Source organism: Enterobacter sp. RHBSTW-00994, assembly GCF_013782625.1.
Classification (GTDB): Bacteria; Pseudomonadota; Gammaproteobacteria; order Enterobacterales; family Enterobacteriaceae; genus Enterobacter.
The window spans coordinates 229809-287479 of record NZ_CP056199.1; the positions used below are offsets into that span (position 1 = coordinate 229809).

At 52.8% G+C, this 57671-nt stretch carries 47 protein-coding genes, 1 tRNA gene and 3 rRNA genes (2 of these 51 cut by a window edge); 37 read left to right on the forward strand and 14 right to left on the reverse strand.

Translation table 11 applies throughout. From position 1 onward, the window contains the following. From nudC to HV346_RS01110, 6 genes are all read left to right on the forward strand, one after another. Window positions 1-377 carry the final stretch of an NAD(+) diphosphatase gene (gene nudC, locus HV346_RS01085; RefSeq protein WP_181621800.1) on the forward strand. 397 nt of this gene lie to the left of the window's left edge, so 377 of the gene's 774 nt are visible here — the last part of the coding sequence; its start codon lies off the left edge, out of view; it ends in the stop codon at window positions 375-377. A gap of 97 nt (window positions 378-474) precedes the next feature. After that, complete coding sequence (gene hemE, locus HV346_RS01090; RefSeq protein ID WP_181621801.1) at window positions 475-1539, forward strand: uroporphyrinogen decarboxylase; 1065 nt, start codon at window positions 475-477, stop codon at window positions 1537-1539. Window positions 1540-1547: 8 nt separating this feature from the next. Then, entirely contained in the window at window positions 1548-2219 is a 672-nt protein-coding gene (nfi, locus tag HV346_RS01095) for a deoxyribonuclease V (protein ID WP_181621802.1), read from the forward strand. Window positions 2220-2261: 42 nt separating this feature from the next. Beyond that, the gene (locus tag HV346_RS01100; RefSeq protein WP_181621803.1) at window positions 2262-2852 is read left to right on the forward strand and encodes a YjaG family protein; all 591 of its coding nucleotides are present in this window, start codon (window positions 2262-2264) and stop codon (window positions 2850-2852) included. A 186-nt stretch (window positions 2853-3038) separates the two neighbouring features. Then, complete coding sequence (gene hupA / locus HV346_RS01105) at window positions 3039-3311, forward strand: nucleoid-associated protein HU-alpha (protein ID WP_002445246.1); 273 nt, start codon at window positions 3039-3041, stop codon at window positions 3309-3311. Between the two features lie 11 nt (window positions 3312-3322). Continuing rightward, window positions 3323-4015: a DUF1481 domain-containing protein gene (locus tag HV346_RS01110; protein WP_181623659.1), complete on the forward strand. Its 693-nt coding sequence runs from the start codon at window positions 3323-3325 to the stop codon at window positions 4013-4015. Window positions 4016-4054: 39 nt separating this feature from the next. Here the strand turns inward: HV346_RS01110 and purD are convergent, their stop codons facing one another. Together purD and purH are read right to left on the reverse strand one after the other, a co-directional pair. Next, window positions 4055-5347 (reverse strand): phosphoribosylamine--glycine ligase, encoded by a 1293-nt coding sequence (gene purD, locus HV346_RS01115; protein ID WP_181621804.1) that lies wholly within the window; start codon window positions 5345-5347, stop codon window positions 4055-4057. Between the two features lie 15 nt (window positions 5348-5362). Next, window positions 5363-6952 carry a bifunctional phosphoribosylaminoimidazolecarboxamide formyltransferase/IMP cyclohydrolase gene (gene purH, locus HV346_RS01120; RefSeq protein ID WP_181621805.1) on the reverse strand — a complete coding sequence of 530 codons (1590 nt, stop codon included), beginning with the start codon at window positions 6950-6952 and terminating at the stop codon, window positions 5363-5365. Between the two features lie 558 nt (window positions 6953-7510). Between purH and HV346_RS01125 the strand changes: the two genes are divergently transcribed. The 8 genes from HV346_RS01125 (at window position 7511) to aceK (ending at window position 18661) form a co-directional block, all read left to right on the forward strand. Then, window positions 7511-9050 (forward strand): 16S ribosomal RNA (locus tag HV346_RS01125). A gap of 85 nt (window positions 9051-9135) precedes the next feature. After that, window positions 9136-9211 (forward strand) — tRNA-Glu (locus HV346_RS01130). Between the two features lie 231 nt (window positions 9212-9442). Continuing rightward, window positions 9443-12346 (forward strand): 23S ribosomal RNA (locus HV346_RS01135). Between the two features lie 93 nt (window positions 12347-12439). Continuing rightward, window positions 12440-12555: ribosomal RNA gene (gene rrf / locus HV346_RS01140) — 5S ribosomal RNA — on the forward strand. Together the 16S, 23S and 5S rRNA genes with 1 tRNA gene alongside form the textbook arrangement of a ribosomal RNA operon. 192 nt (window positions 12556-12747) lie before the next feature. Then, the gene (metA, locus tag HV346_RS01145) at window positions 12748-13677 is read left to right on the forward strand and encodes a homoserine O-succinyltransferase (RefSeq protein ID WP_181621806.1); all 930 of its coding nucleotides are present in this window, start codon (window positions 12748-12750) and stop codon (window positions 13675-13677) included. Window positions 13678-13947: 270 nt separating this feature from the next. Further along, entirely contained in the window at window positions 13948-15549 is a 1602-nt protein-coding gene (gene aceB, locus HV346_RS01150) for a malate synthase A (RefSeq protein ID WP_181621807.1), read from the forward strand. 31 nt (window positions 15550-15580) lie between these two features. Further along, window positions 15581-16885 carry an isocitrate lyase gene (aceA, locus tag HV346_RS01155; RefSeq protein WP_181621808.1) on the forward strand — a complete coding sequence of 435 codons (1305 nt, stop codon included), beginning with the start codon at window positions 15581-15583 and terminating at the stop codon, window positions 16883-16885. A gap of 48 nt (window positions 16886-16933) precedes the next feature. Beyond that, a complete protein-coding gene (gene aceK / locus HV346_RS01160) occupies window positions 16934-18661 on the forward strand; it encodes a bifunctional isocitrate dehydrogenase kinase/phosphatase (RefSeq protein WP_181621809.1) in 1728 nt (575 codons plus the stop codon). Between the two features lie 40 nt (window positions 18662-18701). On the opposite strand, the gene iclR is transcribed toward aceK, so the two are convergent. Next, window positions 18702-19529, reverse strand: a complete 828-nt coding sequence (gene iclR / locus HV346_RS01165; protein ID WP_181621810.1) for a glyoxylate bypass operon transcriptional repressor IclR — start codon at window positions 19527-19529, stop codon at window positions 18702-18704. Between the two features lie 193 nt (window positions 19530-19722). Between iclR and metH the strand changes: the two genes are divergently transcribed. Together metH and HV346_RS01175 are read left to right on the forward strand one after the other, a co-directional pair. Further along, window positions 19723-23406, forward strand: a complete 3684-nt coding sequence (gene metH / locus HV346_RS01170; RefSeq protein WP_181621811.1) for a methionine synthase — start codon at window positions 19723-19725, stop codon at window positions 23404-23406. Between the two features lie 113 nt (window positions 23407-23519). Continuing rightward, a complete protein-coding gene (locus tag HV346_RS01175) occupies window positions 23520-25151 on the forward strand; it encodes a Na/Pi cotransporter family protein (RefSeq protein ID WP_181621812.1) in 1632 nt (543 codons plus the stop codon). Here the strand turns inward: HV346_RS01175 and HV346_RS01180 are convergent. Continuing rightward, on the reverse strand, window positions 25148-25408 hold the full coding sequence (locus tag HV346_RS01180; protein WP_181621813.1) for an addiction module antidote protein: 261 nt from the start codon (window positions 25406-25408) through the stop codon (window positions 25148-25150). The genes HV346_RS01175 and HV346_RS01180 overlap by 4 nt on opposite strands. Window positions 25409-25603: 195 nt before the next feature. Between HV346_RS01180 and rluF the strand changes: the two genes are divergently transcribed. Then, entirely contained in the window at window positions 25604-26473 is an 870-nt protein-coding gene (rluF, locus tag HV346_RS01185; RefSeq protein WP_181621814.1) for a 23S rRNA pseudouridine(2604) synthase RluF, read from the forward strand. Here rluF and HV346_RS01190 read toward each other — a convergent pair whose 3' ends face one another. The 3 genes from HV346_RS01190 to lysC form a co-directional block, all read right to left on the reverse strand. After that, entirely contained in the window at window positions 26474-26746 is a 273-nt protein-coding gene (locus tag HV346_RS01190; protein ID WP_181621815.1) for a DUF3811 domain-containing protein, read from the reverse strand. Between the two features lie 62 nt (window positions 26747-26808). Beyond that, window positions 26809-27753, reverse strand: coding sequence for a ketopantoate/pantoate/pantothenate transporter PanS (gene panS, locus HV346_RS01195; protein WP_181621816.1), 945 nt, complete (start codon window positions 27751-27753; stop codon window positions 26809-26811). Between the two features lie 87 nt (window positions 27754-27840). Next, complete coding sequence (gene lysC / locus HV346_RS01200; RefSeq protein WP_181621817.1) at window positions 27841-29190, reverse strand: lysine-sensitive aspartokinase 3; 1350 nt, start codon at window positions 29188-29190, stop codon at window positions 27841-27843. 304 nt (window positions 29191-29494) lie between these two features. Between lysC and pgi the strand changes: the two genes are divergently transcribed. From pgi to HV346_RS01225, 5 genes are all read left to right on the forward strand, one after another. Continuing rightward, on the forward strand, window positions 29495-31144 hold the full coding sequence (gene pgi / locus HV346_RS01205; RefSeq protein WP_181621818.1) for a glucose-6-phosphate isomerase: 1650 nt from the start codon (window positions 29495-29497) through the stop codon (window positions 31142-31144). Between the two features lie 367 nt (window positions 31145-31511). Further along, window positions 31512-31754, forward strand: a complete 243-nt coding sequence (yjbE, locus tag HV346_RS01210; RefSeq protein ID WP_181621819.1) for an exopolysaccharide production protein YjbE — start codon at window positions 31512-31514, stop codon at window positions 31752-31754. A gap of 61 nt (window positions 31755-31815) precedes the next feature. After that, window positions 31816-32454 carry a YjbF family lipoprotein gene (locus tag HV346_RS01215; protein ID WP_181621820.1) on the forward strand — a complete coding sequence of 213 codons (639 nt, stop codon included), beginning with the start codon at window positions 31816-31818 and terminating at the stop codon, window positions 32452-32454. Next, on the forward strand, window positions 32451-33188 hold the full coding sequence (locus HV346_RS01220; protein ID WP_181621821.1) for a capsule biosynthesis GfcC D2 domain-containing protein: 738 nt from the start codon (window positions 32451-32453) through the stop codon (window positions 33186-33188). The genes HV346_RS01215 and HV346_RS01220 overlap by 4 nt, the downstream gene beginning before the upstream one ends. Continuing rightward, the gene (locus HV346_RS01225; RefSeq protein WP_181621822.1) at window positions 33188-35284 is read left to right on the forward strand and encodes a YjbH domain-containing protein; all 2097 of its coding nucleotides are present in this window, start codon (window positions 33188-33190) and stop codon (window positions 35282-35284) included. Before HV346_RS01220 ends, HV346_RS01225 begins: the two co-directional genes overlap by 1 nt. Before the next feature lie 72 nt (window positions 35285-35356). Here the strand turns inward: HV346_RS01225 and HV346_RS01230 are convergent, their stop codons facing one another. Beyond that, complete coding sequence (locus HV346_RS01230) at window positions 35357-35812, reverse strand: acyltransferase (RefSeq protein ID WP_181623660.1); 456 nt, start codon at window positions 35810-35812, stop codon at window positions 35357-35359. Between the two features lie 93 nt (window positions 35813-35905). On the opposite strand from HV346_RS01230, the gene psiE reads away from it, so the two are divergent. Beyond that, entirely contained in the window at window positions 35906-36316 is a 411-nt protein-coding gene (gene psiE, locus HV346_RS01235; RefSeq protein WP_014068487.1) for a phosphate-starvation-inducible protein PsiE, read from the forward strand. Window positions 36317-36412: 96 nt separating this feature from the next. On the opposite strand, the gene malG is transcribed toward psiE, so the two are convergent. The 3 genes from malG to malE form a co-directional block, all read right to left on the reverse strand. After that, window positions 36413-37303, reverse strand: a complete 891-nt coding sequence (gene malG, locus HV346_RS01240; RefSeq protein WP_181621823.1) for a maltose ABC transporter permease MalG — start codon at window positions 37301-37303, stop codon at window positions 36413-36415. A 14-nt stretch (window positions 37304-37317) separates the two neighbouring features. Continuing rightward, the gene (malF, locus tag HV346_RS01245; RefSeq protein ID WP_181621824.1) at window positions 37318-38862 is read right to left on the reverse strand and encodes a maltose ABC transporter permease MalF; all 1545 of its coding nucleotides are present in this window, start codon (window positions 38860-38862) and stop codon (window positions 37318-37320) included. A gap of 121 nt (window positions 38863-38983) precedes the next feature. Next, window positions 38984-40174: a maltose/maltodextrin ABC transporter substrate-binding protein MalE gene (malE, locus tag HV346_RS01250; protein WP_181621825.1), complete on the reverse strand. Its 1191-nt coding sequence runs from the start codon at window positions 40172-40174 to the stop codon at window positions 38984-38986. Window positions 40175-40544: 370 nt separating this feature from the next. Between malE and malK the strand changes: the two genes are divergently transcribed. The 5 genes from malK (at window position 40545) to ubiA (ending at window position 45655) form a co-directional block, all read left to right on the forward strand. Continuing rightward, entirely contained in the window at window positions 40545-41654 is a 1110-nt protein-coding gene (gene malK / locus HV346_RS01255; RefSeq protein ID WP_181621826.1) for a maltose/maltodextrin ABC transporter ATP-binding protein MalK, read from the forward strand. A gap of 71 nt (window positions 41655-41725) precedes the next feature. Next, window positions 41726-43036 carry a maltoporin gene (locus HV346_RS01260; protein ID WP_181623661.1) on the forward strand — a complete coding sequence of 437 codons (1311 nt, stop codon included), beginning with the start codon at window positions 41726-41728 and terminating at the stop codon, window positions 43034-43036. Between the two features lie 114 nt (window positions 43037-43150). Further along, window positions 43151-44095 (forward strand): maltose operon protein MalM, encoded by a 945-nt coding sequence (gene malM / locus HV346_RS01265; protein ID WP_181621827.1) that lies wholly within the window; start codon window positions 43151-43153, stop codon window positions 44093-44095. Between the two features lie 179 nt (window positions 44096-44274). Then, window positions 44275-44772: a chorismate lyase gene (gene ubiC / locus HV346_RS01270; RefSeq protein WP_181621828.1), complete on the forward strand. Its 498-nt coding sequence runs from the start codon at window positions 44275-44277 to the stop codon at window positions 44770-44772. Between the two features lie 13 nt (window positions 44773-44785). Then, entirely contained in the window at window positions 44786-45655 is an 870-nt protein-coding gene (ubiA, locus tag HV346_RS01275; RefSeq protein WP_181621829.1) for a 4-hydroxybenzoate octaprenyltransferase, read from the forward strand. Window positions 45656-45709: 54 nt separating this feature from the next. On the opposite strand, the gene plsB is transcribed toward ubiA, so the two are convergent. Then, complete coding sequence (gene plsB / locus HV346_RS01280) at window positions 45710-48130, reverse strand: glycerol-3-phosphate 1-O-acyltransferase PlsB (RefSeq protein WP_181621830.1); 2421 nt, start codon at window positions 48128-48130, stop codon at window positions 45710-45712. 154 nt (window positions 48131-48284) lie between these two features. Between plsB and HV346_RS01285 the strand changes: the two genes are divergently transcribed. The 4 genes from HV346_RS01285 (at window position 48285) to HV346_RS01300 (ending at window position 51111) form a co-directional block, all read left to right on the forward strand. Then, window positions 48285-48653 carry a diacylglycerol kinase gene (locus HV346_RS01285; RefSeq protein ID WP_181621831.1) on the forward strand — a complete coding sequence of 123 codons (369 nt, stop codon included), beginning with the start codon at window positions 48285-48287 and terminating at the stop codon, window positions 48651-48653. 108 nt (window positions 48654-48761) lie between these two features. Beyond that, entirely contained in the window at window positions 48762-49370 is a 609-nt protein-coding gene (gene lexA, locus HV346_RS01290; RefSeq protein ID WP_181621832.1) for a transcriptional repressor LexA, read from the forward strand. Between the two features lie 64 nt (window positions 49371-49434). Then, window positions 49435-50754 carry an MATE family efflux transporter DinF gene (gene dinF / locus HV346_RS01295; RefSeq protein WP_181621833.1) on the forward strand — a complete coding sequence of 440 codons (1320 nt, stop codon included), beginning with the start codon at window positions 49435-49437 and terminating at the stop codon, window positions 50752-50754. A 147-nt stretch (window positions 50755-50901) separates the two neighbouring features. After that, on the forward strand, window positions 50902-51111 hold the full coding sequence (locus HV346_RS01300; RefSeq protein ID WP_181623662.1) for a CsbD family protein: 210 nt from the start codon (window positions 50902-50904) through the stop codon (window positions 51109-51111). A 69-nt stretch (window positions 51112-51180) separates the two neighbouring features. Here the strand turns inward: HV346_RS01300 and zur are convergent, their stop codons facing one another. Further along, window positions 51181-51696 carry a zinc uptake transcriptional repressor Zur gene (gene zur, locus HV346_RS01305; RefSeq protein ID WP_181621834.1) on the reverse strand — a complete coding sequence of 172 codons (516 nt, stop codon included), beginning with the start codon at window positions 51694-51696 and terminating at the stop codon, window positions 51181-51183. 115 nt (window positions 51697-51811) lie between these two features. Here zur and HV346_RS01310 point away from each other — a divergent pair, with 115 nt between their 5' ends. The 4 genes from HV346_RS01310 (at window position 51812) to pspG (ending at window position 55201) form a co-directional block, all read left to right on the forward strand. Continuing rightward, window positions 51812-52300 carry a cupin domain-containing protein gene (locus HV346_RS01310; protein WP_181621835.1) on the forward strand — a complete coding sequence of 163 codons (489 nt, stop codon included), beginning with the start codon at window positions 51812-51814 and terminating at the stop codon, window positions 52298-52300. Window positions 52301-52470: 170 nt separating this feature from the next. Further along, complete coding sequence (locus tag HV346_RS01315) at window positions 52471-53718, forward strand: conjugal transfer protein TraF (protein ID WP_181621836.1); 1248 nt, start codon at window positions 52471-52473, stop codon at window positions 53716-53718. A gap of 82 nt (window positions 53719-53800) precedes the next feature. Next, window positions 53801-54796: a tRNA dihydrouridine(20/20a) synthase DusA gene (dusA, locus tag HV346_RS01320; RefSeq protein ID WP_181621837.1), complete on the forward strand. Its 996-nt coding sequence runs from the start codon at window positions 53801-53803 to the stop codon at window positions 54794-54796. A gap of 162 nt (window positions 54797-54958) precedes the next feature. Next, window positions 54959-55201: an envelope stress response protein PspG gene (pspG, locus tag HV346_RS01325; RefSeq protein WP_181621838.1), complete on the forward strand. Its 243-nt coding sequence runs from the start codon at window positions 54959-54961 to the stop codon at window positions 55199-55201. A 184-nt stretch (window positions 55202-55385) separates the two neighbouring features. Here the strand turns inward: pspG and HV346_RS01330 are convergent, their stop codons facing one another. Further along, on the reverse strand, window positions 55386-56369 hold the full coding sequence (locus tag HV346_RS01330) for a quinone oxidoreductase (protein ID WP_181621839.1): 984 nt from the start codon (window positions 56367-56369) through the stop codon (window positions 55386-55388). Window positions 56370-56434: 65 nt separating this feature from the next. Between HV346_RS01330 and dnaB the strand changes: the two genes are divergently transcribed. Next, a protein-coding gene (gene dnaB / locus HV346_RS01335; RefSeq protein ID WP_181621840.1) for a replicative DNA helicase crosses the window boundary here: on the forward strand, window positions 56435-57671 show its 5' portion. Its footprint extends 176 nt past the window's final position; 1237 of the gene's 1413 nt are visible here — the first part of the coding sequence; it begins with the start codon at window positions 56435-56437; the stop codon falls past the right edge of the window.

Sequence of the window (57671 nt, forward strand, 5' to 3'; positions counted from 1 at the left end):
TTGCCATCCGGCGTGACGACTCCATTTTGCTGGCCCAACATACCCGTCATCGCAACGGTGTGCATACCGTGTTAGCGGGGTTTGTCGAAGTGGGCGAGACGCTGGAACAAGCAGTTGCGCGTGAGGTGATGGAAGAGAGCAGTATCAAAGTCAAAAACCTGCGCTACGTGACCTCGCAACCCTGGCCATTCCCCCAATCGCTGATGACGGCATTTATGGCTGACTACGCTAGCGGCGAGATTGTTATCGACCAAAAAGAGCTGCTGGAAGCGAACTGGTATCGTTATGACGATTTACCGCTATTACCTCCGCCAGGTACGGTGGCGCGTCGCCTGATAGAAGATACCGTCGCAATGTGCCGGGCCGAGTATGAATGATGTGATGCAACGGCTTTATCGTTCAAATGGCCTGCTTGATCCACTTTGAATGATTTTGTGTATACACTGGCGGCATAACGCTTAAGGAACTGCAAAAATGACCGAACTGAAGAACGATCGTTATCTGCGTGCGCTACTGCGCCAGCCCGTTGATGTCACCCCTGTGTGGATGATGCGTCAGGCAGGGCGCTATCTGCCGGAGTACAAAGCCACGCGCGCGCAAGCGGGCGATTTTATGTCACTGTGCAAAAACGCAGAGCTGGCCTGTGAAGTGACACTCCAGCCGTTGCGTCGTTATCCGCTGGATGCAGCGATTCTTTTTTCGGACATTCTGACCATTCCGGATGCAATGGGTCTTGGGCTGTATTTTGAAACCGGCGAAGGCCCACGTTTTAGTTCACCGATAAAAAGCAAAGCCGATGTGGATAAGCTGTCAATCCCGGACCCGGAGCAAGAGCTGGGTTACGTGATGAACGCTGTTCGTACAATTCGACGTGAGCTAAAAGGCGAAGTCCCGCTGATTGGTTTCTCCGGCAGCCCATGGACGCTGGCAACCTATATGGTTGAAGGTGGTAGCAGTAAAGCTTTTACCATGATTAAAAAGATGATGTATGCCGAACCCCTGGTTCTGCATGCGTTGCTCGATAAGCTGGCGAAGAGCGTCACGCTGTACCTCAATGCACAGATTAAAGCAGGTGCGCAGTCGGTGATGATTTTCGATACCTGGGGAGGTGTGCTGACCGGGCGTGATTATCAGCAGTTCTCGCTGCACTACATGCACAAAATTGTGGATGGGCTGTTGCGCGAAAACGATGGCCGCCGTGTACCGGTTACGCTGTTCACCAAAGGTGGCGGCCAATGGCTGGAAGCGATGGCTGCGACCGGGTGTGATGCTCTTGGGCTGGACTGGACGACCGATATCGCCGATGCCCGCCGTCGGGTTGGCGATAAGGTCGCGCTGCAAGGCAATATGGACCCTTCCATGTTGTATGCTCAGCCTGCGCGGATCGAGGAAGAAGTAGCGACCATTCTGGCTGGATTTGGCCAGGGTGAAGGCCATGTCTTCAATCTGGGCCACGGTATTCATCAGGACGTACCACCAGAACATGCGGGCGTGTTTGTAGAGTCGGTACACCGACTTTCCGCCCAGTATCACCAGTAGGACGTAGTATGGATCTTGCGTCGCTTCGCGCAGAGCAAATCGAACTCGCGTCATCCGTGATCAGACATGATTGTCTGGAGAGAGACCCTCCGCAATTGATCGCGGGGGCTGATGTCGGTTTTGAACAGGGGGGCGAAGTGACGCGGGCGGCGATCGTGCTGTTACGCTATCCCTCACTTGAGCTGGTGGAGTACAAAGTGGCACGCATTGCCACCATGCTGCCTTACATTCCTGGTTTCCTCTCTTTTCGTGAATACCCCGCGTTGCTTGCTGCGTGGGAGAAACTTTCACAAAAACCCGATCTGGTCTTTGTTGATGGTCACGGTATTTCCCACCCGCGCCGGCTAGGTGTCGCCAGCCACTTTGGCCTGCTGGTGGATGTCCCCACTATTGGGGTCGCGAAAAAACGCCTCTGTGGTGCAGTTGAACCACTTCCGACCGAACAAGGAGCACTGGCCCCGCTTATCGATAAAGGTGAACAACTGGCGTGGGTATGGCGGAGCAAAGCACGCTGTAATCCGCTTTTTGTCTCCATCGGTCACCGTGTTGGTATGGATAGCGCTCTGGCATGGGTACAGCGTTGTACCCGAAACTATCGTTTACCGGAGCCGACGCGCTGGGCTGATGCGGTTGCATCAGAGCGTCCGACATTTATTCGTTGGCAGGAAATTCAGCGGTGATTCAGGTAAACTGCCGCTAATTTCCGATTCTGAGACATCATCATGTTACAAAACCCGATTCATCTGCGCCTTGAGAAGCTGGAAAGCTGGCAGCACGTCACGTTTATGGCCTGCCTGTGTGAGCGCATGTACCCGAACTATGCGATGTTCTGCAAGCAGACTGAGTTTGGTGAAGGTCAGATTTATCGCCGTATTCTCGATCTAATTTGGGAAACGCTGACGGTCAAAGATGCAAAAGTGAACTTTGATTCCCAACTGGAAAAGCTGGAAGAGGCGATCCCGGCAGCGGATGACTATGATGTGTATGGTGTCTATCCGGCTATCGATGCGTGCGTAGCACTCAGCGAGCTGATTCATTCGCGTCTGAGCGGCGAAACACTGGAACATGCAATCGAAGTGAGTAAGGCATCAATTACCAGCGTTGCAATGCTGGAAATGACGCAAGAAGGTCGCGAAATGACCGACGAAGAGCTCCGGGCAAACCCGGCAGTAGAGCAAGAATGGGATATTCAGTGGGAAATATTCCGACTTCTTGCAGACTGCGAAGAACGCGATATTGAACTGATTAAAGGCCTGCGTGCGGACTTACGTGAGGCCGGCGAGAGCAATATTGGTATAATTTTTAACCAATGAGACAACAAAACGTGATTTAACGCCTGTTTTGTCGCACCTCGACTCTTCCCTTCTGCCCCCCGTCTGGTCTACATTTGGGGGGCGAAAAAAAGTGGCTATCGGTGCGTGTATGCAGGAGAGTGCTTTTTTGGCATTTTCGTCGCACTCGATGCTTAGCAAGCGATAAACACATTGAAAGGATAACTTATGAACAAGACTCAACTGATTGATGTAATTGCGGACAAGGCTGATCTGTCTAAAGTGCAGGCTAAAGCTGCTCTGGAATCTACCCTGGCTGCTATTACTGAGTCTCTGAAAGAAGGCGATGCTGTACAACTGGTTGGTTTCGGTACCTTCAAAGTGAACCACCGCGCTGAGCGTACTGGCCGCAACCCGCAGACCGGTAAAGAAATCAAAATCGCCGCAGCTAACGTGCCGGCATTTGTTTCTGGTAAAGCACTGAAAGACGCTGTTAAGTAAGACGCGTGGCAGTGAACAGTTTTAACGAAGGGGCGGCAACGCCCCTTTTGTCTGTCTGGCGCGGTGTTCGCGTGCTGGTGGGCGTACTGTTGCTGTCAGCCTGTAGCCATGATTCTTCTCTGCCACCGTTTACCGCCAGCGGATACGCTGATAATCAGGGGGCAGTGCGGATTTGGCGTAAAGACTCAGGCGGTGAAGTCCACCTTCTCTCAGTATTCAGTCCGTGGCATACCGGTAATACGTCCACCTCAGAATACCGCTGGCAGGGCGATACCCTTTCGCTGATTGAACTGAATATCTACAGCAAGACCCCAGAACATGTCCGCGTGCGTTTTGATGATCACGGTGAACTGAGCTTCATGCAGCGTGAAACCCATGGTCAAAAGCAGCAACTCTCCAGCGATCAAATTGCGTTATACCGATACCGGGCAGAGCAAATTCGCCAGACCAGTGATGCCCTGCGTCAGGGACGAGTCATGTTGCGTCAGGGGCGCTGGCATGCAAATGGCATAGTGACCACGTGTGAAGGACAAACAGTGAAGCCAGATCTTGAGTCCTGGGCGATGGAGCATATTGTCCGACGGCAACGTCATTCGTCGGTTGAGGTGAGTGTGGCGTGGCTTGAAGCGCCGGAAGGTTCTCAACTGCTGCTGGTGGCGAACGAAGATTTCTGTACCTGGCAACCAACAGAGAAAAGTTTTTGAGGTAAATCCCCCCTCCCTTGAGGGAGAGGGTTAGGGGTATTACTCGCCTTGCTCACGCGCAATGGCACGATAGCCAATGTCATGTCGGCTAAAACTGCCGTCCCAGCGAATATCCGCCATTAAGGCATACGCACGTTTCTGTGCTTCCGCGACGGTATTCCCGAGCGCCGTAGAGCAAAGCACGCGCCCACCGTTGGTCAGAACACGATCGTCGTCAGAGAGCTTCGTTCCTGCATGGAACACCTTGCCACCTTCAACGTCCTCCAGCGGCAAACCGTGGATCTCATTGCCCGTGTTGTAGTCGCCAGGATAACCGCCAGCAGCAATCACCACACCCAGTGATGCGCGTTCGTCCCATTCTGACGTTTTCTCGTCCAGCTTGCCGTCGCAGGCAGCCAGGCAGAGATCCACCAGGTCGGACTTCATGCGCAGCATAATCGGTTGAGTTTCTGGATCTCCAAAGCGGCAGTTGAACTCGATAACCTTAGGATTACCCTGCTTATCGATCATCAGCCCGGCGTAGAGGAAACCGGTGTAGGTGTTGCCTTCTGCCGCCATACCTTTGACGGTTGGCCAAATGATACGTTCCATGGTGCGCTGGTGGACTTCATCCGTGACGACCGGAGCAGGAGAATATGCGCCCATGCCACCCGTGTTCGGGCCGGTATCGGCATCGCCAACGCGCTTATGATCCTGACTGGTGGCCATCGGCAGGACATGTTCACCGTCGACCATCACGATAAAGCTGGCTTCTTCACCGTCCAGGAACTCTTCGATCACGATACGATGGCCTGCATCGCCAAAGGCGTTACCGGCCAGCATATCCTGAACAGCGTCTTCGGCTTCCTGGAGCGTCATTGCCACGATCACGCCTTTACCTGCGGCCAGACCGTCTGCTTTGATCACAATCGGCGCGCCTTTTTCACGCAGATAGGCAAGTGCCGGTTCAACCTCAGTGAAGTTCTGGTATTCACCCGTTGGGATTTTATGGCGTGCAAGGAAGTCTTTGGTAAAAGCTTTAGAGCCTTCCAGCTGTGCAGCACCTTCTGTTGGGCCGAAGATTTTCAGGCCCGCAGCACGGAATGCATCAACCACCCCAATCACCAACGGCGCTTCCGGGCCAACGATGGTCAGATCGATTTTCTCGTTTTGGGCAAAGCTCAGCAGTGCCGGAATATCGGTTACGCCAATAGCGACGTTCTGCAAAGCAGGTTCCAGCGCTGTACCCGCATTACCCGGTGCAACAAAAACCGTTTTTACTCGCGGAGACTGCGCAGCTTTCCAGGCCAGGGCATGTTCACGCCCGCCGTTACCAATTACTAATACTTTCATTGTCTGCTCCGTGGATTAATGGCGGAAGTGACGCATATCGGTGAAGATCATTGCGATGCCGTGTTCGTCGGCTGCAGCAATGACTTCATCATCACGAATAGAACCACCCGGCTGGATCACGCAGGTGATGCCGACAGCTGCAGCAGCATCAATACCATCACGGAACGGGAAGAACGCATCAGACGCCATGGCGGAGCCTTTCACCTCCAGACCTTCATCACCTGCTTTAATGCCGGCAATTTTCGCGGAGTAGACGCGGCTCATCTGGCCTGCACCTATCCCGATGGTCATGTTTTCTTTTGCATAAACAATGGCGTTGGATTTCACGAACTTCGCCACTTTCCAGCAGAACAGCGCATCACGCAGTTCCTGCTCGGTTGGCTGGCGCTTGGTAACAACGCGCAGATCACCCGCAGTGACCATACCCAGATCGCGGTCCTGAACCAGCAGGCCGCCGTTGACGCGTTTGAAGTCCAGGCCTGGAGCACGTTCAGCCCATTGGCCACAAATCAGAACACGCACGTTCTGTTTAGCGGAGGTGATGTTCAGCGCATCTTCAGTTGCGGATGGGGCGATGATCACTTCTACAAACTGTCGGGAGATAATGGCCTGGGCTGTTTCCGCATCCAGTTCACGGTTGAACGCAATAATGCCGCCGAAGGCTGAGGTTGGGTCGGTTTTGTAGGCGCGATCGTAAGCGTCCAGAATGGAGGTGCTTACCGCGACGCCACATGGGTTTGCGTGTTTCACGATAACACATGCGGGTTCGCTGAACTCTTTCACGCATTCCAGTGCCGCGTCGGTGTCAGCAATGTTGTTATAAGAGAGGGCTTTGCCCTGTACTTGCTGTGCTGTCGCAACAGAGGCTTCTTTTACCTCTTCTTCTATATAGAAGGCTGCCTGCTGGTGGCTGTTCTCACCGTAACGCATATCCTGCTTCTTAATGAAGTTCAGGTTCAGCGTGCGTGGGAAGCGACCAGAAGGCTCGTTGCTGTCGCCGTGGTAAGCAGGAACCAGGCTACCGAAGTAGTTGGCAATCATGCTGTCATAAGCCGCGGTGTGTTCGAACGCTTTAATGGCGAGATCGAAACGGGTGTCGAGGGTCAGAGAACCTTCATTGGCATCCATCTCTTTAATAATGGTTTCGTAATCGCTGCTCTTTACTACAATCGCGACATCTTTATGGTTCTTGGCAGCGGAGCGAACCATGGTTGGGCCGCCGATATCAATATTCTCTACGGCATCTTCCAGCGAGCACCCTTCACGGGCAACCGTCTGGGCGAACGGGTAAAGGTTAACAACAACCATATCGATTGGTGCGATCCCGTGCTGGTTCATGATCCCATCATCCTGGCCGCGACGACCCAGAATACCGCCGTGAACTTTCGGGTGCAGAGTCTTGACGCGTCCATCCATCATTTCCGGGAAACCGGTGTAATCGGACACTTCGGTTACCGGCAGGCCTTTATCTGCTAACAGGCGCGCTGTACCGCCAGTGGAAAGCAGCTCTACACCACGTGCAGAAAGTGCCTGTGCGAATTCAATGATGCCAGCTTTATCAGAAACACTGAGCAAAGCGCGGCGGACTGGACGACGTTGTTGCATGGTAAATCCCCTGGATTTCACGATTACAGAGAGCGTTAGATGAGTTTTCCGCGAAAAACTCATCTAACACCCCTAACGGGGCATCCTTGTTTTGCGCGTGCATTTTAACGAAAACGTTTGCGTAGTGCTCGCGAATTTTCAAAATTTCGTCGGGTTGTGGATAAGTCTGTGAGCAAAAGGGTATAAGGCGGTGTTTTGCTGTGGAATGCAGCAGTCAGTCATTTTTCTGCAATTTAAGGGTTGCGGCCTGATGAGAACTCCCTATAATGCGCCTCCATCGACACGGCGGATGTGAATCACTTCACAAACAACCCGGTCGGTTGAAGAGAAAAATCCTGAAATAACGGGTTGACTCTGAAAGAGGAAAGCGTAATATACGCCACCTCGCGACAGAGCGCTAAAGCGTGTCGCACCTGCTCTTTAACAATTTATCAGACAATCTGTGTGGGCACTCAAAGTGACATGGATTCTTGACGTCGCAAGACGAAAAATGAATACCAAGTCTCTGAGTGAACATACGTAATTCATTACGAAGTTTAATTCACGAGCATCAAACTTAAATTGAAGAGTTTGATCATGGCTCAGATTGAACGCTGGCGGCAGGCCTAACACATGCAAGTCGGGCGGTAACACAGGGAGCTTGCTCCCGGGTGACGAGCGGCGGACGGGTGAGTAATGTCTGGGAAACTGCCTGATGGAGGGGGATAACTACTGGAAACGGTAGCTAATACCGCATAATGTCGCAAGACCAAAGAGGGGGACCTTCGGGCCTCTTGCCATCAGATGTGCCCAGATGGGATTAGCTAGTAGGTGGGGTAATGGCTCACCTAGGCGACGATCCCTAGCTGGTCTGAGAGGATGACCAGCCACACTGGAACTGAGACACGGTCCAGACTCCTACGGGAGGCAGCAGTGGGGAATATTGCACAATGGGCGCAAGCCTGATGCAGCCATGCCGCGTGTATGAAGAAGGCCTTCGGGTTGTAAAGTACTTTCAGCGGGGAGGAAGGCGTTGTGGTTAATAACCACAGCGATTGACGTTACCCGCAGAAGAAGCACCGGCTAACTCCGTGCCAGCAGCCGCGGTAATACGGAGGGTGCAAGCGTTAATCGGAATTACTGGGCGTAAAGCGCACGCAGGCGGTCTGTCAAGTCGGATGTGAAATCCCCGGGCTCAACCTGGGAACTGCATTCGAAACTGGCAGGCTAGAGTCTTGTAGAGGGGGGTAGAATTCCAGGTGTAGCGGTGAAATGCGTAGAGATCTGGAGGAATACCGGTGGCGAAGGCGGCCCCCTGGACAAAGACTGACGCTCAGGTGCGAAAGCGTGGGGAGCAAACAGGATTAGATACCCTGGTAGTCCACGCCGTAAACGATGTCGACTTGGAGGTTGTTCCCTTGAGGAGTGGCTTCCGGAGCTAACGCGTTAAGTCGACCGCCTGGGGAGTACGGCCGCAAGGTTAAAACTCAAATGAATTGACGGGGGCCCGCACAAGCGGTGGAGCATGTGGTTTAATTCGATGCAACGCGAAGAACCTTACCTACTCTTGACATCCACGGAATTTAGCAGAGATGCTTTAGTGCCTTCGGGAACCGTGAGACAGGTGCTGCATGGCTGTCGTCAGCTCGTGTTGTGAAATGTTGGGTTAAGTCCCGCAACGAGCGCAACCCTTATCCTTTGTTGCCAGCGGCTAGGCCGGGAACTCAAAGGAGACTGCCAGTGATAAACTGGAGGAAGGTGGGGATGACGTCAAGTCATCATGGCCCTTACGAGTAGGGCTACACACGTGCTACAATGGCATATACAAAGAGAAGCGACCTCGCGAGAGCAAGCGGACCTCATAAAGTATGTCGTAGTCCGGATTGGAGTCTGCAACTCGACTCCATGAAGTCGGAATCGCTAGTAATCGTAGATCAGAATGCTACGGTGAATACGTTCCCGGGCCTTGTACACACCGCCCGTCACACCATGGGAGTGGGTTGCAAAAGAAGTAGGTAGCTTAACCTTCGGGAGGGCGCTTACCACTTTGTGATTCATGACTGGGGTGAAGTCGTAACAAGGTAACCGTAGGGGAACCTGCGGTTGGATCACCTCCTTACCTTAAAGAACCTGCCTTTGTAGTGTCCACACAGATTGTCTGATGAAAAGTAAATAGCAAGGCGTCTTGCGATTGAGACTTCAGTGTCCCCTTCGTCTAGAGGCCCAGGACACCGCCCTTTCACGGCGGTAACAGGGGTTCGAATCCCCTAGGGGACGCCACTTGCTGGTTTGTGAGTGAAAGTCACCTGCCGATATATCTCAAAACTGATTCCGTTGCGTGAGCAGCGAGTCACGTTTGAGATATTTGCTCTTTAAAAATCTGGATCAAGCTGAAAATTGAAACGACACACTGTGTCTGTTCTCCGTAATAAGAACAGATGAAGGTGTGTTCGAGTCTCTCAAATTTTCGCAATTTGATGATGAATCGAAAGAAACATCTTCGGGTTGTGAGGTTAAGCGACTAAGCGTACACGGTGGATGCCCTGGCAGTCAGAGGCGATGAAGGACGTGCTAATCTGCGAAAAGCGTCGGCGAGGTGATATGAACCTTTGACCCGGCGATGTCCGAATGGGGAAACCCAGTGCAATTCGTTGCACTATCGTTAACTGAATACATAGGTTAACGAGGCGAACCGGGGGAACTGAAACATCTAAGTACCCCGAGGAAAAGAAATCAACCGAGATTCCCCCAGTAGCGGCGAGCGAACGGGGAGCAGCCCAGAGTCTGAATCAGCAGGTGTGTTAGTGGAACGGTCTGGAAAGTCCGGCGGTACAGGGTGATAGTCCCGTACACAAAAACGCATCTGGTGTGAACTCGAAGAGTAGGGCGGGACACGTGGTATCCTGTCTGAATATGGGGGGACCATCCTCCAAGGCTAAATACTCCTGACTGACCGATAGTGAACCAGTACCGTGAGGGAAAGGCGAAAAGAACCCCGGCGAGGGGAGTGAAAAAGAACCTGAAACCGTGTACGTACAAGCAGTGGGAGCCTCTTTATGGGGTGACTGCGTACCTTTTGTATAATGGGTCAGCGACTTATATTCTGTAGCAAGGTTAACCGAATAGGGGAGCCGAAGGGAAACCGAGTCTTAACTGGGCGTTAAGTTGCAGGGTATAGACCCGAAACCCGGTGATCTAGCCATGGGCAGGTTGAAGGTTGGGTAACACTAACTGGAGGACCGAACCGACTAATGTTGAAAAATTAGCGGATGACTTGTGGCTGGGGGTGAAAGGCCAATCAAACCGGGAGATAGCTGGTTCTCCCCGAAAGCTATTTAGGTAGCGCCTCGTGAACTCATCTTCGGGGGTAGAGCACTGTTTCGGCTAGGGGGCCATCCCGGCTTACCAACCCGATGCAAACTACGAATACCGAAGAATGTTATCACGGGAGACACACGGCGGGTGCTAACGTCCGTCGTGAAGAGGGAAACAACCCAGACCGCCAGCTAAGGTCCCAAAGTCATGGTTAAGTGGGAAACGATGTGGGAAGGCACAGACAGCCAGGATGTTGGCTTAGAAGCAGCCATCATTTAAAGAAAGCGTAATAGCTCACTGGTCGAGTCGGCCTGCGCGGAAGATGTAACGGGGCTAAACCATGCACCGAAGCTGCGGCAGCGACACTATGTGTTGTTGGGTAGGGGAGCGTTCTGTAAGCCGTTGAAGGTGTCCTGTGAGGGATGCTGGAGGTATCAGAAGTGCGAATGCTGACATAAGTAACGATAATGCGGGTGAAAAGCCCGCACGCCGGAAGACCAAGGGTTCCTGTCCAACGTTAATCGGGGCAGGGTGAGTCGACCCCTAAGGCGAGGCCGAAAGGCGTAGTCGATGGGAAACAGGTTAATATTCCTGTACTTGGTGTTACTGCGAAGGGGGGACGGAGAAGGCTATGTTAGCCGGGCGACGGTTGTCCCGGTTTAAGCATGTAGGCGGAGAGTTTAGGTAAATCCGGACTCTTTTAACGCTGAGGTGTGATGACGAGGCACTACGGTGCTGAAGTAACAAATGCCCTGCTTCCAGGAAAAGCCTCTAAGCATCAGGTAACACGAAATCGTACCCCAAACCGACACAGGTGGTCAGGTAGAGAATACCAAGGCGCTTGAGAGAACTCGGGTGAAGGAACTAGGCAAAATGGTGCCGTAACTTCGGGAGAAGGCACGCTGATATGTAGGTGAAGCCCCTGCGGGTGGAGCTGAAATCAGTCGAAGATACCAGCTGGCTGCAACTGTTTATTAAAAACACAGCACTGTGCAAACACGAAAGTGGACGTATACGGTGTGACGCCTGCCCGGTGCCGGAAGGTTAATTGATGGGGTCAGCGGCAACGCGAAGCTCTTGATCGAAGCCCCGGTAAACGGCGGCCGTAACTATAACGGTCCTAAGGTAGCGAAATTCCTTGTCGGGTAAGTTCCGACCTGCACGAATGGCGTAATGATGGCCAGGCTGTCTCCACCCGAGACTCAGTGAAATTGAACTCGCTGTGAAGATGCAGTGTACCCGCGGCAAGACGGAAAGACCCCGTGAACCTTTACTATAGCTTGACACTGAACACTGGTCCTTGATGTGTAGGATAGGTGGGAGGCTTTGAAGCGTGGACGCCAGTCTGCGTGGAGCCGCCCTTGAAATACCACCCTTTAATGGCTGGTGTTCTAACGTGGACCCGTGATCCGGGTTGCGGACAGTGTCTGGTGGGTAGTTTGACTGGGGCGGTCTCCTCCCAAAGAGTAACGGAGGAGCACGAAGGTTAGCTAATCCTGGTCGGACATCAGGAGGTTAGTGCAATGGCATAAGCTAGCTTGACTGCGAGAGTGACGGCTCGAGCAGGTGCGAAAGCAGGTCATAGTGATCCGGTGGTTCTGAATGGAAGGGCCATCGCTCAACGGATAAAAGGTACTCCGGGGATAACAGGCTGATACCGCCCAAGAGTTCATATCGACGGCGGTGTTTGGCACCTCGATGTCGGCTCATCACATCCTGGGGCTGAAGTAGGTCCCAAGGGTACGGCTGTTCGCCGTTTAAAGTGGTACGCGAGCTGGGTTTAGAACGTCGTGAGACAGTTCGGTCCCTATCTGCCGTGGGCGCTGGAGAATTGAGGGGGGCTGCTCCTAGTACGAGAGGACCGGAGTGGACGCATCACTGGTGTTCGGGTTGTCATGCCAATGGCATTGCCCGGTAGCTAAATGCGGAAGAGATAAGTGCTGAAAGCATCTAAGCACGAAACTTGCCCCGAGATGAGTTCTCCCTGACCCTTTAAGGGTCCTGAAGGAACGTTGAAGACTACGACGTTGATAGGTCGGGTGTGTAAGCGTAGCGATACGTTGAGCTAACCGATACTAATGAACCGTGAGGCTTAACCTTACAACGCCGAAGATGTTTTGGCGAAAGAGACATGATAATCAGCCTGATACAGATAATATTAGCCGGCGAAAGCGGGTTAATGAACAGAATTTGCCTGGCGGCTTTAGCGCGGTGGTCCCACCTGACCCCATGCCGAACTCAGAAGTGAAACGCCGTAGCGCCGATGGTAGTGTGGGGTCTCCCCATGTGAGAGTAGGGAACTGCCAGGCATCAAATAAGCAGGAAACCCCGGTCCGTAAGGTCCGGGGTTTTTTGCGTCTGTGTACCTGCGTATTTTCGTCAGCCTCACCCTGAAACTTTCTCACCTTACTCCTGCAGACTCGACATTCTGGTTAATTCTGGGTATCGTTAGCTGTCTGGATGTCTAAACGTTTATACGTATGTTGTGAGGATATAAGGTTATGCCGATTCGGGTGCAGGACGAGCTACCAGCCGTCAATTTCTTGCGTGATGAAAATGTCTTCGTAATGACGGCATCACGTGCTACAGGTCAGGAAATTCGCCCGCTGAAGGTGCTTATTCTCAACCTGATGCCCAAAAAGATCGAAACAGAAAATCAGTTCCTGCGTTTACTTTCGAATTCGCCACTGCAGGTTGATATCCAGCTGCTGCGTATCGATGCCAGAGAGTCGCGTAACACACCCACTGAGCACCTCAACAACTTCTACTGTAACTTCGACGATATCCGCGATGAGAACTTCGATGGATTGATCGTGACGGGCGCGCCGCTTGGTCTGGTTGAATTTAACGATGTAGCATATTGGCCGCAGATCAAGCAGGTTCTGGAGTGGGCAAAAGATCACGTTACCTCGACGCTGTTTGTCTGTTGGGCGGTACAAGCCGCACTGAATATTCTTTATGGCATTCCTAAGCAAACACGCACCGAGAAGCTTTCTGGCGTATACGAGCACCATATCCTTCATCCTCACGCACTACTCACCCGTGGTTTTGATGATTCCTTCCTGGCCCCGCATTCCCGGTATGCCGATTTCCCGGCACAGTTGATCCGTGATTACACCGATCTGGATATTCTTGCCGAAACGGAAAACGGTGATGCTTACCTGTTTGCCAGCAAAGATAAACGTATTGCTTTTGTTACCGGGCATCCTGAGTATGATGCGCATACCCTTGCGGCTGAATTTTTCCGCGATCAGGAAGCCGGTCTTAACCCTGATGTTCCGTACAACTATTTCCCCCAAAATGACCCGCAAAAAACACCGCCAGCTTCCTGGCGTAGCCACGGCAATTTGCTGTTTACCAACTGGCTCAACTATTACGTATACCAAATTACACCGTACGATCTGCGACACATGAATCCAACACTGGAGTAATCTTCTGCACTAAGCGATCCTAAAGCGTTTCAGCATTCCAAATCAGGCACCCTCGGGTGCTTTTTTTATTTCCGAAACAATCTCCGACAGTAAATAAATATTTATCTCCTTAATAATCAATGCATTAATTTCATTTTAAATTAAAAATGGAAATTGTTTTTGATTTTGAAAAAATAACGGATAGTCTTAATTCTGCTGAGCGAAAATGACACAACGATCTTTCGCTCGCATCGGGAGAGTGTTTTTGGATCTTTGATGAGGAGCAGAGAAATGACGCAACAGGCAACCACGGCAGATGAACTGGCCTTTAACCAGCCACATGGCGAACAAGAACAACAAATTTTGACGCCAGATGCCGTCGAATTCCTGACCGAGCTGGTGACCCACTTTACACCAAAGCGTAATAAGCTGCTGGCGGCACGTATTCAGCAACAACAGGAAATTGACGACGGTAAATTGCCTGATTTTATTTCGGAAACTGCTTCCATTCGAAATGGAGAGTGGAAAATTCGTGGTATTCCCCAGGATTTGCAGGATCGCCGCGTCGAGATCACCGGCCCGGTGGAGCGCAAAATGGTGATTAACGCCATGAATGCGAACGTGAAAGTCTTTATGGCTGATTTTGAAGACTCACTGGCTCCAGACTGGCGCAAAGTGATTGAAGGGCAGATCAACCTGCGTGATGCTGTTAACGGTACGATCAGCTACACCAACGAAGCCGGAAAAATTTATCAGCTCAAACCGAATCCGGCAGTACTGATTTGCCGCGTGCGTGGCCTGCATTTGCCTGAAAAGCATGTGACCTGGCGCGGCGAAGCAATCCCCGGCAGTCTTTTTGATTTCGCACTCTATTTCTTCCACAACTACAAAACCCTGCTGGCAAAAGGAAGCGGCCCCTATTTCTATCTGCCAAAAACACAGTCATGGCAGGAAGCCGCCTGGTGGAGCGAGGTCTTCAGCTATGCCGAAGACCGTTTTAATCTGCCACGTGGGACGATCAAAGCGACGCTGTTGATTGAAACATTGCCTGCGGTATTCCAGATGGACGAAATCCTGCATGCGCTGCGCGACCATATTGTCGGTCTGAACTGTGGTCGCTGGGATTACATCTTCAGCTACATCAAAACGCTGAAAAATCATGCCGACCGCGTACTGCCCGATCGCCAGGTTGTGACGATGGATAAACCGTTCCTGAGCGCCTACTCGCGTCTGTTGATTAAGACCTGCCACAAGCGTGGTGCATTTGCGATGGGCGGCATGGCGGCGTTTATCCCGAGTAAAGACGCTGAGCGAAATAACCAGGTACTGAACAAAGTGAAAGCGGATAAAGAGCTGGAAGCGCGTAACGGCCACGATGGTACATGGGTTGCTCACCCCGGCCTTGCGGATACCGCGATGGACGTTTTCAATCAGATTCTGGGCGACAATAAAAACCAGCTGTTTGTGACTCGTGAAGCTGATGCCCCAACGGCGGCGGCACAGCTGTTGGCTCCTTGTGAGGGCGAGCGTACAGAAGAAGGCATGCGCGCTAATATCCGCGTTGCAGTGCAGTACATCGAGGCATGGATTTCCGGTAATGGTTGCGTACCGATCTACGGCCTAATGGAAGACGCGGCCACGGCGGAGATCTCTCGTACCTCTATCTGGCAGTGGATCCACCACCAAAAAACACTCAGCAACGGCAAACCGGTAACGAAATCCCTGTTCCGCCAGATGCTGGCCGAAGAGATGTTGGTTATCCAGAACGAGCTGGGCGAACACCGCTTCAGCAGCGGACGTTTTGATGATGCCGCGCGCCTGATGGAGCAAATCACCACATCAGATGAATTAATCGATTTCCTCACCCTGCCTGGCTACCGCCTGCTGGCGTAATCCACCACATAACAATATGGAGCATCTGCACATGAAAACCCGTACCCAACAAATCGAAGAATTACAGAAAGAGTGGACACAACCGCGCTGGGAAGGCATTCGCCGCCCGTACAGCGCAGAGGACGTGGTGAAATTACGTGGCTCGGTCAATCCGGAATGCACGCTGGCACAGCTTGGCGCAGCGAAAATGTGGCATCTGCTGCACGGTGGTTCCAAAAAAGGGTATATCAATAGCCTGGGAGCGCTGACGGGAGGCCAGGCCTTGCAGCAGGCGAAAGCGGGTATTGAAGCCGTCTATCTTTCTGGCTGGCAGGTTGCGGCAGATGCGAACCTGGCTTCCAGTATGTATCCGGATCAGTCCCTTTACCCGGCAAACTCGGTCCCTTCTGTTGTGGATCGGATCAATAATACCTTCCGCCGTGCGGATCAGATCCAATGGTCTGCAGGCATCGAGCCAAACGATCCGCGTTTTGTGGATTACTTCCTGCCGATCGTTGCTGATGCTGAAGCCGGTTTCGGTGGTGTACTGAACGCCTTTGAACTGATGAAATCGATGATTGAGGCCGGTGCAGCGGCCGTACACTTCGAAGATCAGCTGGCGTCAGTGAAGAAATGCGGTCATATGGGCGGTAAAGTACTGGTCCCGACTCAGGAAGCAATTCAGAAACTGGTTGCTGCACGTCTGGCAGCCGATGTCCTGGGCGTACCGACGCTGGTTATTGCCCGTACTGATGCAGATGCTGCCGATCTGATTACATCCGATTGCGACCCCTACGATAGTGAATTCATCACCGGTGAGCGCACCAGCGAAGGCTTCTACCGTACGCACGCCGGTATTGAGCAAGCGATCAGCCGTGGCCTGGCGTATGCACCTTATGCTGATTTGGTCTGGTGCGAAACCTCCACCCCAGACCTGGCACTGGCGAAGCGCTTTGCCGATGCCATTCATGCGAAATATCCTGGCAAACTGCTGGCGTACAACTGTTCGCCATCGTTCAACTGGCAAAAAAATCTGGACGACAAAACTATCGCCAGTTTCCAGCAGCAGTTGTCAGAGATGGGCTACAAATACCAGTTCATCACTCTCGCGGGTATTCACAGCATGTGGTTCAACATGTTCGACCTGGCTCATGCCTACGCGCAGGGCGAAGGCATGAAGCACTATGTTGAAAAAGTACAGCAGCCAGAGTTTGCCGCCAGCAAAGAGGGTTACACCTTTGCTTCTCACCAGCAGGAAGTGGGAACAGGTTACTTCGACAAAGTCACCACCATTATTCAGGGCGGCGCTTCCTCCGTCACCGCCTTAACGGGATCAACCGAAGAAGCACAATTCTGATGTTTTCACCCTCTCCCCTCGGGGAGAGGGTTGGGTGAGGGGGAAGGTATGCCGCGCGGTCTGGAATTATTGATTGCACAAACCATTCTGCAAGGCTTTGACGCGCAGTATGGCCGTTTTCTGGAAGTCACATCTGGTGCGCAACAGCGGTTTGAACAAGCCGACTGGCATGCTGTCCAGCAGGCGATGAAGCAGCGTATTCACCTCTATGATCACCATGTGGGTTTGGTGGTAGAGCAGCTACGCTGTATCACGGATGGCAAAAGTCCGGAGGCGGCATTTTTACTGCGCGTGAAAGAGCACTACACCCACTTATTACCGGATTATCCGCGCTTCGAGATTGCGGAGAGCTTTTTCAACTCCGTCTATTGTCGGTTATTTGACCACCGCTCGTTATCTCCTGAGCGGTTATTTATTTTTAGCTCACAACCTGAACGTCGCTTCCGCTCCATCCCACGTCCGTTGGCGAAAGATTTTCATCCCGACCACGGCTGGGAGACGTTACTGCACCGTGTATTAACCGATTTACCGTTACGCTTACCCTGGCAGAATAAGTCCCGGGATATTGGCTATGTCACTGCACATCTTCGCGAAACCTTCGGGGATGAAGTGTTAAACCTCAGCCATTTGCAGGTCGCGAATGAGCTATTTTATCGTAATAAAGCGGCCTGGCTGGCGGGAAAGCTGGTCACACCGTCCGCCACGGTTCCTTTCCTGTTGCCGATCCATCGCACTGATGATGGGGAATTATTTGTCGATACTTGCCTGACAACCAGCGCCGAGGCCAGTATTGTTTTTGGCTTTGCCCGGTCCTATTTTATGGTTTATGCCCCACTGCCCGCCGCGTTAGTGGAGTGGCTGCGTGAATTGTTGCCGGGAAAAACCACCGCTGAATTGTATATGGCAATTGGTTGCCAGAAACACGCCAAGACAGAAAGCTACCGGGAATATCTCCATTATATCGCCAGCGCCGACGAGCAATTTATCGAGGCGCCAGGGATTCGCGGTATGGTGATGCTGGTTTTCACCCTGCCGGGTTTTGACCGAGTATTCAAGGTGATAAAGGATAAATTCGCCCCACAGAAAGAGATGACTGCCGCACACGTTCGGGCCTGCTATCAACTGGTCAAAGAGCACGATCGCGTCGGACGGATGGCGGATACTCAGGAGTTTGAAAACTTCGTGCTGGATAAACAGCAGATTGATCCCGCATTAATGGCGCTTTTACTGCAGGAGGTTCCCGGCAAGATCACCGATCTTGGCGACAAAATTGTCATTAGCCATCTTTATATCGAGCGACGTATGGTTCCGCTGAATATCTGGCTGGAAAAGTCAGAAGGCCAGGCGCTGCGAGATGCGATCGAAGAGTATGGCAATGCCATTCGCCAGCTTGCTGCTGCCAACATTTTTCCTGGCGATATGCTGTTCAAAAACTTCGGGGTCACACGTCATGGACGCGTGGTGTTCTACGATTACGACGAAATTTGCTATATGACCGAGGTGAATTTCCGCGATATCCCGCAGCCTCGCTACCCTGAAGATGAACTGTCCGGTGAGCCCTGGTACAGCGTTTCGCCTGGCGACGTTTTCCCGGAAGAGTTCCGTCATTGGCTGTGTGCCGACCCGCGTATCGGACCCCTATTTGAAGAGATGCATGACGACCTGTTCCGTGCCAGCTACTGGCGTGGCCTGCAAACGCGGATTAAAAATGGGCATGTGGAAGATGTGTACGCCTACCGCCGGCGGCAGCGTTTTTGCGTGAGGTACGCGGCTTGATTTTCCCCCTGTGGGAGAGGACATCAAGCCGCATTCAATCTTAACGGATCCCACCGTAGGCCAGTGTGACCTCTTTTGCCGCTTTAATCACCAGCGCACCCAACTCGGTTACGCGGTCATCGGTCATGCGGGAGATCGGGCCTGAAATCGAGATTGCAGCGAACGGTTCGCGGTGCTCATCAAAAATACAGGCCGCCAGACAACGCAGACCCAGCGCATGTTCCTCATCATCAAACGAGTAACCACGTTTGCGGGTCAGGGCTAAATCTTCTTTCAGATGTACCGGTGACACCAGGGTGGCGTGAGTGTAGGCATGCAACCCTTTGCGGTGCAGCAAACCGGTCACTTGCTCTTCGCTTAATTGCGACAGAAATGCTTTGCCCGCCCCTGAGGCATGCATCGGTAGCTTACCGCCAATTGGCGCAGACATACGCATAAGCTGCGTACATTGCACCTGGTCGATGATAATCGCCTGATGATCGCTCTGGTCCAGCACCGCCAGGTTCACCGTTTCACCAGAGTCTTCCATCAGCTTGCGCAGAATAGGGTGCACAATCGCCAGCAGATTACGGCTTTGCAGGAAACTACTGCCGACGATAAATGCATGCGCGCCAATCGCCCAATGGCCCAGTTCGCCGACCTGTCGCACAAAACCTAGCTGTTGCATGGTGGTCAGCAGGCGGTGCGTGGTGGAGTTGGGTAAGCCCGCCTGTTGTGCCAGTTCTGTCAGCGCAACACTGCCGTGCGATTCAGCTATCCATTCCAGCAGTTTCAGACCACGCGTCAGTGATTGAACCTGGCCGCCGGGTTGTGTGGCAGTGGTGGCAGCAGGTTTTCTGCCGCGTTTAGCGGGAACGGTAGCGACCATGACGGACTCCTTTTCTGTATCGTGGAAATCATTTTCGTTTTATTTGGTGATTTTGCAACCGTTATCCTGACTGATCGGAGGAGTGATGGTGAACATGTCTCATGTTACCGCTGAGTGACTTTTCCACCCTGCGAGATTATGCCAGTATGGACTGCTGGCCTTTTGGCCTGGTTGAGCGTTGTCGGGAGCAAGTGTGAGCAGCAAAGTAGAGCAACTGCGTGCGCAGTTAAATGAACGAATTCTGGTGCTGGACGGCGGCATGGGAACCATGATCCAGAGCTATCGTCTGAGTGAAGAGGATTTCCGTGGAGAGCGCTTTGCCGACTGGCCTTGCGATCTGAAAGGGAACAACGACCTGCTGGTTCTGAGTAAACCGTCGGTCATTGCGGCTATCCACAACGCTTATTTCGAGGCGGGCGCGGATATCGTTGAAACCAACACGTTCAACTCGACAACCATTGCCATGGCGGATTACCAGATGGAATCCCTGTCGGCGGAAATCAACTTTGAAGCGGCGAAGATGGCTCGTGCCTGCGCCGATGAATGGACCGCTCGCACGCCGGAAAAACCACGCTATGTCGCCGGCGTTCTCGGGCCGACGAACCGGACGGCGTCCATTTCGCCCGATGTGAACGATCCCGCATTCCGTAATATTACGTTTGATCAGCTGGTGGCCGCTTACCGCGAATCAACCAAAGCACTGGTGGAGGGGGGGGCCGATCTCATTATGATCGAAACGGTGTTCGATACTCTCAACGCCAAAGCCGCGATATATGCAGTAAAAGAAGAGTTCGACGCGCTGGGTGTTGATCTGCCGATCATGATTTCCGGCACAATCACCGATGCCTCAGGACGTACGCTTTCCGGCCAGACGACCGAAGCTTTCTATAACTCTCTGCGGCATGCCGATGCGCTAACCTTCGGTCTTAACTGTGCGCTGGGGCCAGATGAACTGCGCCAATACGTGCAGGAACTTTCCCGCATTGCTGAGTGTTATGTCACTGCACACCCTAATGCAGGCCTGCCGAACGCGTTTGGCGAATACGATCTCGATGCGGACACCATGGCGGCGCAAATCCGTGAATGGGCTGAATCTGGTTTCCTGAACATCGTCGGGGGCTGTTGTGGTACGACGCCGGAACATATTGCTGCCATGAGCAATGCTGTTGCTGGGTTACCGCCGCGCAAGCTGCCTGAACTGCCGGTAGCCTGTCGTCTTGCCGGTCTTGAGCCGCTGACGATCGGCGATGACAGCCTGTTTGTGAACGTCGGTGAACGAACCAACGTAACCGGTTCTGCTAAGTTCAAGCGTCTGATTAAAGAAGAGAAGTATAACGAAGCGTTAGACGTGGCTCGCCAGCAGGTGGAAAGCGGGGCGCAGATTATCGATATCAACATGGATGAGGGGATGCTCGACGCTGAAGCGGCAATGGTGCGCTTCCTCAACCTGATTGCCGGTGAGCCGGACATCGCGCGCGTGCCGATCATGATCGACTCCTCAAAATGGGACGTCATCGAGAAGGGACTGAAGTGCATTCAGGGGAAAGGGATCGTCAACTCTATCTCGATGAAAGAGGGGATCGAACCTTTTATCCACCACGCGAAGCAGGTCCGCCGCTATGGTGCTGCAGTGGTAGTGATGGCCTTTGACGAGATCGGCCAGGCAGATACCCGCGAACGTAAAATCGAGATTTGCCGTCGTGCGTATAAAATTCTGACGGAAGACGTTGGTTTCCCGCCGGAAGATATTATCTTCGACCCGAACATTTTTGCGGTGGCAACGGGTATTGAAGAGCACAACAATTATGCTCAGGATTTTATCGGGGCATGTGAGGACATTAAACGCGAGCTGCCGCACGCGTTGATTTCGGGCGGTGTCTCCAATGTCTCCTTCTCATTCAGGGGGAACGACCCGGTCCGTGAAGCCATCCACGCCGTGTTCCTGTACTACGCCATCCGTAATGGCATGGACATGGGGATCGTGAATGCCGGGCAACTGGCGATTTACGACGATCTGCCAGCAGAGCTGCGCGACGGCGTAGAAGATGTGATCCTTAACCGTCGTGATGACGCCACCGAGCGCATGCTGGAACTGGCGGAAAAATATCGCGGCAGTAAATCCGATGATGCTGTAAACATCCAGCAGGCCGAATGGCGTGCCTGGGATGTGAGAAAACGTCTGGAATATTCACTGGTCAAAGGCATTACCGAGTTTATTGAGCTGGATACTGAAGAAGCTCGCCAGCAGGCCACGCGTCCGATAGAGGTCATTGAAGGGCCGCTGATGGATGGTATGAACGTGGTGGGCGATCTGTTCGGTGAGGGCAAAATGTTCCTGCCGCAGGTGGTGAAATCCGCGCGTGTGATGAAACAGGCCGTGGCGTATCTGGAACCGTATATTGAAGCCAGTAAAGAAAAAGGCTCCAGTAACGGCAAGATGGTTATTGCCACCGTGAAGGGTGACGTCCATGACATCGGCAAGAACATTGTGGGTGTGGTATTGCAATGCAATAACTACGAAATTATCGATCTGGGCGTGATGGTCCCGGCGGACAAAATTCTCAAAACCGCGCGTGAAGTTAACGCCGACCTGATTGGTCTGTCTGGCCTTATTACCCCGTCTCTGGATGAAATGGTTAACGTTGCGAAGGAGATGGAGCGCCAGGGCTTTACCATTCCGCTGCTGATTGGCGGGGCGACGACCTCAAAAGCGCATACGGCCGTCAAAATCGAGCAGAATTACAGTGGGCCAACGGTTTATGTCCAGAACGCCTCACGTACCGTCGGTGTGGTTTCTGCATTACTGTCTGATACACAACACGATGATTTTGTTGCAAGAACCCGCAAAGAGTACGAAACCGTCCGCATTCAGCACGCCCGTAAGAAACCGCGAACCCCGCCGGTGACGTTGGCAGCGGCACGCGATAACGACCTGGCATTCGACTGGGCCAGCTATACGCCACCGGTGGCGCACCGCCTGGGCGTGCAGGAGGTTTCAGCCAGTATCGAAACTCTGCGCAACTACATCGACTGGACGCCGTTCTTTATGACCTGGTCACTGGCGGGTAAATACCCACGCATCCTCGAAGATGAGGTGGTAGGCGAAGAGGCGAAACGTCTGTTCCAGGATGCCAACGATATGCTCGACCAGTTGAGTGCTGCGAAAACCCTCAACCCGCGTGGCGTAGTCGGGCTTTTCCCGGCCAACCGTGTCGGTGATGATGTGGAAATCTATCGTGATGAAACGCGAACCCATGTGCTGGCGGTGAGCCGCCATCTGCGTCAGCAAACTGAGAAAGTGGGTTTTGCCAACTACTGTCTGGCCGATTTTGTCGCGCCAAAACTTTCCGGTAAAGCCGACTATATTGGCGCGTTTGCCGTGACCGGCGGCCTGGAAGAAGCTGCGCTGGCAGATGCCTTCGAAGCGCAGCACGATGATTACAACAAAATCATGGTTAAGGCGATTGCAGACCGTCTGGCGGAAGCCTTCGCAGAATACCTGCATGAGCGCGTGCGCAAAGTGCACTGGGGTTATGCTGCCAATGAAAATCTCAGTAATGAAGAGCTGATCCGCGAAAACTATCAGGGGATCCGCCCGGCTCCGGGGTATCCGGCATGTCCAGAGCATACCGAGAAAGGTACGATCTGGCAGTTGCTGGATGTGGAAACTCACACCGGGATGAAGCTGACGGAATCCTTCGCCATGTGGCCAGGTGCATCTGTTTCTGGCTGGTATTTCAGTCACCCTGACAGCAAATACTTCGCGGTTGCGCAGCTTCAGCGCGACCAGGTGGAAGACTACGCGCAGCGTAAAGGGATGAGCGTGTCAGACGTTGAGCGCTGGTTAGCGCCAAATCTCGGCTACGACGCGGACTAACGTCACTTTTCCTTACAACAAACAGGGCGCTCATTGGGCGCCCTGTCTCTTTCTTGTGTTTAAACCCTTATACTGGATGAAGGAACACATAACGATAAGGAGAACCCACTTCCGTGCTGACTCTGTTACACCTGCTTTCTGCCGTGGCGCTGCTGGTCTGGGGCACGCATATTGTCCGTACCGGCGTCATGCGTGTCTTTGGCGCGCGTTTACGTACCGTACTGAGCCGCAGTGTGGAGAAAAAACCGCTCGCATTCTGCGCGGGTATTGGCGTCACCGCGCTGGTTCAAAGCAGTAACGCCACCACGATGCTCGTCACCTCGTTTGTGGCGCAAGATTTGGTGGCGTTGACTCCAGCACTGGTGATTGTGCTCGGTGCGGATGTCGGGACCGCGCTGATGGCGCGTATTCTGACCTTCGATCTCTCCTGGCTGTCACCACTGCTGATTTTTATCGGCGTTATCTTTTTCCTCGGTCGCAAGCAGACACGCTCAGGGCAGCTTGGTCGTGTGGGTATTGGTCTTGGTCTGATCCTGCTGGCGCTGGAGCTGATTGTCCAGGCAGTCACACCGATTACGCAGGCCAATGGCGTGCAGGTGATTTTCGCCTCGTTAACGGGCGATATTATGCTGGATGCGCTGATCGGCGCAGTCTTTGCCATTATCAGTTATTCCAGTCTGGCCGCTGTATTGCTGACGGCCACGCTGGCAAGTGCAGGGGCGATCTCCTTCCCGGTGGCGCTATGTCTGGTGATCGGTGCTAACCTGGGCTCAGGCCTGCTGGCGATGCTCAATAACAGCGCGGCTAATGCAGCCGCACGCCGCGTTGCGCTAGGAAGCTTGCTGTTTAAGCTGGTGGGGAGCCTGATCATCCTGCCGTTCGTCCATATCCTGGCAGACGTCATGCACAAGCTACCGTTGCCGGATGCCGAACTGGTTATCTACTTCCACGTGTTCTACAACCTCATCCGTTGCCTGGCGATGGTTCCTTTTGCGGAACCCATGGCGCGATTCTGTAAACGGATGATCCGTGACGAGCCTGAGCTGGACCCTCGCCTGAAACCTAAGCACCTGGATACCTCGGCACTGGATACACCGGCACTTGCGCTTGCCAATGCTGCCCGTGAGACGTTGCGTATGGGTGATGCCATGGAACAGATGCTCGAAGGTTTACAAAAAGTGATGCATGGCGAACCGCGCGAAGAGAAAGAGCTGCGCAAACTGGCAGACGACATCAACGTGCTTTATACCGCCATCAAGCTCTATCTGGCACGTATGCCGCAGGATGAGCTGGCTGAGGAAGAGTCGCGCCGCTGGGCGGAGATTATCGAGATGTCACTCAACCTGGAACAGGCATCGGATATCGTCGAACGCATGGGGAGCGAGATTGCAGATAAGTCGCTGGCCGCGCGTCGCGCGTTTTCCATCGAAGGGTTAAAAGAGCTTGAGGCACTACATGAACAACTGTTGAGTAACCTCCAGTTGGCAATGTCGGTCTTCTTCTCGGGTGACGTCCCCAGTGCACGACGCTTGCGCCGTAACAAACATCGTTTCCGGATCCTCAACCGCCGCTATTCACATGCGCACGTTGAACGTCTGCATCAGCAAAACGTGCAGAGCATTGAGACCAGCTCCCTGCATCTGGGGTTGCTGGGCGATATGAAACGTCTTAACTCGTTGTTCTGTTCTGTGGCGTATAGCGTGATGGAACAGCCCGATGAAGATGATGAGCGGGATGATTATTAATTTCCAGCGTGTTTGATTGTTAGCCCAAAACCCAATGCTTTCATGACCGCTAGGGTGGTTCTAAGCGTTGGGTTTCCCTTATCACTGAATGACCGGTAAAGCTGCTCCCGTGATAAGCCGGTTTGCTGTGAAATGTTTGACATTCCTTTGACTCGCGCGACAACGCCCAGGGCTTTAGCGATAATCGTCTTTGCTCGCCGATCTGTTAGTTTTTGCTCCCAGCGGCGGAAGGATTCTGTCTGAACGATCTCCTTCATATTACTCACTGTAATTTATAAACTACAAATGATTGTGTCTGGAAAGCAAAACTAAAAGGTATGAGCATGCAGGCAAATGACAGGGCGCTAAATCCGGAAAGCATCTCGCAAACTAAAAAACCCGTCTTAGTTACCGTAGGCTGATCTTTTTACCTGCCCAAACCTAAGGTATATTTCGCCTCTACAGGAGAAATTATGCTGCCAACTCAATCAACCCGATTAAACAAATACATCAGCGAGAGCGGAATTTGCTCGCGCCGTGAGGCTGACCGTTACATCGAGCAGGGTAACGTGTTTATCAACGGTAAACGCGCCACCATTGGCGATCAGGTTGTTTCTGGTGATGTGGTGAAAGTGAATGGTCAACTTATCGAGCCAAGAGATGAAGAAGACCTGGTGTTTATCGCGTTGAACAAGCCAGTGGGTATTGTCAGTACCACGGAAGAGGGTGAGCGAGACAACATTGTTGATTTCGTGAACCACAGTAGCCGTATTTTCCCGATTGGTCGTCTGGATAAAGACTCGCAAGGGCTGATCTTTCTCACCAACCACGGCGATTTGGTGAACAAAATCCTGCGCGCGGGCAACGACCATGAAAAAGAGTATATCGTTACGGTCAATAAACCTGTCACCGATGAATTTATCCGTGGCATGGGGGCGGGCGTACCGATTCTTGGAACGGTCACGAAAAAGTGTAAGGTGAAAAAAGAAGCGCCGTTTGCGTTTCGCATTACCCTGGTTCAGGGACTAAACCGCCAAATCCGTCGTATGTGTGAACACTTTGGCTATGAAGTGACGAAGCTGGAGCGTACGCGCATCATGAACGTCAGCCTTTCCGGTATTCCGCTGGGAGAATGGCGTGACCTGACAGGTGATGAGCTGATTGAGTTATTTAAGCTTATTGAGAATTCGTCGTCAGAGGCGAAGCCAAAAGCGAAGGCAAAACCCAAAACCCAGAGCGTCAAACGTCCTGTCGTGAGCGCACCTAAATCCAGCGAAAAAGATCGCGGAAAACCTGCCGGGAAACGCTTTGTTCAACCAGGTCGCAAAAAGAAAGGGCGCTAATTAGCGCCTTCCACGTGTTGAAGTATTTGCCGACCACGAAAACGTGGATTCGGTATCTGGCTTATAAGCCTGCTGCTTCTTCAACTTACGGGCTTTTTTAGCGTCGACTTCGCGTTGAGCCATCAGTTTGTCGATGTACTCTTTTTTAACCTGATTGGTTTCGGCATTGGTCAGCGTACGGCCATGTGCGATACGGGCGCGATCGAGCAGGGTTTTGAGTTCACGCTGCTCGCTTTCCGTCATGTCTTTCTGGGTCAGTCTCGGTATTGCCATCGCTGAAGCCTCCTGTGGAAGAGGCTTCAGTGTAAGGCATGTCAGACGTGTCGCGAAGTGAATTAACCCTCTTTCACCACATCTTTTTTCTGTTGTTCTTCAATCGGTTTACCGGACCAGTAACCCGCCAGCAGCGAGCCTGAAAGGTTATGCCATACGGAGAACAACGCGCCAGGCAGTGCCGCAAGTGGTGAGAAGTAGATTTTGCCGAGTGCGGCTGCCAGGCCTGAGTTCTGCATCCCCACTTCAATTGCCAGCGTGCGACAGGTAGATTCGTCAAAGCCAAATAATTTGCCTCCCCAGTACCCACCCAACAGGCCAATGGTGTTATGCAGCACGACAGCGATGATCACCACAAAGCCCACGGAAGCTATATGCGACGCTGAACCCGCCACCACGGCGCTGATAATTGCCAAAATACAGAGCATCGAAAATGCCGGAAGATAGGGTTCAATGGCTTTCACCACCCGGGGGAAAAGGTGGTGGATCACCAGACCAAGCGCAATCGGGATCACCACGATTTGCAGGATGCTGAGCAGCATGCCCATCACATCTACCTGGATATGTGCATCGACATACAGGCGTGTCAGCAAAGGTGTGGCAATGACGCCAACCAGCGTGGAGACGGACGAAATGGTAACTGAAAGCGCCACATCGCCTTTCGCCAGATAGATCATCACGTTGGAGGCTGTACCACTGGCCACACTGCCGACCAGCACCATTCCGGCAGATAAATCCGGCGGCATCTTAAACGCCATCGCCAGCAGCCAGGCGGCCAGCGGCATAACCAGATAGTGCAAGAAAATTCCCGCGGCCACAGGGGCAGGGCGTGACAGCACACGTTTAAAGTCATCAATTTTTAGGTGTACGCCCATCCCCAGCATAATCAGCATGAGAAGCGTCGTAACCCAGGGGCCGATGGGGATAAAGGTTGTAGGGGTATAATACGCGAGTACAGAAAGCAGCAGCGCCCATAACGGGAACAGCCGCGTGATAGCGGATAACATAGGTATTCCTTGCGATTGTGTTGTTTAGTTATGAAAAAGCCGGGTCTGTGCCCGGCTTATAGATATTGTTTATCGTGCTAACGAATTTTATTCAAACAAATTCTGATGAAGTTTTTGCACGACCTGCTCTGCCTGATCCGCGGGAACAAGGAAGCAGAGGTTGTAACTGGATGCACCGTAGCAAATCATACGAATGCTGAACGGATCGAGGACGCCGAAGACTTCTTTGCCCACACCGCAGGCGCGCGACAGTTTGTTGCCGATGATGGCGACCAGTGCCAGATCTTCTTCCACTTCCACGCGACACAATTCGGACAGCTCCATCAGCAATGACTGCGTCAGTAGCGTATCGCCAGTCGAGGTTGACCCTGTGGTGTCCAGCGTTAACGCTACGCTGACTTCGGAGGTGGTGATCAGGTCCACGGAGATATTGTGGCGTGCCAGAATCCCAAACACTTCCGCGAGGAACCCGCGAGAGTGCAACATGTTCAGGCTGTGCAACGTGACCAGCGTCTGCTTACGACGTAACGCCAGTGCACGGAACAGCGGTGGATTTTCCGTTTTCTTGCAAACCAGCGTCCCGCCCGCTTTGGGATCTTTACTGGAGCCAACGAAGACCGGAATGTCGCTACGTACGGCAGGCAACAGTGTTGCAGGATGCAGTACTTTCGCACCGAAAGTTGCCATTTCGGCAGCTTCTTCAAAGGCAATCACATCAATACGTTTAGCGGCTGCTACTACGCGTGGGTCCGTGGTGTAAATGCCCGGAACATCAGTCCAGATATCTACGCGGGAGGCATGCAGCGCTTCACCCAGCAGTGCTGCCGTGTAGTCACTACCGCCACGGCCTAACGTGGTAGTGCGGCCTTTGGCTTCACTACCGATAAAGCCCTGAGTAATCACCATACCTTCGGCCAGGCGTGGCGTCAGTTGCTGGGCGGTCAATTCTGCCAGCATCTCTACGTCCGGTTCAGCGCGGCCAAAGCGGTCGCTGGTGCGCATGACTTTACGAACGTCAAACCACTGCGCCAAAACCTCGCGCTCACGCAGGATCTCAACAAATAGCAGGGTGGACATCAGTTCACCGTGGCTGACCAGTTCGTCAGTCAGCGCGGTGGATGTCGCCAGCGAAGCGGCTTCTGCCAGAGTGGTGATGTTCTCAAGCAGGCGTTCAACTTCCTCGCGAATCACCTGAGGATTCTTCATACGTTCGAGAATATTGAACTGAATCTTGCGCAGGGCATCAAGCTTAACGAAGCGTTCAGTCGCTTCCAGACCTTCAGAGAGAGCAACCAACAGGTTGGTTACCCCAGCGGATGCGGAGAGCACCACCAGTCGGGTATTCGGATCGGCCAGCACTACATCAGCGCTGCGGTTCATGGCATCGTAATCAGCCACGCTTGTACCGCCAAATTTGGCGACAACAAAACTCGTCATAACTTCCTCGTGTCAGGGAATGAATAAAGCGACCTTGGCACAAGAATGAAACAAAAGCAGGTGCAGGCGCAAAATACCGCCCTATAAATAAAATGCGGGGCGAATCATGTCAACGCTGGGATTATGCGGATTTTTTATGGGGTCTCCCCCCTGAGTAACAGGACTTATAACAGCTATACTTTTTGTGCCTTTTTGCCTGCGTTTGACGCAGGCCAGGACAATGGCATAAAAACCATCACAATTTTCACCCGCAGGCGCTACAATCGACCGCAGTCACAATTCTCAAATCAGAAGAGTATTGCTAATGAAAAACATCAACCCAACGCAGACCGCTGCCTGGCAGGCACTACAAAAACACTTTGATGAAATGAAAGATGTCACTATTGCGGACCTGTTCGCGAAAGATGGCGATCGTTTCACTAAATTCTCCGCGACCTTCGACGACCTGATGCTGGTGGATTTCTCCAAAAACCGCATTACCGAAGAAACGCTGGCGAAATTGCAGGATCTGGCGAAAGAGACCGAACTGGCGGATGCCATTAAGTCTATGTTCTCTGGTGAGAAAATTAACCGCACCGAAGACCGTGCCGTGCTGCATGTGGCGTTGCGTAACCGTAGCAATACCCCCATCATCGTTGACGGCAAAGATGTGATGCCGGAAGTGAATGCGGTGCTGGAAAAGATGAAAGCGTTTTCTGAAGCGATCATCTCCGGTCAGTGGAAAGGGTATACCGGCAAAGCAATTACCGACGTGGTTAACATCGGTATCGGCGGTTCTGACCTCGGCCCATTCATGGTGACCGAAGCGCTGCGTCCTTATAAAAATCACCTCAACATGCACTTTGTTTCCAACGTCGATGGTACGCACATCGCTGAAGTGCTGAAAAAGGTAAACCCAGAGACAACGCTGTTCCTGGTCGCGTCCAAAACCTTCACTACGCAAGAAACCATGACCAACGCCCACAGCGCGCGTGACTGGTTCCTCAAAACCGCAGGTGACAATAAGCATGTGGCGAAACACTTCGCTGCGCTGTCTACCAACGGTAAAGCGGTGGGTGAGTTCGGTATTGATACGGCAAACATGTTTGAGTTCTGGGACTGGGTTGGCGGTCGTTACTCTCTGTGGTCTGCTATCGGCCTGTCGATCATCCTGTCCGTTGGTTTCGACAACTTTGTTGAGCTGCTTTCCGGCGCACACGCGATGGATAAGCACTTTGCCACGACAGCACCAGAGAAAAACCTGCCTGTACTGCTGGCGCTGATCGGCATCTGGTACAACAATTTCTTCGGTGCTGAAACCGAAGCGATTCTGCCGTACGACCAGTATATGCACCGCTTTGCGGCGTATTTCCAGCAGGGCAACATGGAATCCAACGGTAAATACGTTGACCGTAACGGCAACGCGGTGGATTACCAGACTGGCCCAATCATCTGGGGTGAGCCGGGTACGAATGGTCAGCACGCGTTCTACCAGCTGATTCACCAGGGAACCAAAATGGTTCCCTGTGATTTCATCGCGCCAGCCATCACTCACAACCCGTTGTCCGATCACCATCCGAAGCTGCTGTCTAACTTCTTTGCCCAGACTGAAGCGCTGGCGTTCGGTAAATCCCGTGAAGTGGTTGAGCAAGAGTACCGTGACCAGGGTAAAGACCCGGCAACGCTTGATCACGTTGTTCCGTTCAAAGTATTCGAAGGTAACCGTCCGACCAACTCCATCCTGCTGCGCGAAATCACACCGTTCAGCCTGGGTGCGCTGATTGCGCTGTACGAACACAAGATCTTCACTCAGGGTGCGATCCTGAACATCTTCACCTTCGACCAGTGGGGCGTTGAACTGGGTAAACAGCTGGCAAACCGCATTCTGCCAGAACTGGGTGATGATCAATCCATTACCACTCACGACAGCTCGACGAATGGTTTGATTAACCGCTATAAATCATGGCGCGCTTAATCACAAATACGTAAGCAATGCCGGCGAAATGCCGGCATTTTTTTTATCAGATAAATCCTGATGTCTGTTATTTAACGCAAATATCTATTATGAGTTTAATCTGAAAAGCATCGTTAACCCGTTAATTACTGCGGTTTACTTTAGGAATATACGGAGGATTTAATAATATTGATTATATTGTAACTTATTGATTATCATTTGATTGTAATTTATTTATTCTTGTTTTAATTTCTTTATTATCCAATAGTCCGAAAACAACCATCCTATTTCCTCATTCAGCAATCCCGCTGCTTTAGTTGTGTATACTCGAATCCGCCTGAATTTCATTTCAGGCAAATCTCCATTCATTCATTGAAGGGAAATTGTTATGAAGAAAATACTGTATGGCATTTTTGCCATATCTGCGCTTGCGGCGACGTCTGTGTATGCAGCTCCGGTTCAGGTCGGGGATGCAGCAGGCTCGGCAGCGACGTCTGCGTCTGCGGGAAGTTCTACTGCAGCCAGCACGAGCACCGTGAGTTCAGCCGTGGGTGTCGCGCTCGCGGCAACCGGTGGCGGTGATGGCTCCAATACCGGAACCACGACCACCACGACAACAAGCACCCGATAGTCCGGGTGCATTAACTCTAACCACACTTCGGTGTGGTTATTCCGCCCCCCGGAGAAGAGTCGTGAAGCGACCTGGAATCATTCTGATTTGCCTGCTTTTACAGGCGTGTTCAGCCACCACGAAAGGGCTGGGAAACTCACTGTGGGACAGCGTATTTGGTACGCCTGGCGTACATCTGACCGATGACGAACTCCAGAATATGCCGTACGCCAGCCAGTACATGCAGTTAAACGATGGCCCGCAGCTGTTTGTGGTGCTCGCTTTCTCTGAAAACGGGCAGCAGAAATGGGTGACGCAGGATCAGGCCACCATCGTGACGCAGCATGGGCGCATCGTGAAAACCTTGCTCGGAGGCGACAACCTGCTGGAGGTGAATAATATTGCAGCCGACCCACTCATAAACCCGAACCACATCACGGACGGAGCAAGCTGGACACGCACGCTTGGCTGGACCGAGCATAAACAGGTGCGTTATGCGACGGCGCGATCCACCTTTCGCTGGGATGGCCAGGACAGTGTCAGCGTAGGAAGCGACACCACCCCGGTTCGGGTGCTTGATGAAGAGGTGGTCACTGACCAGGCAACCTGGCATAACCGTTTCTGGATCGATGATGAAGGGCAGATCCGCCAGTCATTGCAATATCTTGGCGCAGACTTCTTCCCGGTAAAAACCACCCTGATTAAGGCAGCGAAAGCATGAAAACACTCTTTTTTGCTGTGTTGATGGGGAGTCTTCTTACACCGCTGGCATGGTCGGCGGGGACGGTGAAGGTCTACACCGCTGACAGCACGCAACCCAAAACATTATCCAATGCAGAGCATCTGCTCGATCTTGTTGGGCAACCCCGGCTGGCCAACAGCTGGTGGTCTGGTGCGGTGATCGGCGAACGGCAGGCAACGGCACGAGCGGAACAGCAGCAGCAGGCGCTGTTAGCCAGGCTGACAGCACTGGCAGGACAAGAGCATGGCGAAGATGCGGCAGCCATTAACAGTGTTCGCCAGCAACTGAAGGCCCTGAAAGTCACGGGTCGTCAGCAGGTGAATCTGGACCCCGACAAGGTCCGTGTTGCTGAAAAGGGTAACCCGACTCTGGAAGGGGAATACACGCTGTGGCTCCCGGCGCAACCATCGACCATCACGGTGGCCGGGCTCATCAGCAGCCCTGGCAAAAAGCCCTTTACACCAGGACGAGATGTGGCGGGCTATCTCGATGAACAGCATCTGCTGAGTGGTGCGGAAAACAGCTATGCCTGGGTTGTGTATCCGGATGGTCATACTCAGAAAGTCCCGGTTGCGTACTGGAACAAGCGCCATATCGAACCGATGCCCGGCAGCGTGATTTTTGTCGGTTTTGCCGACCATTTCTGGACGAAGGATTATGACGGGCTGAATGCCGATATCCTTCACTCCTTCGCGCAGCGGATACCGGACTAATGAAAAGAACTTATCTCTACAGCATGCTGGCGCTGTGCGTAAGTGCCGCCTGCCATGCCGAAACTTACCCTGCGCCAGTCGGGCCTTCGCAGTCAGATTTTGGCGGCGTAGGTTTACTGCAAACCCCCACGGCACGCATGGCGCGTGAAGGCGAATTAAGCCTTAACTACCGCGATAACGACCAATATCGCTACTACTCTGCATCAGTGCAGTTGTTCCCCTGGCTCGAAACTACCTTGCGCTATACCGATGTACGCACCAAAGCATACAGTAGCGTTGAAGCCTTCTCCGGTAACCAGACCTATAAAGACAAAGCCTTCGATGTGAAGGTGCGTTTGTGGGAAGAGAGCTACTGGATGCCACAGGTATCAGTAGGGGCGAGGGATATCGGTGGTACGGGTCTGTTCGACGCCGAGTACATCGTGGCGAACAAAGCCTGGGGACCGTTCGATTTCTCTCTGGGGATGGGCTGGGGTTATCTCGGAACCCGCGGTAACGTGAAAAACCCGTTCTGCTCCTACAGTGAAAAGTATTGCTATCGCGACAACAGCTATCAAAAAGCGGGGTCGATCAACGGCGACCAGATGTTCCACGGCCCGGCTTCGCTGTTTGGGGGCGTTGAGTATCAGACCCCATGGCAACCGTTGCGGCTGAAGCTGGAATATGAGGGCAACAACTATACCCAGGATTATGCAGGTAAGCTTGAACAGCGGAGTGCATTCAACGTTGGGGCGATTTATCGCGTCACCGACTGGGCTGACGTTAACCTGAGCTATGAGCGTGGCAACACCTTCATGTTTGGCGTCACGCTGCGGACTAACTTCAGCGATATGCGCCCACATTACAACGACAATGCGCGGCCAACATACCAGCCAGAACCGCAGGATGCGATCATTCAGCATTCCGTGGTCGCCAATCAGCTGACGCTGCTGAAATACAATGCAGGGTTTGCCGATCCGAAAATTCAGGCGAAAGGTGACACCCTGTATGTCACAGGGGAGCAGGTGAAATACCGTGATTCCCGTGAGGGGATCGAACGTGCCAACCGGATCATCATGAACGATCTCCCCGAGGGGATCCGCACGATCCGCGTGACGGAGAATCGTCTTAACCTGCCACAAGTGACGACGGAGACCGATGTTGCCAGCCTTAAACGTCATCTTGAAGGCGAGCCGTTGGGACATGAAACTGAGCTGGTGCAAAAACGCATTGAACCGGTGGTTCCACAAACAACCGAACAGGGCTGGTACATCGACAAATCGCGTTTTGATTTCCATATCGACCCTGTACTGAACCAGTCCGTTGGCGGGCCGGAAAACTTCTATATGTACCAGTTTGGGGTGATGGCGACCGCCGATTTGTGGATGACAGACCACCTGCTAACCACCGGTAGTCTGTTTGGCAATGTGGCTAACAACTACGGTAAATTTAACTACACCAACCCGCCAAATGACTCGACGCTGCCGCGCGTGCGTACCCGTGTGCGTGAATATGTACAAAACGATGTGTATGTGAATAACCTGCAGGCCAACTACTTCCAGTACTTCGGTAACGGATTCTACGGCCAGGTCTACGGGGGGTATCTGGAAACAATGTACGGTGGCGCAGGGGCCGAGGTGCTGTATCGTCCGGTCGACAGTGACTGGGCATTCGGGGTTGATGCCAACTACGTTAAGCAGCGTGACTGGCGCAGTGCGCAGGATATGATGAAGTTCACTGATTACAGCGTGAAAACTGGCCACCTGACGGCCTACTGGACACCATCATTCGCCCAGGATGTGCTGGTGAAAGCCAGTGTTGGACAGTATCTGGCCGGTGACAAAGGCGGCACACTGGATATCTCCAAACACTTCGACAGCGGTGTCGTGGTTGGCGGTTATGCGACTATCACCAATGTCTCGCCAGAGGAATATGGGGAAGGGGATTTCACCAAAGGTGTGTATGTGTCGATTCCACTGGATCTCTTCTCATCAGGGCCAACCCGCAGTCGTGCGGCAATTGGCTGGACGCCACTGACACGTGACGGGGGACAACAGCTTGGGCGTAAGTTCCAGCTGTATGACATGACCAGCGATAAGAACATTAACTTCCGCTAACACTCCAGGCCGGGCGGCATTTCGTTTTCCCGGCCTGTGGTTTTGCAGGCCCGGTAAGCGCATGCGGGCGAATCACAAACGGCGCATCAACCTTGCCGGGTTCCCGGCATAGACACCTTTCTCGACAATCGATTTCGTTACCACGCTTCCTGCACCAATCACTACCCCGTCGCAGATAGAAACAGACAGAATGGTCGCACCGCTGCCTATTGAGACATCATTACCCACGGTAATCCGTCCCCAACTGTTGCGGTCCGCATTGGGTTTACCTTCTCGAAACATATCGTTGGCAAACATCACCCCATGACCGATAAAACAGCGGTTGCCGAGAGTGACATACTCGCAAATGAAGGTGTGCGACTGGATCTTGCTACCGTCACCAATGCGCGTATTGCCCTGGATTTCAACAAACGGGCCGATGAATACATCGTTGCCAAGCGTGCAGTCATAAAGATTGGCGGGTTCGTATACGGTCACATTGTCGCCGTAAGTTACGTTTCGCACCCCGGTTGGTTTACGCTCCATCAGTTTGCTCCCTACATAAAACATAATTAAAAAATATAGATCTCTGTCACATTTTTGCGTTATACAGGAATCTCGCCCTGGAGAATGAGGTGCTGTATGACATCCCTGACTCGCCCGCGCGTTGAGTTTATCTCAACCATCCTCCAGACCGTGCTAAACCTCGGTCTGTTGAGCCTTGGCCTGATACTGGTGGTCTTCCTGGGTAAAGAAACGGTGCATCTGGCGGATGTGCTGTTTGCCCCCGAACAAACCAGCAAGTATGAGCTGGTGGAAGGACTGGTGGTCTATTTTCTCTACTTTGAATTTATCGCCCTGATTGTGAAGTATTTTCAATCCGGATTTCACTTCCCGCTACGCTATTTTGTCTATATCGGGATCACCGCAATTGTGCGGCTGATCATCGTCGATCATAAATCCCCGCTCGACGTGCTGATCTATTCAGCTGCGATTCTGTTGCTCGTGATCACCCTCTGGCTGTGTAACTCGAAGCGGCTGAAACGCGAATAAAAAAATGGCGGCCCGGAGGCCGCCTAACAACAGTCACAAGTTGGGTCAATACAATACGTCAAAGTTGAGGGTTGCAGTGGCTTGGAACAATGAAACTTAACCTTTCACACCGCCCGCCGTCAGGCCGTTGACCAGCCAGCGTTGTGCCAGCAGGAATACCACGGTAATCGGGATGGCAGAGAGTACAGCCGCAGCGGCAAAGTCGCCCCACAGGTAGTTTTGCGGGTTGAGGTATTGCTGCATACCCACGGCCAGGGTGTAGCTGTTTACATCACGCAGCAGCAGTGATGCGACCGGGACTTCGGTAATGGCTGCGATGAACGAGAGAATAAACACTACCGCCAGGATAGGGACTGACAGCGGCAGCAGTACCAGACGGAATGCCTGCCACGGCGTTGCGCCATCCAGCGCAGCTGCTTCTTCCAGCGAGCCGTCAATGGTCTCGAAATACCCTTTAATGGTCCACACATGCAGGGCGATACCCCCCAGATACGCGAAGATCACGCCGCCGTGGGTGTTCAGGCCGATAAATGGTACATACTGGCCCAAACGGTCAAACAAGGCGTACAAGGCAACCAGCGACAGAACCGCAGGGAACATCTGGAAAATCAGCATCCCTTTCAGCAGTGCGGCTTTACCAGGGAAGCGCATGCGGGCAAAGGCATAAGCACAGGTTGTGGAGAGAGTCACGATGCCAAGTGCGGTGATCCCGGCGATTTTCACCGAGTTCCACAGCCATAACAGGACCGGGAATGGCGGTGGCGTGACGCGGCCATCCGCATGTTCAACACTGAAACCTAAGGCTAATTTCCAGTGCTCCCAGGATATTTCGTCCGGGATAAGACTCCCGGTGGCAAAGTTACCCGAACGCAGGGAGATGGCGATGACCATCAGCAGCGGGAACATGATGGCCGCGATAAAAATCAGCAGCCCTAAGTGCGTCGCGAAGAGGCGCAATTTCTGAGATTTGGGTTGTACCATTGCCATGATCGATGCCCTCCTTAGTCAAATTTCATGCGTGTTGCTTTCAGGTTCACAATCGCCAGAGCGCCTACCAGCAGGAAGATCAGGGTGGCAATCGCTGCCGCCAGACCGAAGTCCTGACCGCCGCCGCCTTCAAAGGCAATACGGTAGGTGTAGCTTACGAGCAGGTCGGTGTAGCCTGCTGGTGTCGTTGTCCCGAGGCGATCCGGACCACCGTTGGTTAACAACTGAATCAGCACGAAGTTGTTAAAGTTAAAGGCAAAGCTGGCAATCATCAGCGGCGTCAGCGGCTTAATGAGCAGCGGGAGTGTGATCTTAAAGAAGTTCTGGAATGGGCCTGCGCCATCCATTGCTGAGGCTTCATACAGATCGTCCGGAATCGCCTTCAGCAGCCCCATGCACAGGATCATCATGTACGGATAACCGAGCCAGGTGTTGACGATGATAATCATCGAACGGGCGGTCGTCGGGTCGCTGAACCAGGCGGGTTTGATACCGAACAGCGCGCTCAGCATCATGTTGATTTCACCGAAGCTCTGGTTGAACAGGCCTTTGAAAATCAGAATCGAGATAAACGACGGGACGGCATAAGGGAGAATCAACAGCACGCGGTAAATCGCTTTGCCCTTGAGAGATTCCCATTGCACCAGACAGGCCAGTACCATCCCCACGGCGACAGTCAAAATCACGGTCAGTACCGAGAAGACCACCGTCCAGACGAAAATAGCGAAGAATGGTTTCTGGATCCCCTCGTCGGTAAAGACGCGGGTGAAGTTGTCCCAGCCGATAGTCACGGTGTAGCCTGGGCTGAGTTTTTCATCGCCCCATTTACCGTCGGCTGTAATGGACTGATAGAAGCCAATATCGTTGTTCGGGCGATACTTCACGCCACTTTGGTTGTTGGTGAGCGTACCGTCATTCGCAAGTGTGTACAGCGGTTGTGTGCCGGAGAACTGGCGCAGTGAGCTCATGGTCACTTTGCTTTCATCGGGCAGTACAGCGGTTAACTGGGTCAGCGCCTGACGATTTTGGGTAATAATGCGCAGATTGGCACGTTCACCTTCTGGCAGGGCCGCGGCCTCTTTTAAGGACAGTTTTTGCGCGCCGCCAAATTTGAACGCGTCAGAAACAAAGTTCTTGCCGCTTTCTTCGTCAGTGAGTGCTAACTTCCAGTCGCTCCCTTCTGGATACAGGCCAAAGTTAAAAGTTTTTCCTGCCTGGTAAGACCGATCCATCAGCACTTGCTGGGCGCGCTCCTGAGCGAGCTGGTTGGTGCTGCTGTAGTTAGTGAAGGCGATAGCAATAGTACAAATCAGTGGGAACAAGACGAACAGCCCCATCCCGGCGACACCTGGATACACATAGCGCCAGGCATAGGCTTTACGGTTGGCGAAAATATACAGGCCAGCAGAGCTTAAAATCAGCGTCATGATGGCGAACAGGTATTCCCCCTGTACGTACATTAAAACAACAAGGTAACCCACCAGTAAGCACAGCAGACCAATCACTGACCATTTCAGCGTGTCGCTTTGCCACCAGTGTTTCTTTTTAATGACATCCATGGGGTTCTTCCTCTACAACGTGTGATCTTTTCTCCCTCTCCAGAGGGAGAGGGCCGGGATGAGGACGGATAACGACAAGCCTCACCCTAACCCTCTCCTCATAGGGAGAGGGAATTACGGCTTACTTCGTAATACGGCCCTGCGCATCTTTCAGTGCGGCATCGACAGTCTGACGACCGCTGGCTGCGTTGATGACCGCTGTACGAGTGGCATACCAGAATGCTGCCATCTGCGGGATGTTCGGCATGATTTCGCCTTTCTGGGCGTTATCCATAGTTGCCGCGATGCGTGGATCTTTTGCTAACGTATCCTGGAAGGATTTCAGCGCAACAGCACCCAACGGTTTGTCCTTGTTCACTTCATCCAGACCCTGATCGGTCAGCAGGTAGTTTTCGAGGAACTCTTTTGCCAGCTCTTTGTTCGGGCTTGCGGCGTTAATACCGGCACTCAGCACACCAACGAACGGTTTAGACGGCTTACCTTTGAAGGTTGGCAGCAGTGTGACGCCATAGTTGATCTTGCTCTTATCGATATTGGTCCAGGCCCACGGACCGTTGATGGTCATCGCGGTTTCGCCTTTGTTGAACGCCGCTTCTGCGATGGAGTAATCGGTATCTGCGTTCATGTGTTTGTTCTTAATGAGGTCAACCAGGAAGGTCAGACCCGCTTTCGCGCCTGCGCTGTCCACGCCCACGTCTTTCACGTCATATTTGCCATTTTCAAACTTGAAGGCGTAACCGCCATCCGCAGCAATCAGCGGCCAGGTGAAGTACGGTTCTTGCAGGTTGAACATCAGCGCACTCTTACCTTTCGCCTTCAACTCTTTATCCAGCGCAGGAATTTCTTCCCAGGTTTTCGGTGGGTTCGGGACCAGGTCTTTGTTGTAAATCAGGGAGAGCGCTTCAACCGCAATTGGGTAAGCGATCAGCTTGCCGTTATAGCGAACAGCGTCCCAGGTGAACGGGAAGAGTTTGTCCTGGAACGCCTTATCTGGTGTCACTTCAGCCAGCAGGCCGGATTGCGCGTAACCACCGAAACGGTCATGTGCCCAGAAGATGATGTCCGGGCCGTCACCCGTAGCGGCAACCTGCGGGAATTTCTCTTCCAGTTTGTCCGGGTGTTCAATGCTTACCTTAATGCCGGTGTCTTTTTCGAATTTTTTACCCACTTCGGCCAGGCCGTTATAGCCTTTATCGCCGTTAATCCAGATAACCAGCTTACCTTCTTCAATTTTGGCGAGAGCCGGTGCGGAAATCATCATTGCTGCCAGGGCGGACAATGCGAAAACGCGTGCGCCAGTCTTGATCTTCATATCTGCCATCCTTTTATGGTGATGTGCTCGTGGATACTGAGGTGGTTCAACGTGACTCAGTCTCCTTATTTGACATCCTCTTTCCATCCTCCTTAGCCCTACGCCCCACCCCCGCTTTGTGTGATCTCCGTTGCATAAATTTAAGTTATGAGCCATGGCGCACATAAAAACACACTGAATTTTGCAGGTGGCTTCACGATTTTAGCCCCTGCCCGCCAATGGCGGTGGCAGAGCCTGCTCTCTCATCCTCCCGCCTCCTCCCCCATAAAAAAGCCGGGGGGTGGAGGATTCACGGAAGTAATGGATACCCCATAGTGAACTTATCTTGAATGTTTCTGTCGGTGACAGGTTGTAACGAAGGGAGAAGGGCATGGCGAGCGTACAGCTGCGTAATGTAACGAAAGCCTGGGGCGACGTTGTGGTGTCAAAAGACATCAATCTGGACATCCACGAGGGTGAGTTCGTGGTGTTTGTTGGTCCATCAGGCTGCGGTAAATCAACTCTGCTGCGTATGATTGCCGGACTTGAAACGATCACCAGCGGTGACCTGTTTATTGGTGATACCCGCATGAATGACATCCCACCCGCCGAGCGCGGCGTAGGCATGGTATTCCAGTCTTATGCACTTTATCCCCACCTCTCTGTTGCTGAGAACATGTCCTTTGGTCTGAAACTGGCCGGAGCGAAGAAAGAGGTGATTAACCAGCGCGTGACACAGGTTGCTGAAGTCCTTCAACTGGCGCACCTGCTGGAACGTAAACCAAAAGCACTCTCCGGTGGTCAGCGTCAGCGTGTGGCGATTGGCCGTACGCTGGTGGCCGAGCCTCGTGTCTTCCTGCTTGATGAACCGCTTTCCAACCTGGACGCCGCGCTGCGTGTCCAGATGCGTATTGAAATCTCCCGTCTGCACAAACGTCTTGGCCGCACCATGGTGTATGTCACCCACGATCAGGTCGAGGCGATGACGCTTGCCGACAAAATTGTGGTGCTGGACGCAGGCCGTGTCGCGCAGGTAGGTAAACCGCTTGAGCTGTATCACTATCCTGCGGACCGCTTTGTTGCGGGCTTTATTGGCTCGCCAAAGATGAACTTCCTGCCCGTCAAAGTGACCGCGACAGCGATTGAACAGGTACAGGTGGAACTGCCAAACCGTCAGCAAATTTGGTTGCCGGTGGAGAGTGCCAACGTGCAGGTCGGGGCGAACATGTCCCTGGGTATCCGTCCTGAGCATCTTCTGCCTAGCCACATCGCGGATGTGACCCTGGAAGGTGAGGTTCAGGTTGTCGAACAACTTGGTCACGAAACACAGATTCATATCCAGATCCCCGCCATCCGTCAGAACCTGGTGTACCGCCAGAATGACGTGGTGTTGGTAGAAGAGGGTGCCACATTCGCTATCGGTTTGCCGCCAGAGCGTTGTCATCTGTTCCGTGAGGATGGCACTGCATGTCGTCGGTTGCATAAAGAACCAGGCGTTTAAGCAATCCCAATAAAAGGCACGAAACCGACAGGTGAAGTGTTCAAAGAAAAGCAATGATCTCAGGAGATAGAATAATGATTACTCTGCGCAAAGTTCCTCTGGCAATCGCCATTGCGGCAGGCATCCTGTCTGCCCAGGCGAGTGCTGTTGATTTTAAAGGTTATGCTCGTTCTGGCATTGGCTGGACCGGGAGTGGCGGTGAACAACAATGTTTCCAGGCAACCGGTGCTCAAAGTAAATACCGTCTCGGTAACGAATGTGAAACTTATGCCGAACTGAAACTGGGTCAGGAAGTGTGGAAAGAAGGTGATAAGAGCTTCTATTTCGACACCAACGTAGCGTATTCCGTTTCTCAGCAGAATGACTGGGAATCAACCAGCCCAGCTTTCCGTGAAGCTAACGTGCAGGGTAAAAACCTCATCGACGCATTACCAGGTTCAACCATCTGGGCCGGTAAACGTTTCTACCAACGTCATGACGTTCACATGATCGACTTCTACTACTGGGATATTTCTGGTCCTGGTGCGGGTATCGAAAACATCGATCTGGGCTTCGGTAAACTGTCCCTGGCAGCAACGCGTTCTTCTGAAGCGGGTGGTTCAGGTACGTTCGCCGATCGTGATGCACTGGGTAACCGTATTTATGACAACCTGGTACCGAACGATGTCTTCGACGTCCGTTTAGCTCAGATGGAAATCAACCCAGGCGGTACGCTGGAGTTCGGTGTTGACTACGGTCACACCAACCTGCCAGACAACTACTCTCTGGCTCCAGATGCGTCTAAAGATGGCTGGATGTTCACTGCTGAACATACCCAGAGCATGCTGAAGGGCTTCAACAAATTCGTACTGCAGTACGCAACTGACTCTATGACCTCCAACGGTAAAGGCCGTCCGGAAGGTGGTAGCATCAACAACAACGGCGACATGTGGCGCGTGCTGGATCACGGTGCGATCTCTCTGGGCGACTCCTGGGATCTGATGTACGTGGGGATGTACCAGGACATCAACCTGGATAACAACAACGGGACTAAATGGTGGACCGTCGGTGTGCGTCCTATGTTCAAATGGACGCCAATCATGAGCACCCTGCTGGAAGTTGGCTACGACAACGTTAAATCGCAGAAAACCAGCGAAACCAACAACCAGTACAAAATCACCCTGGCACAACAATGGCAGGCAGGCGACAGCATCTGGTCTCGTCCGGCTATCCGTGTCTTCGCAACTTATGCGAAGTGGGATGAGAAATGGGGTTACGCGAACAGTGATTCCGGTGACGCTTACACGTCCGGCGTTGCATATCGCGACACTTCCGCGAAGACCTTCAGCCGTGGCGATAGCGACGAGTGGACCTTCGGTGCTCAGATGGAAATCTGGTGGTAATTCGTTAGACCTGACGTAATGACCTAAAAAGAGGGGCGAAAGCCCCTCTATCCTTAGGGTGCTGCGCGCTATTGCCTGGCCACCGCAGTGCTCACGCTATCAGAGGTAATAACAATGAAAATGAAGAAAAGTCTCGTCGCGCTGTGCCTCTCTGCGGGGCTGCTGGCTTGTGTTCCGGCGATCACCTTTGCAGATGTGAATTTCGTTCCACAAAATACCAGTGCAGCGCCGGCTATTCCGGTCGCGGCACTCCAGCAATTGACCTGGACCCCTGTTGACCAGTCTAAAGCTCAGGCGACGCAACTTTCTGCGGGTGGCCAGCAACTCAACGTGCCAGGTATTACCGGTCCCGTGGCCGCGTTTAGTGTCCCGGCGAATATCGGTGAATTGACGCTCACGCTGACCAGTGAAGTGAATAAACAGACCAGCGTGTTTGCGCCTAACGTATTGATCCTGGATCAGAACCTGACGCCATCAGCATTTTTCCCAAGCGAATACTTTACCTACCAGGAGCCTGGCGTCATGAGCGCTGATCGCCTGGAAGGCAGAATGCGCCTGACGCCTGCATTGGGTCAGCAGAAAATTTATGTTCTGGTTTTCACAACAGATAAAGATTTGCAGCAAACCACGAAGCTGGTTGATCCAGCAAAAGCCTACGCTAAAGGGGCGGGTAACGCCGTACCAGATATTCCGGACCCGTTAGCGCGCCACGTTACTGACGGCCTGTTGAAGCTGAAAGTCTCCACCAACAATGCGTCCAGCGTGCTGGTTGGTCCTCTGTTTGGTTCTTCCGGCACAGGTCCTGTCACCGTAGGTAATACCGCTGCACCGGTTTATGCTGCGCCTGCCGTCGCGGCCCCGGTTGCAGCAGCAGCGGCTCCGGCGAAAAAAGCCGATCCGATGCTGAATGACACCGAAACTTACTTCAATAACGCTATTAAGCAGGCTGTTAAGCGCGGCGACGTCGATAAGGCGCTGAAACTGCTTGATGAAGCTGAGCGTCTGGGTTCCACCACTGCCCGTTCCACCTTTATCAGCAGTGTAAAAGGCAAGGGGTAATCATCTCCCCGCAGTGCTGATTTGTTCGTTGTTTAGTGCGCCTGAGTGGGCGCACTTTTTTTTCAGCCAACACCCTGTTGCACCGCTGTTGCGATATTGATCGCTAAATAGCGTTTGCCCGCCCTCATTTGCGGTTTCTGCGATACAATAGCCGCACGTTATGTATCGGAGAGTCTGGCATGTCACACCCTGCGCTAACGCAACTGCGTGCGCTGCGCTATTTCGACCAAATACCTGCGCTTGACCCGGAGCAACTGGACTGGTTGCTGCTGGAAGATTCCATGACTAAACGTTTTGAGCAACAGGGTAAAACGGTTACGGTAACGTTGATTCAGGAAGGGTTTGTGCCACCTGAAGCCATCGCCAGTGAATTACCTCTTTTGCCGCAAGAAGAACGCTACTGGTTACGCGAAATTTTACTGTGTGCTGATGGTGAGCCGTGGCTCGCAGGGCGGACGGTTGTACCAGAATCAACCCTTTCCGGACCGGAGCTGGCGCTGCAACAATTGGGAAAAACCCCGCTAGGACGATATCTCTTTACGTCATCTGAGCTCACCCGCGATTTTATTGAAATTGGTCGCGATGCTGATTTGTGGGGGCGTCGTTCCCGCCTCCGTCTGAGTGGTAAACCGTTAATGCTAACGGAGCTTTTTTTACCGGCATCGCCGTTGTACTGAGAGGAAGAGAAAAATGGAGTGGAGTCTGACGCAGAGCAAGCTGCTGGCCTATCACCGCTTAATGCGTACTGACAAACCGATTGGTGCGCTATTGCTGCTGTGGCCAACCTTGTGGGCGCTGTGGGTCGCGACACCGGGTTTGCCGCCGTTGTGGATTTTGGCCGTGTTTGTGGCCGGAGTCTGGCTGATGCGTGCAGCAGGTTGCGTGGTCAATGACTATGCTGACCGTAAATTTGACGGACATGTAAAACGTACCGCTAATCGGCCGCTGCCCAGCGGGCAGGTCACGGAAAAAGAAGCACGCACGCTGTTTATTGTGCTGGTATTGCTCTCTTTCCTGCTGGTATTAACGCTTAACACCATGACGATCTTGCTTTCAGTGGCTGCTCTTGCGCTTGCCTGGGTTTACCCGTTCATGAAGCGTTATACCCATTTACCGCAAGTGGTATTGGGCGCGGCATTTGGCTGGTCGATACCGATGGCCTTTGCGGCGGTAAGTGAATCCGTACCGTTGAGCTGCTGGTTGATGTTCCTGGCGAATATTTTGTGGGCTGTGGCTTACGACACGCAGTATGCGATGGTCGATCGTGACGATGATCTCAAAATTGGCATCAAATCGACCGCGATCCTGTTTGGTCGTCAGGACAAACTGATCATCGGTATCTTGCAGGTCGCGGTGCTGGCGTTGATGGTAGAGATTGGCCGTCTGAACGGGCTCAACTGGGCGTTCTACTGGTCAGTGCTGGTGGCGGGGCTGCTGTTTGCGTATCAGCAAAAGCTGATAGCGAAACGTGAGCGTGACGCGTGTTTTAAGGCCTTCCTGAATAATAACTACGTTGGTCTGGTGCTGTTTTTAGGGCTGGCGATGAGCTACTTCTCGTAAAAAAATGGCAGCCATCTGGCTGCCATCCTTTCATCCTTTCCACCGGAGAGGGTATCACTCGTCTTGTGCCGCACTCTCAATCGTCAGGCGTACATCAGAGGTAATCAACTCTGCCAGCATCTGGTAAACCTTCAGTGTCTCTTCAGGCTCGGCATCACCCGTATCACTGATAAAGCCCTCGTCACGCAGCGTCAGCACCAGCGAACTAAAGACCGCTTTGTCGAAGAACTCTGGTGCGTTAATGCCGTGCAGGACGGACAGACGTTGTGCCAGTGTGCGACTCGCTTTTTCCAGCGTTCCACGGTTAATCGACGGGTTCGCACTCAGCAACCAGAAGGTGATGGCATAGCGTTGCAACGTCTCACGTGCGCCAGCGGCCAGCAGCTGCAGAGTACGGGAACGTGATGGGTTGATGTTGAGCTCATCGTTATTCACGGTGATCAGCCCCTGACGATGCAATTCAACGGTGAGTTTGTCCAGCTCTGCCGCCAGCTCTTCTTTGCTCCAGCGCAGGAACAGCTCGGCTTTCAGCATTGGGTAGAGCGCTTCAACGTGACGCAGCACTTCCTGACGAGAAATGCGACGGTGCTGAGTAATAATGGCCGCCATCAGCGATGGCAGCATCAGCATGTGCGCAATGTTATTACGATAGTACGTCATCAGCACCGCCTGCTCGCGCGGCAGAATGATGATGTCACCGATCGTATCTTTCTCGACTTCGAACTTGTTCATCTGCAACGCGTGATCAAGCAGGGCGCTGGCCGTTGCTGCAGGAACGGTTGAGTCAGGTGAATACGGAACATTACGCATGATGTCCAGATAACAATCGACCTGCTCGGTCAGTTGCTCACGGGTCAGCGAGCGCTGGCGCGAGGCGAGAAGTGCAGTACAACACAGGTTCATGGCGTTAGCCGCACCGGCATTGTTAATACGCACCATCAGATCGGCCGCAATGTTATTTACCGTTGGGGTGAGCCAGGCGGGACGGATGGCTTCGATTGGATCGATAGACTCACGCCACTCTGGTACATGCTGATTCAGGTAGGTCATCAGTGGCATTGGTTCGCCAAAGTTCACATAGCCCTGGCCGAGGTTGCGAAGCTTGCTCAGGCCGCGCAGCATCTGCGGCAGGCTCTCTTTCTCTTTGGTCGCTCCGCGCAGTTCTTTCGCGTAGGTTCCCACTTCCATGACGTGTTCATAGCCAATGTAAATCGGAACCAGTGTGATAGGACGCGTTCCCCCACGCAGCATCGCCTGAATCGTCATCGACAGCGTGCCCGTCTTCGGATCGAGTAGACGCCCGGTACGGGAACGGCCACCCTCAACGAAATATTCAACGGAATAGCCGCGGCTGAACAGCTCGCCCAGATACTCACGGAACACGGTGGAATAGAGTTTGTTGCCCTTGAAGGTACGGCGAATAAAGAACGCACCCAGGCGGCGGAAAATCGGGCCCGCTGGCCAGAAGTTCAGGTTGATACCGGCAGCAATGTGCGGTGGAACCAGCCCCTGGTGATAAAGCACGTAGGAGAGCAGAAGGTAGTCCATGTGGCTGCGGTGGCAGGGCACATAGACAATTTCATGACCGTCGTGAGCCAACTGACGCACACGCTCTGCGTTATGCACGTTGATCCCCTGATAGAGACGGTTCCACGTGAAGCTCAGGATACGATCGGACAGACGAATCATCTCATAGGAGAAGTTCGCAGCGATCTCTTCCATCAGGGCGATGGCATTCTGTTGTGCTTTCTCGTGTGAAATCTTCTTGCTACGGGCTTCGTCTTCAACAGCGCGTGCTATGGCTTTGGAAGCCAGCAACTTGTTGAAAAGGTCCTGACGCGCCGGAAGGCGTGGGCCTACAGCAGCCAGACGTTGACGGGCAAAGTGCATACGCGCAACACGCGCCAGTTTTTGCGCAATGATTTTATCCGTACCGTGTTCGTCCGCCATTCGGCGCAGGGAGACGGAAGGGGAAAAACGCACGAAGCTATCACGGCCTAGCCATGACACCGCAAAGAATTTCTGGATGCCGTTAAGCATACGCAGCGGTGGGTTTTCTTCACCCTTTTCGCGCCCAGGACGACGACCAAACATCACCGACACCGGAACCATCTGAACATCCAGATCGGGGTTGCTGCGGTGCAGGTCGAGGTAATCATGGAACAGCTTGATGGACTCTTCTTTTGGCGTGTAATAGGTAAACACACGCGGTCCGCCGTGGATGAAGACATAGCGTGGCAACAATGTGCCATCAATTTCCAGCGGTTCAAGCGGATCGGGTAAGTCATGCGCCAGACATTGGGCGCGGAGCGTCAGCAAGTCAGCCTTCGAGTTGTAAGGCAAAACATACATAATAGGGCGAGAGGTATCGAGCCCTAATTCCAGCGCGGGTTCTGCTGGGATAGACTTGCTTTTTACCAGGACGCTTAATGGTAAATTAAGTAATTTGTAGTAAATTCGTGGCCAGCCGGACATAAACGATGTAAAGCCTCTGGTTAATAATGCAATTGCTGCGCAAGGATAACAGAAAGCGCGCAAAATTTCTGTTGTTACCCGTCATACTTCAGGCGGCAGTCAAATGGACTGCGGCTATAGTTACTGACGCTATTTCTCATAAAAGGTTCTTTTAATGGCCAATAATACCACTGGGTTAACCCGAATTATCAAAGCAGCTGGCTATTCATGGAAAGGTTTCCGCGCCGCCTGGATCAATGAGGCTGCTTTCCGTCAGGAAGGTATCGCCGCTATTGTCGCGGTGATTATCGCCTGTTTCCTTGATGTTGATGCTATCACCCGCGTTCTTCTTATTGGCTCGGTGCTTTTGGTGATGATAGTGGAAATTCTTAATAGTGCTATTGAAGCTGTGGTGGACCGTATTGGCTCTGATTTTCACGAGCTTTCTGGGCGTGCGAAAGATATGGGTTCCGCAGCGGTATTACTGGCGATTATTACCGCCATGATTACCTGGGGCACGCTTCTTTGGTCACATTTCCGATAAGCCTTCAGGAATAAGTAACTCCCTGGTTTTTTGTGCAGTTTTTGATTCCAAAATCACCTTTGACTGTATATACTCACAGCATAACTGTATATACACCCAGGGGGCGGAATGAAAGCGTTAACGACCAGGCAGCAAGAGGTGTTTGATCTCATCCGGGATCATATCGGCCAGACGGGTATGCCACCCACGCGTGCGGAGATCGCTCAGCGTCTGGGTTTCCGTTCTCCAAATGCTGCCGAAGAGCACCTCAAAGCGCTGGCACGTAAGGGCGTCCTGGAGATTGTTTCCGGTGCTTCACGTGGTATTCGCCTTTTGGTGGAAGAAGAAACCGGTATTCCGCTTGTAGGCCGAGTGGCTGCGGGCGAGCCTCTGTTGGCACAGCAGCATATCGAAGGCCATTACCAGGTTGATCCAGGCATGTTTAAACCAAGCGCTGATTTCCTGCTTCGCGTAAGTGGCATGTCAATGAAAGATATCGGTATTCTTGATGGTGACTTGCTGGCGGTACATAAAACGCAGGATGTGCGTAACGGGCAAGTTGTTGTCGCGCGTATCGATGATGAAGTGACCGTTAAGCGACTGAAAAAACAGGGTAATACCGTTCAGCTTCTGCCAGAAAATAGCGAGTTTTCTCCTATCGAAGTTGACCTTCGCGAGCAAAGTTTCTCTATTGAAGGCCTTGCCGTTGGCGTTATCCGTAACGGTGAATGGCTGTAATCTCTTCCTGACAGGCTGCGGTATCCCCGCAGCCTGACTTATTTTCCTGCCCCGGTATTTTCTCATGTCACTGCTGACTGCTTCAGATAAGGCGCTGTGGCGTCTTGCGTTGCCAATGATCTTTTCGAATATCACCGTTCCGTTATTGGGACTGGTGGACACGGCAGTAATTGGCCATCTGGATTCGCCGGTCTATCTGGGCGGTGTGGCGATTGGCGCGACAGCGACCAGCTTCCTCTTCATGCTGTTGCTTTTTTTGCGGATGAGTACCACGGGTCTTACCGCTCAGGCGTTTGGTGCGAAAGATCCGCTTCGTCTGGCGCGTGCTCTGGTTCAGCCATTGATTCTGGCGCTGGGAGCGGGTGCTGTGATCGTCCTGTTACGTGCTCCGCTAATCGATCTCGCATTGCATATTGTAGGAGGTAGCGAGGCCGTTCTCGAACAGGCTCGTCGCTTTCTTGAGATCCGCTGGCTCAGTGCTCCGGCCTCGCTGGCAAACCTGGTGTTGCTTGGCTGGCTGCTGGGCGTTCAGTACGCGCGTGCCCCCGTGATCCTGCTGGTGGTGGGAAATATCCTCAACATTGTGCTCGACCTGTGGCTGGTGATGGGGCTGCACATGAACGTGCAGGGGGCGGCACTGGCGACTGCCATTGCGGAGTACGGGACGTTCATCATTGGGTTATGGATGGTGTGGCGGGTGCTGAAAATGCGCGGTATCTCTCTGGCGATGCTGAAAGCAGCCTGGCGCGGCAATATCCGTAAACTCCTGGCGCTGAATCGCGACATTATGCTCCGCTCGTTCCTCCTGCAACTCTGTTTTGGTGCGCTCACGGTTTTCGGCGCGCGCCTTGGGCCAGAGATTGTGGCGGTTAATGCAGTACTGATGACGCTGCTGACCTTTACCGCCTATGCACTGGACGGCTTTGCCTATGCCGTTGAAGCCCACTCCGGGCACGCGTACGGTGCGGGGGAAAGCGGTCAGTTGCAGGATGTCTGGCGCGCGGCCTGCCGTCAGGCGGGGCTGGTGGCGCTGATCTTTGCGTTGATCTACGCCTTCCTGGGCGAACATATTGTGGGGCTATTAACGTCATTACCGGCACTGCGCGAACTGGCAGGCCACTACATCATCTGGCAGGTGGTACTACCGATAGTGGGGGTCTGGTGTTATCTGCTGGATGGCATGTTCATCGGTGCGACGCGTGGAGCGGAAATGCGCAACAGTATGGCCGTTGCCGCTGCTGGATTTGCACTGACGTTGCTCACGTTACCGTATCTGGGTAACCACGGGCTATGGCTGGCACTGGCGGTCTTTCTTTCCCTGCGAGGGTTATCACTGGCGGTTATCTGGCATCGCCACTGGCGGAATAACACCTGGTTTTCATAACGCCTTAAAATCTCCTGATGGTAAAAGATTCTGAATAAATTCTTAGATGCCACAGGCTCGACTAAAATTATTATCACGTCCAGCATGAAATGAAGGTTTCGGGCGACCCTTTTCACTATTGAATGACCGAACGATGAGGATGTGATGATGAATAAAGACGAAATCGGCGGCAACTGGAAACAGCTCAAAGGTAAAGCGAAAGAGCAGTGGGGTAAGCTGACTGATGATGATATGACCGTCATCGAAGGTAAACGCGATCAGCTTGTCGGTAAAATTCAGGAGCGTTACGGCTACGCTAAAGAACAGGCAGAGAAAGAAGTGGGTGACTGGGAAAAACGTAACGATTACCGCTGGTAAACAGGTTATACCCGTAAGTACAAGGATGTACTCCCTGTCGGCGGCTTTGAGCCGCCCTTTTCTATGCCGTCAGCGGGGTTTTTTCTTTACCAGAATCGAGTGGTCGTGGTGACATTCACCCTGATGCCGGCAGGACTCCACTTCTACGCAGTTTGAGCACAACCCGTGTGCTTCAATAACATTGTGACGCAGTGCAAAGCCCATTTTCGCTGCCAGCGTATGCATGATGTCTTCAACACCTTCCGCACACTCTTCCTTCACCACGCCACAGCGGTCGCAGATAAACATCGCAGAGGTATGGGTGGGCTGATCAAACAAGTAGCACAGAACATAACTGTTTGTTGATTCAACCTTATGCACAAAGCCTTGTTCCAGCAGGAAATCCAGCGCGCGATACACCGTTGGAGGCTTCGCCTGTGGTTCTGTTTCCCGAAGCAGGTCGAGCAAATCGTATGCACTGATCGCACCTTGCTGGAGGCTCATCAGCCTTAAGACTTCAAGGCGCTGTGGAGTCAGGCGCACATTGCGTTGGGCACACAGCTTTTCAGCTTGCGCTAACAGCTCTTGCGTTGTGGTCTTATCCATTTAGCACCTCGGATGTTGTAGGATCGAAAACCCTCACTCTACCATGTTCTGCTAAAAACACCGAGATCCGCCGGGCTGTGCTATACCTGACGCATCGCAATACAGGAAATAAATAATGAAAAGACCTGACTGTATCCGGCACTGGCGAGACATCGAAGGTGCGGACGATGCAACGTATCCCGACAGTGACGAACGTTTCTCCATTGGCGCGCCCTTGGCCAGAAAACTCGGTCTTGGCCGTATTGGTATTCACCATGAGCGATTACCCCCAGGGCGTCGCACCTCGTATCCACATGCAGAAAGTGATGAAGAGGAGTTTATCTACGTGCTGGAAGGATATCCCGAAGCCTGGATTAACGGCTACCTGTGGAAGCTGGAGCCAGGTGATAGCGTCGGGTTTCCTGCCGGAACCGGCGTATGCCATACCTTTATCAATAACACTGATGAAGAGGTGCGGCTGCTGGTTGTTGGCGAGGCAAATAAAAAGCATAACCGCATCTATTACCCGCTGAATCCGGTCTATGCCGCGACGCGTGAGGATCGCTGGGTTGACCATCCACCGCAGTTTTTTGGCCCGCATGACGGAAAAGCTGGGCGAAAATAATATCCTCTTCTATAAATATTGAGGGCCGTCACAAAATACAATAGGCCAGATGGGTGATTTAACTTAAGGAAATAGCGGGTCTTTTTGTACTTATTCACAGCAATAGTTCGTTCCTGTTTGGGTGATAACAGACAGGGCTATTTCATAACAGACTATAAGACGAGCATACTGTGAAAAAAGTATTTAAATTTTCGGTGGTTAGCATTGCTGTCTCTTTTTTTGCGGCGCATCAGGCATCTGCCGCCAATACCTGGACAGAAGCGCGTAGTGACGCAATGGGGGGCACAGGTGTTGCCGCAGGCAGCTACGGAAGCGGGGTGTTAATCAACCCTGCTTTGCTGGCTAAAGCAAAGCCTGACGATGGCATTACCGTTATTTTGCCGTCTATTGGCGCGCAAATTTCCGACAAAGACAACCTGCGGGATAAAATTGATGACGTCAGCGACGATATCAATCGCTACCGCAGCTCCCTGGATGACATTAACCTTTTCGATCTCTTCAACCCCACCAGCTCCGGCTACAAGCAGGTCTCTTCTGCGGCAGGCGATCTGGCCAGCCAGTTGGAATCTCTGAAAGGAAAAACCGCCAGCGGGAAAGCGGGGGGTGGCATTGCTGTCAGTATTCCGAATGACACGTTATCCGTCGCGTTTGTGGCAAAAGCGAATGCGCGTGCGCGCGTCAGTTCTTATATCGATCAGGGTGATATCGATATGCTGCGCGCGGTTGAAAAAACACCGGCAACAATCCTGGGCGTTGATCCGGATAATCTGAAATCTAAAGGCTTTGGTCGGGCGGCGATTGTTTCTGATTATGGCGTTGCACTGGCGCGACAGTTTGATATCAGTGGCGTACCGGTTTCGGTCGGGATCACTCCGAAGTTGCAGAAAACCTGGCTCTATAATTACACCGTGTCGATTTACAATTTTAACAGCGACGATATTAACAGCAGCCGCTATCGTAATGATGACACAGGATTTAACGTCGATGCTGGCCTTGCCGCCGATTTTGGCGAGAACTGGACGGTCGGTCTGACCGGGCAAAACCTCTTCTCCCGCGATATCGACACCAAAGAGGTGGATGGTGTACGCGATACCTACCAAATCAGCCCTGTCGTGACAGCTGGTGTGGCTTGGCATACCAGCCTGGTGACGCTGACTGCCGATGGTGATCTGACCGAAACCAAAGGTTTTAAAAGTGAAGAGAATTCCCAGTACGTTGGCGTGGGCGCGGAAGTGACCCCGTTAAGCTGGCTGGCCGTTCGTGCCGGTTATCGTGCTGATGTGAAGAATAACGACAGCAATGTCTTTACCGCAGGTGTCGGGTTTGCACCGTTTAACACGGTACATGTTGACCTGATGGGGCTCTATGGTGAGGACGAAACCTGGGGTGCAGGTGCACAGTTGAGCGTGGCGTTCTAAAGTGAAGCGGAGGCGCTGCGCCTCCGACTTTTCTTTGTGCTATAGTAGCGCCCCTTTTCCACCAGATGCTTAAAACTTCGCCATGTCGTCAGAATCACAGCCTGTTTTCCCTGCACACCGTTTCTCCATCGCACCTATGCTCGACTGGACGGACAGACACTGCCGCTATTTCTTGCGTCAGCTCTCTCGCCATACGCTGCTGTACACCGAAATGGTGACAACAGGTGCGATTATTCACGGCAAGGGAGACTATCTGGCATACAGCGAGGAAGAACATCCGGTTGCGTTGCAGTTGGGCGGAAGCGATCCGGCCGCGCTTGCCCAGTGTGCGAAGCTGGCGGAAGAGCGCGGGTACGATGAGATCAACCTGAATGTCGGTTGCCCTTCCGATCGTGTACAAAACGGCATGTTTGGCGCATGTCTGATGGGCAATGCTCAACTGGTTGCCGATTGCGTGAAGGCCATGCGCGATGTGGTGTCGATTCCGGTCACCGTAAAAACCCGTATTGGGATCGATGATCAGGACAGCTACGAATTTCTCTGCGATTTCATGACGACGGTTGCCGGTAAAGGTGAGTGCGAGATGTTCATCATCCATGCACGAAAAGCCTGGCTTTCAGGCCTGAGCCCGAAAGAGAACCGCGAAATCCCGCCACTGGATTATCCGCGTGTCTATCAACTTAAGCGCGATTTCCCGCATCTGACGATGTCGATTAACGGTGGCATTAAATCGTTGGAGGAGGCCAAAACGCATCTTCAGCATATGGATGGGGTGATGGTGGGACGCGAGGCGTACCAAAATCCAGGTATTCTGGCGACGGTTGATCGTGAAATTTTTGGTGTCGAAGGTGCGGATACCTATCCGGTTGCTGTGGTGCGGGCGATGTACCCGTACATTGAGCGTGAGTTGAGTAATGGAACCTATCTTGGCCATATCACGCGTCACATGCTCGGCTTGTTCCAGGGGATTCCTGGTGCGCGTCAGTGGCGTCGCTACCTGAGTGAAAATGCACATAAAGCGGGTGCAGACATTAACGTGCTGGAGCACGCGCTGCGTCTGGTGGCAGATAAGCGATAAATTTCGCTAAAAGATGGTCAAATTCACCACGCCCTGCAACCCTCTTGCAGGGCGTTTTGCTTTTAAATCAATGAATTAATTTTGGCACATTTCTTGTAATCCCCTTTGCATGCAAGCCGGTACGCGTAATGCCGCCGGACAAGATAATTTTTAGGGGGAATCATGCTGGAACTTCTTTTTATCGTTGGATTTTTTGTCATGTTGCTGGTGACCGGTGTTTCACTGCTTGGCATTCTGGCGGCAATTGTTGTTGCGACTGCCGTGATGTTTATTGGTGGCTTGTTTGCGCTGATGATTAAGCTGCTGCCATGGCTGCTTCTGGCCGTTGTTGTGGTGTGGGTGATTCGGGCGATTAAAACACCAAAAGTTTCGCAGTATCAGCGCAATAACCGCTTTCGTTACTAAGGTATTGAGGGGTTCGTCACATACCTGCAACTTTTCCTGCGGCATTGCTTAGAACGGAATAGGATTTACTTATCGAATCTGTCACTATGACCGCCGTTAAAGAATTCATCGAGCTGTACCCTACATACAGCCGAACTAAAAAAAGAAAGGGCTTCCTACGGGAAGCCCAATTTCTTTTTAGGGCTCAGGGAATTAACAGACTTGACCCCTGTGTTACCCGACTCTCCAGCACTTCATGCGCACGCCGCGCATCGCTGAGAGCGTATTTCTGCGCATCTGCCACATCCACTTTAATCACACCGCTGGCGATCAGCGAGAACAGCTCGTTGCTGGCCTCCTCCAGCTCTTCACGTGTGCTGATATAGCCTTGCAGTGAAGGGCGAGTCACATACAGAGACCCTTTCTGGTTTAGAATGCCCAGGTTCACGCCGGTTACGGCGCCCGATGCGTTACCAAAACTCACCATCAGGCCCCGACGTTGCAGGCAGTCCAGCGATGCTTCCCAGGTATCTTTACCAACGGAGTCATACACCACGCGTAATTTCTTGCCGCCAGTGATCTCTTTCACGCGCTCGACAATGCTCTCCTCGCGATAGTTAATCACCTGCCATGCGCCTGCTTGCAGGGCGCGTTGTGCTTTTTGTGCATTCCCCACTGTACCAATCAGCTTTGCACCCAGCGCTTTCGCCCACTGACAGGCGATCAATCCCACGCCGCCTGCGGCCGCATGAAACAGGAACGGCTCGTCAGGTTTGATTTCATAGGTTTTGCGCAGCAGATAATAAACCGTCAGCCCCTTCAGAAACGAAGCGGCTGCCTGCTCGAAGGAGATGGCGTTCGGTAAAATAGCGGCTTTATCTGCCGGAACGTTATGCACAGAGCTGTAAGCACCCAGCGATGATTGCGCATACACGACACGATCGCCTTCTTTAATATGCCTGACACCACTGCCCACCTTAATCACCACACCAGCGGCTTCGGTTCCCAGTCCGCTGGGCAGCGACGGAGGCGGGTACAGGCCGCCGCGAATGTAGGTATCAATGTAATTAATGCCGATAGCCTTGTTTTCAACCTGGATTTCATTTTCGCCAGGTGTTGCGGGGGTAAACTCCACCGCATTGAGTACTTCAGGGCCGCCATGCTTGTGAAATTCAATACGCGTTGCCATGCTTCCTCCATAAGAAAATGTGGTAATCTTTCGACCCACTCTTTATCTCGGTAACTCCATTCACTATGGCAGGAAACAAACCCTTCAACAAACAGACTGAACCCCGTGAACGCGATATTCAGGTTGCCGGGTTAAAAGTCCCGCCACACTCGATTGAAGCGGAACAGTCGGTGTTGGGCGGTTTAATGCTGGACAACGAACGCTGGGACGATGTTGCCGAACGCGTCGTGTCCGACGACTTCTATACCCGTCCTCACCGCCATATCTTTACCGAAATGGCACGACTGCAAGAGTCGGGCAGCCCGATTGACCTGATCACGCTCGCGGAGTCGCTGGAGCGTCAGGGGCAACTGGACAGCGTCGGTGGGTTTGCCTACCTGGCTGAATTGTCTAAAAACACGCCAAGTGCGGCGAACATTAGCGCTTATGCTGACATTGTTCGTGAACGTGCTGTTGTCCGTGAAATGATCGCCGTCGCGAATGAAATCGCTGAAGCGGGCTTTGATCCACAGGGGCGTACCAGCGAAGATCTGCTCGATCTTGCCGAATCTCGTGTCTTTAAAATCGCCGAAAGCCGCGCCAATAAAGATGAAGGCCCAAGAAACATTGCCGAAGTGCTTGATTCGACTGTCGCACGCATTGAGCAGTTGTTCCAGCAGCCACATGATGGGGTCACGGGCGTCAACACGGGCTATGACGATCTCAATAAGAAAACCGCGGGCCTACAGCCGTCGGATTTGATTATTGTCGCGGCGCGTCCTTCGATGGGTAAAACGACATTTGCTATGAACCTCGTCGAAAATGCGGCGATGTTGCAGGATAAACCAGTTCTTATCTTCAGCCTTGAGATGCCATCGGATCAGATTATGATGCGTTCTCTGGCCTCGCTGTCGCGCGTTGATCAGACCCGAATTCGTACTGGCCAGCTCGACGATGAGGACTGGGCGCGTATCTCCGGCACGATGGGGATTCTGCTGGAAAAGCGCAATATCTATATTGATGACTCCTCTGGCCTGACGCCGACGGAAGTCCGCTCCCGCGCACGTCGTATCGCCCGCGAACATGGCGGTATCGGCCTCATCATGATCGACTACCTGCAACTGATGCGTGTGCCATCGCTGTCGGATAACCGTACGCTGGAAATCGCAGAGATCTCCCGTTCACTCAAGGCATTAGCCAAAGAGTTGCAGGTTCCTGTTGTTGCCTTGTCACAGTTGAACCGCTCCCTGGAACAACGTGCGGATAAACGCCCGGTAAACTCCGACCTGCGTGAATCGGGCTCCATCGAGCAGGATGCCGACT

What these genes read in the sequence shown, in the direction of transcription:
- pgi (WP_181621818.1), top strand. Translation starts at nt 29,495, where the DNA reads ATGAAAAACATCAACCCAACGCAGACCGCTGCCTGGCAGGCACTACAA.
- aceB (WP_181621807.1), top strand. Translation starts at nt 13,948, where the DNA reads ATGACGCAACAGGCAACCACGGCAGATGAACTGGCCTTTAACCAGCCA.
- HV346_RS01220 (WP_181621821.1), top strand. Translation starts at nt 32,451, where the DNA reads ATGAAAACACTCTTTTTTGCTGTGTTGATGGGGAGTCTTCTTACACCG.
- dinF (WP_181621833.1), top strand. Translation starts at nt 49,435, where the DNA reads ATGTCACTGCTGACTGCTTCAGATAAGGCGCTGTGGCGTCTTGCGTTG.
- malF (WP_181621824.1), bottom strand. Translation starts at nt 38,862, where the DNA reads ATGGATGTCATTAAAAAGAAACACTGGTGGCAAAGCGACACGCTGAAA.
- malG (WP_181621823.1), bottom strand. Translation starts at nt 37,303, where the DNA reads ATGGCAATGGTACAACCCAAATCTCAGAAATTGCGCCTCTTCGCGACG.
- psiE (WP_014068487.1), top strand. Translation starts at nt 35,906, where the DNA reads ATGACATCCCTGACTCGCCCGCGCGTTGAGTTTATCTCAACCATCCTC.
- HV346_RS01310 (WP_181621835.1), top strand. Translation starts at nt 51,812, where the DNA reads ATGAAAAGACCTGACTGTATCCGGCACTGGCGAGACATCGAAGGTGCG.
- purH (WP_181621805.1), bottom strand. Translation starts at nt 6,952, where the DNA reads ATGCAACAACGTCGTCCAGTCCGCCGCGCTTTGCTCAGTGTTTCTGAT.
- HV346_RS01190 (WP_181621815.1), bottom strand. Translation starts at nt 26,746, where the DNA reads ATGGCAATACCGAGACTGACCCAGAAAGACATGACGGAAAGCGAGCAG.
- hupA (WP_002445246.1), top strand. Translation starts at nt 3,039, where the DNA reads ATGAACAAGACTCAACTGATTGATGTAATTGCGGACAAGGCTGATCTG.
- HV346_RS01100 (WP_181621803.1), top strand. Translation starts at nt 2,262, where the DNA reads ATGTTACAAAACCCGATTCATCTGCGCCTTGAGAAGCTGGAAAGCTGG.
- HV346_RS01285 (WP_181621831.1), top strand. Translation starts at nt 48,285, where the DNA reads ATGGCCAATAATACCACTGGGTTAACCCGAATTATCAAAGCAGCTGGC.
- yjbE (WP_181621819.1), top strand. Translation starts at nt 31,512, where the DNA reads ATGAAGAAAATACTGTATGGCATTTTTGCCATATCTGCGCTTGCGGCG.
- ubiC (WP_181621828.1), top strand. Translation starts at nt 44,275, where the DNA reads ATGTCACACCCTGCGCTAACGCAACTGCGTGCGCTGCGCTATTTCGAC.
- HV346_RS01180 (WP_181621813.1), bottom strand. Translation starts at nt 25,408, where the DNA reads ATGAAGGAGATCGTTCAGACAGAATCCTTCCGCCGCTGGGAGCAAAAA.
- malM (WP_181621827.1), top strand. Translation starts at nt 43,151, where the DNA reads ATGAAAATGAAGAAAAGTCTCGTCGCGCTGTGCCTCTCTGCGGGGCTG.
- ubiA (WP_181621829.1), top strand. Translation starts at nt 44,786, where the DNA reads ATGGAGTGGAGTCTGACGCAGAGCAAGCTGCTGGCCTATCACCGCTTA.
- plsB (WP_181621830.1), bottom strand. Translation starts at nt 48,130, where the DNA reads ATGTCCGGCTGGCCACGAATTTACTACAAATTACTTAATTTACCATTA.
- HV346_RS01330 (WP_181621839.1), bottom strand. Translation starts at nt 56,369, where the DNA reads ATGGCAACGCGTATTGAATTTCACAAGCATGGCGGCCCTGAAGTACTC.
- dusA (WP_181621837.1), top strand. Translation starts at nt 53,801, where the DNA reads ATGTCGTCAGAATCACAGCCTGTTTTCCCTGCACACCGTTTCTCCATC.
- panS (WP_181621816.1), bottom strand. Translation starts at nt 27,753, where the DNA reads ATGTTATCCGCTATCACGCGGCTGTTCCCGTTATGGGCGCTGCTGCTT.
- HV346_RS01225 (WP_181621822.1), top strand. Translation starts at nt 33,188, where the DNA reads ATGAAAAGAACTTATCTCTACAGCATGCTGGCGCTGTGCGTAAGTGCC.
- zur (WP_181621834.1), bottom strand. Translation starts at nt 51,696, where the DNA reads ATGGATAAGACCACAACGCAAGAGCTGTTAGCGCAAGCTGAAAAGCTG.
- lexA (WP_181621832.1), top strand. Translation starts at nt 48,762, where the DNA reads ATGAAAGCGTTAACGACCAGGCAGCAAGAGGTGTTTGATCTCATCCGG.
- malK (WP_181621826.1), top strand. Translation starts at nt 40,545, where the DNA reads ATGGCGAGCGTACAGCTGCGTAATGTAACGAAAGCCTGGGGCGACGTT.
- rluF (WP_181621814.1), top strand. Translation starts at nt 25,604, where the DNA reads ATGCTGCCAACTCAATCAACCCGATTAAACAAATACATCAGCGAGAGC.
- aceK (WP_181621809.1), top strand. Translation starts at nt 16,934, where the DNA reads ATGCCGCGCGGTCTGGAATTATTGATTGCACAAACCATTCTGCAAGGC.
- aceA (WP_181621808.1), top strand. Translation starts at nt 15,581, where the DNA reads ATGAAAACCCGTACCCAACAAATCGAAGAATTACAGAAAGAGTGGACA.
- purD (WP_181621804.1), bottom strand. Translation starts at nt 5,347, where the DNA reads ATGAAAGTATTAGTAATTGGTAACGGCGGGCGTGAACATGCCCTGGCC.
- nfi (WP_181621802.1), top strand. Translation starts at nt 1,548, where the DNA reads ATGGATCTTGCGTCGCTTCGCGCAGAGCAAATCGAACTCGCGTCATCC.
- hemE (WP_181621801.1), top strand. Translation starts at nt 475, where the DNA reads ATGACCGAACTGAAGAACGATCGTTATCTGCGTGCGCTACTGCGCCAG.
- malE (WP_181621825.1), bottom strand. Translation starts at nt 40,174, where the DNA reads ATGAAGATCAAGACTGGCGCACGCGTTTTCGCATTGTCCGCCCTGGCA.
- metA (WP_181621806.1), top strand. Translation starts at nt 12,748, where the DNA reads ATGCCGATTCGGGTGCAGGACGAGCTACCAGCCGTCAATTTCTTGCGT.
- iclR (WP_181621810.1), bottom strand. Translation starts at nt 19,529, where the DNA reads ATGGTCGCTACCGTTCCCGCTAAACGCGGCAGAAAACCTGCTGCCACC.
- pspG (WP_181621838.1), top strand. Translation starts at nt 54,959, where the DNA reads ATGCTGGAACTTCTTTTTATCGTTGGATTTTTTGTCATGTTGCTGGTG.
- HV346_RS01300 (WP_181623662.1), top strand. Translation starts at nt 50,902, where the DNA reads ATGAATAAAGACGAAATCGGCGGCAACTGGAAACAGCTCAAAGGTAAA.
- lysC (WP_181621817.1), bottom strand. Translation starts at nt 29,190, where the DNA reads ATGACGAGTTTTGTTGTCGCCAAATTTGGCGGTACAAGCGTGGCTGAT.